60 protein-coding genes and 2 tRNA genes (1 of these 62 only partly in view) are annotated in these 54,021 nt (G+C 61.3%); 38 read left to right on the top strand and 24 right to left on the bottom strand.

All coding sequences use genetic code 11. The annotated features are described in order from the left end of the window. Together CJ014_RS22435 and CJ014_RS22430 are read left to right on the top strand one after the other, a co-directional pair. Window positions 1–102, top strand: partial view of a helix-turn-helix domain-containing protein gene (locus tag CJ014_RS22435; RefSeq protein WP_100082734.1) — the 3' end only. Its footprint begins 222 nt before the window's first position; only the last 102 of its 324 coding nucleotides appear in the window; its start codon lies beyond the left edge, outside the window; its stop codon occupies window positions 100–102. A 73-nt stretch (window positions 103–175) separates the two neighbouring features. After that, window positions 176–1,351, top strand: a complete 1,176-nt coding sequence (locus CJ014_RS22430; protein ID WP_133121911.1) for a PDDEXK family nuclease — start codon at window positions 176–178, stop codon at window positions 1,349–1,351. Between the two features lie 107 nt (window positions 1,352–1,458). Here CJ014_RS22430 and CJ014_RS22425 read toward each other — a convergent pair whose 3' ends face one another. Both CJ014_RS22425 and CJ014_RS22420 read right to left on the bottom strand, forming a co-directional pair. Further along, the gene (locus tag CJ014_RS22425) at window positions 1,459–3,198 is read right to left on the bottom strand and encodes a hypothetical protein (RefSeq protein ID WP_100082732.1); all 1,740 of its coding nucleotides are present in this window, start codon (window positions 3,196–3,198) and stop codon (window positions 1,459–1,461) included. Between the two features lie 433 nt (window positions 3,199–3,631). Continuing rightward, the gene (locus tag CJ014_RS22420; RefSeq protein ID WP_100082731.1) at window positions 3,632–3,922 is read right to left on the bottom strand and encodes a hypothetical protein; all 291 of its coding nucleotides are present in this window, start codon (window positions 3,920–3,922) and stop codon (window positions 3,632–3,634) included. A gap of 115 nt (window positions 3,923–4,037) precedes the next feature. On the opposite strand from CJ014_RS22420, the gene CJ014_RS22415 reads away from it, so the two are divergent. Next, the gene (locus CJ014_RS22415) at window positions 4,038–4,316 is read left to right on the top strand and encodes a helix-turn-helix domain-containing protein (protein ID WP_165790950.1); all 279 of its coding nucleotides are present in this window, start codon (window positions 4,038–4,040) and stop codon (window positions 4,314–4,316) included. Between the two features lie 13 nt (window positions 4,317–4,329). Then, window positions 4,330–4,599, top strand: coding sequence for a helix-turn-helix domain-containing protein (locus CJ014_RS22410; protein ID WP_100082729.1), 270 nt, complete (start codon window positions 4,330–4,332; stop codon window positions 4,597–4,599). A gap of 192 nt (window positions 4,600–4,791) precedes the next feature. Here CJ014_RS22410 and CJ014_RS22405 read toward each other — a convergent pair whose 3' ends face one another. Beyond that, window positions 4,792–5,187, bottom strand: a complete 396-nt coding sequence (locus CJ014_RS22405) for a DUF6626 family protein (RefSeq protein WP_100082728.1) — start codon at window positions 5,185–5,187, stop codon at window positions 4,792–4,794. 87 nt (window positions 5,188–5,274) lie between these two features. Here CJ014_RS22405 and CJ014_RS22400 point away from each other — a divergent pair, with 87 nt between their 5' ends. Next, window positions 5,275–5,763 carry a hypothetical protein gene (locus tag CJ014_RS22400; RefSeq protein ID WP_133121910.1) on the top strand — a complete coding sequence of 163 codons (489 nt, stop codon included), beginning with the start codon at window positions 5,275–5,277 and terminating at the stop codon, window positions 5,761–5,763. Between the two features lie 276 nt (window positions 5,764–6,039). On the opposite strand, the gene CJ014_RS22395 is transcribed toward CJ014_RS22400, so the two are convergent. From CJ014_RS22395 to CJ014_RS22385, 3 genes are all read right to left on the bottom strand, one after another. Continuing rightward, complete coding sequence (locus CJ014_RS22395; protein WP_100082726.1) at window positions 6,040–7,308, bottom strand: hypothetical protein; 1,269 nt, start codon at window positions 7,306–7,308, stop codon at window positions 6,040–6,042. 65 nt (window positions 7,309–7,373) lie between these two features. Further along, a complete protein-coding gene (locus CJ014_RS22390) occupies window positions 7,374–9,137 on the bottom strand; it encodes a hypothetical protein (RefSeq protein ID WP_100082725.1) in 1,764 nt (587 codons plus the stop codon). Window positions 9,138–9,740: 603 nt separating this feature from the next. Further along, complete coding sequence (locus CJ014_RS22385; RefSeq protein ID WP_100082724.1) at window positions 9,741–10,310, bottom strand: tyrosine-type recombinase/integrase; 570 nt, start codon at window positions 10,308–10,310, stop codon at window positions 9,741–9,743. A gap of 443 nt (window positions 10,311–10,753) precedes the next feature. On the opposite strand from CJ014_RS22385, the gene CJ014_RS22380 reads away from it, so the two are divergent. From CJ014_RS22380 to CJ014_RS22365, 4 genes are all read left to right on the top strand, one after another. After that, window positions 10,754–11,182, top strand: a complete 429-nt coding sequence (locus tag CJ014_RS22380) for a hypothetical protein (protein WP_100082723.1) — start codon at window positions 10,754–10,756, stop codon at window positions 11,180–11,182. Between the two features lie 121 nt (window positions 11,183–11,303). Further along, complete coding sequence (locus tag CJ014_RS22375) at window positions 11,304–11,591, top strand: TFIIB-type zinc ribbon-containing protein (protein ID WP_100082722.1); 288 nt, start codon at window positions 11,304–11,306, stop codon at window positions 11,589–11,591. 135 nt (window positions 11,592–11,726) lie between these two features. After that, complete coding sequence (locus CJ014_RS22370; RefSeq protein WP_100082721.1) at window positions 11,727–12,212, top strand: MerR family transcriptional regulator; 486 nt, start codon at window positions 11,727–11,729, stop codon at window positions 12,210–12,212. Between the two features lie 164 nt (window positions 12,213–12,376). After that, window positions 12,377–14,623 carry a heavy metal translocating P-type ATPase gene (locus tag CJ014_RS22365; protein ID WP_100082720.1) on the top strand — a complete coding sequence of 749 codons (2,247 nt, stop codon included), beginning with the start codon at window positions 12,377–12,379 and terminating at the stop codon, window positions 14,621–14,623. A 59-nt stretch (window positions 14,624–14,682) separates the two neighbouring features. Here the strand turns inward: CJ014_RS22365 and CJ014_RS22360 are convergent, their stop codons facing one another. Next, on the bottom strand, window positions 14,683–15,237 hold the full coding sequence (locus CJ014_RS22360; protein ID WP_245427562.1) for a L,D-transpeptidase: 555 nt from the start codon (window positions 15,235–15,237) through the stop codon (window positions 14,683–14,685). 628 nt (window positions 15,238–15,865) lie between these two features. Here CJ014_RS22360 and CJ014_RS22355 point away from each other — a divergent pair. Both CJ014_RS22355 and CJ014_RS27925 read left to right on the top strand, forming a co-directional pair. After that, entirely contained in the window at window positions 15,866–16,516 is a 651-nt protein-coding gene (locus CJ014_RS22355) for a thioredoxin domain-containing protein (protein WP_100082719.1), read from the top strand. A gap of 451 nt (window positions 16,517–16,967) precedes the next feature. After that, on the top strand, window positions 16,968–17,333 hold the full coding sequence (locus CJ014_RS27925; protein ID WP_165790949.1) for a DUF930 domain-containing protein: 366 nt from the start codon (window positions 16,968–16,970) through the stop codon (window positions 17,331–17,333). A 20-nt stretch (window positions 17,334–17,353) separates the two neighbouring features. Here the strand turns inward: CJ014_RS27925 and CJ014_RS22345 are convergent, their stop codons facing one another. The 4 genes from CJ014_RS22345 to CJ014_RS22330 all read right to left on the bottom strand — a co-directional run bounded on the left by CJ014_RS22345 (window position 17,354) and on the right by CJ014_RS22330 (window position 21,488). Then, entirely contained in the window at window positions 17,354–17,752 is a 399-nt protein-coding gene (locus CJ014_RS22345; RefSeq protein ID WP_100082717.1) for a site-specific integrase, read from the bottom strand. A gap of 169 nt (window positions 17,753–17,921) precedes the next feature. Then, window positions 17,922–18,422 (bottom strand): Mov34/MPN/PAD-1 family protein, encoded by a 501-nt coding sequence (locus tag CJ014_RS22340; protein ID WP_100082716.1) that lies wholly within the window; start codon window positions 18,420–18,422, stop codon window positions 17,922–17,924. After that, complete coding sequence (locus CJ014_RS28405; protein ID WP_425351953.1) at window positions 18,419–20,209, bottom strand: ThiF family adenylyltransferase; 1,791 nt, start codon at window positions 20,207–20,209, stop codon at window positions 18,419–18,421. The genes CJ014_RS22340 and CJ014_RS28405 overlap by 4 nt, the downstream gene beginning before the upstream one ends. A gap of 25 nt (window positions 20,210–20,234) precedes the next feature. Further along, a complete protein-coding gene (locus tag CJ014_RS22330; protein WP_100082714.1) occupies window positions 20,235–21,488 on the bottom strand; it encodes a CBASS cGAMP synthase in 1,254 nt (417 codons plus the stop codon). An 80-nt stretch (window positions 21,489–21,568) separates the two neighbouring features. Between CJ014_RS22330 and CJ014_RS27630 the strand changes: the two genes are divergently transcribed. Next, window positions 21,569–22,219, top strand: coding sequence for a Cap15 family cyclic dinucleotide receptor domain-containing protein (locus tag CJ014_RS27630; RefSeq protein WP_133121909.1), 651 nt, complete (start codon window positions 21,569–21,571; stop codon window positions 22,217–22,219). 228 nt (window positions 22,220–22,447) lie between these two features. On the opposite strand, the gene CJ014_RS22325 is transcribed toward CJ014_RS27630, so the two are convergent. Continuing rightward, entirely contained in the window at window positions 22,448–23,884 is a 1,437-nt protein-coding gene (locus CJ014_RS22325; RefSeq protein ID WP_100082713.1) for an SIR2 family protein, read from the bottom strand. Window positions 23,885–24,022: 138 nt separating this feature from the next. Here CJ014_RS22325 and CJ014_RS22320 point away from each other — a divergent pair, with 138 nt between their 5' ends. Beyond that, entirely contained in the window at window positions 24,023–24,622 is a 600-nt protein-coding gene (locus tag CJ014_RS22320; RefSeq protein ID WP_100082712.1) for a TIR domain-containing protein, read from the top strand. Between the two features lie 61 nt (window positions 24,623–24,683). On the opposite strand, the gene CJ014_RS22315 is transcribed toward CJ014_RS22320, so the two are convergent. Then, window positions 24,684–25,997 (bottom strand): tyrosine-type recombinase/integrase, encoded by a 1,314-nt coding sequence (locus CJ014_RS22315; RefSeq protein WP_100082711.1) that lies wholly within the window; start codon window positions 25,995–25,997, stop codon window positions 24,684–24,686. A gap of 188 nt (window positions 25,998–26,185) precedes the next feature. Continuing rightward, window positions 26,186–26,260, bottom strand: a tRNA-Thr gene (locus CJ014_RS22310). A gap of 225 nt (window positions 26,261–26,485) precedes the next feature. Here CJ014_RS22310 and CJ014_RS22305 point away from each other — a divergent pair. The 7 genes from CJ014_RS22305 to hisD all read left to right on the top strand — a co-directional run bounded on the left by CJ014_RS22305 (window position 26,486) and on the right by hisD (window position 31,432). Further along, window positions 26,486–26,695, top strand: a complete 210-nt coding sequence (locus tag CJ014_RS22305; protein WP_100082764.1) for a hypothetical protein — start codon at window positions 26,486–26,488, stop codon at window positions 26,693–26,695. A 54-nt stretch (window positions 26,696–26,749) separates the two neighbouring features. Beyond that, window positions 26,750–28,039 (top strand): UDP-N-acetylglucosamine 1-carboxyvinyltransferase, encoded by a 1,290-nt coding sequence (murA, locus tag CJ014_RS22300; protein ID WP_100082710.1) that lies wholly within the window; start codon window positions 26,750–26,752, stop codon window positions 28,037–28,039. A gap of 5 nt (window positions 28,040–28,044) precedes the next feature. Further along, window positions 28,045–28,485 carry a GNAT family N-acetyltransferase gene (locus CJ014_RS22295; protein WP_100082709.1) on the top strand — a complete coding sequence of 147 codons (441 nt, stop codon included), beginning with the start codon at window positions 28,045–28,047 and terminating at the stop codon, window positions 28,483–28,485. After that, on the top strand, window positions 28,482–28,976 hold the full coding sequence (locus tag CJ014_RS22290; RefSeq protein ID WP_100082708.1) for a shikimate kinase: 495 nt from the start codon (window positions 28,482–28,484) through the stop codon (window positions 28,974–28,976). The genes CJ014_RS22295 and CJ014_RS22290 overlap by 4 nt, the downstream gene beginning before the upstream one ends. Window positions 28,977–29,020: 44 nt before the next feature. After that, entirely contained in the window at window positions 29,021–29,518 is a 498-nt protein-coding gene (locus tag CJ014_RS22285) for an SRPBCC family protein (RefSeq protein WP_100082707.1), read from the top strand. 156 nt (window positions 29,519–29,674) lie between these two features. Continuing rightward, window positions 29,675–30,106, top strand: a complete 432-nt coding sequence (locus CJ014_RS22280) for a DUF2948 family protein (protein ID WP_100082706.1) — start codon at window positions 29,675–29,677, stop codon at window positions 30,104–30,106. Between the two features lie 36 nt (window positions 30,107–30,142). Next, the gene (gene hisD / locus CJ014_RS22275) at window positions 30,143–31,432 is read left to right on the top strand and encodes a histidinol dehydrogenase (RefSeq protein WP_100082705.1); all 1,290 of its coding nucleotides are present in this window, start codon (window positions 30,143–30,145) and stop codon (window positions 31,430–31,432) included. Between the two features lie 6 nt (window positions 31,433–31,438). On the opposite strand, the gene CJ014_RS22270 is transcribed toward hisD, so the two are convergent. Both CJ014_RS22270 and htpG read right to left on the bottom strand, forming a co-directional pair. Further along, window positions 31,439–31,663, bottom strand: coding sequence for a YgaP family membrane protein (locus CJ014_RS22270; RefSeq protein WP_100082704.1), 225 nt, complete (start codon window positions 31,661–31,663; stop codon window positions 31,439–31,441). 608 nt (window positions 31,664–32,271) lie between these two features. Next, entirely contained in the window at window positions 32,272–34,140 is a 1,869-nt protein-coding gene (htpG, locus tag CJ014_RS22265) for a molecular chaperone HtpG (protein ID WP_100082703.1), read from the bottom strand. Between the two features lie 216 nt (window positions 34,141–34,356). On the opposite strand from htpG, the gene CJ014_RS22260 reads away from it, so the two are divergent. The 8 genes from CJ014_RS22260 (at window position 34,357) to CJ014_RS22230 (ending at window position 38,493) form a co-directional block, all read left to right on the top strand. Beyond that, window positions 34,357–34,842, top strand: coding sequence for a UPF0262 family protein (locus CJ014_RS22260; protein WP_245427557.1), 486 nt, complete (start codon window positions 34,357–34,359; stop codon window positions 34,840–34,842). Window positions 34,843–34,880: 38 nt separating this feature from the next. Continuing rightward, the gene (locus CJ014_RS22255) at window positions 34,881–35,396 is read left to right on the top strand and encodes an arsenate reductase ArsC (protein WP_100082701.1); all 516 of its coding nucleotides are present in this window, start codon (window positions 34,881–34,883) and stop codon (window positions 35,394–35,396) included. 133 nt (window positions 35,397–35,529) lie between these two features. Continuing rightward, window positions 35,530–35,748, top strand: a complete 219-nt coding sequence (infA, locus tag CJ014_RS22250; protein WP_026784394.1) for a translation initiation factor IF-1 — start codon at window positions 35,530–35,532, stop codon at window positions 35,746–35,748. A gap of 188 nt (window positions 35,749–35,936) precedes the next feature. Beyond that, entirely contained in the window at window positions 35,937–36,566 is a 630-nt protein-coding gene (locus CJ014_RS22245; RefSeq protein WP_100082700.1) for a Maf family nucleotide pyrophosphatase, read from the top strand. Beyond that, on the top strand, window positions 36,566–36,751 hold the full coding sequence (locus tag CJ014_RS22240; protein WP_100082699.1) for a DNA gyrase inhibitor YacG: 186 nt from the start codon (window positions 36,566–36,568) through the stop codon (window positions 36,749–36,751). Before CJ014_RS22245 ends, CJ014_RS22240 begins: the two co-directional genes overlap by 1 nt. Window positions 36,752–36,935: 184 nt before the next feature. Further along, window positions 36,936–37,011: transfer RNA gene (locus tag CJ014_RS22235), tRNA-Phe, on the top strand. A 692-nt stretch (window positions 37,012–37,703) separates the two neighbouring features. Beyond that, window positions 37,704–38,027, top strand: a complete 324-nt coding sequence (locus CJ014_RS27410) for a DUF4258 domain-containing protein (protein ID WP_165790948.1) — start codon at window positions 37,704–37,706, stop codon at window positions 38,025–38,027. 10 nt (window positions 38,028–38,037) lie between these two features. Then, on the top strand, window positions 38,038–38,493 hold the full coding sequence (locus CJ014_RS22230) for a helix-turn-helix domain-containing protein (protein ID WP_100082698.1): 456 nt from the start codon (window positions 38,038–38,040) through the stop codon (window positions 38,491–38,493). A 203-nt stretch (window positions 38,494–38,696) separates the two neighbouring features. Here CJ014_RS22230 and CJ014_RS22225 read toward each other — a convergent pair whose 3' ends face one another. After that, window positions 38,697–39,101, bottom strand: a complete 405-nt coding sequence (locus CJ014_RS22225) for a RidA family protein (RefSeq protein ID WP_100082697.1) — start codon at window positions 39,099–39,101, stop codon at window positions 38,697–38,699. Between the two features lie 163 nt (window positions 39,102–39,264). Between CJ014_RS22225 and CJ014_RS22220 the strand changes: the two genes are divergently transcribed. Beyond that, on the top strand, window positions 39,265–39,858 hold the full coding sequence (locus CJ014_RS22220) for a TetR/AcrR family transcriptional regulator (RefSeq protein ID WP_100082696.1): 594 nt from the start codon (window positions 39,265–39,267) through the stop codon (window positions 39,856–39,858). A 331-nt stretch (window positions 39,859–40,189) separates the two neighbouring features. After that, window positions 40,190–41,599, top strand: coding sequence for a CopM family metallochaperone (gene copM / locus CJ014_RS22215; RefSeq protein WP_207765842.1), 1,410 nt, complete (start codon window positions 40,190–40,192; stop codon window positions 41,597–41,599). 7 nt (window positions 41,600–41,606) lie between these two features. On the opposite strand, the gene CJ014_RS22210 is transcribed toward copM, so the two are convergent. From CJ014_RS22210 to CJ014_RS22200, 3 genes are all read right to left on the bottom strand, one after another. Then, complete coding sequence (locus tag CJ014_RS22210; RefSeq protein WP_165790947.1) at window positions 41,607–42,353, bottom strand: siderophore-interacting protein; 747 nt, start codon at window positions 42,351–42,353, stop codon at window positions 41,607–41,609. A gap of 318 nt (window positions 42,354–42,671) precedes the next feature. Then, window positions 42,672–43,250: a hypothetical protein gene (locus tag CJ014_RS22205; RefSeq protein WP_100082693.1), complete on the bottom strand. Its 579-nt coding sequence runs from the start codon at window positions 43,248–43,250 to the stop codon at window positions 42,672–42,674. Between the two features lie 53 nt (window positions 43,251–43,303). After that, the gene (locus CJ014_RS22200) at window positions 43,304–43,681 is read right to left on the bottom strand and encodes a hypothetical protein (protein WP_100082692.1); all 378 of its coding nucleotides are present in this window, start codon (window positions 43,679–43,681) and stop codon (window positions 43,304–43,306) included. 338 nt (window positions 43,682–44,019) lie between these two features. Between CJ014_RS22200 and CJ014_RS22195 the strand changes: the two genes are divergently transcribed. From CJ014_RS22195 to CJ014_RS27625, 3 genes are all read left to right on the top strand, one after another. Next, window positions 44,020–44,496: a sigma-70 family RNA polymerase sigma factor gene (locus tag CJ014_RS22195; RefSeq protein ID WP_245427553.1), complete on the top strand. Its 477-nt coding sequence runs from the start codon at window positions 44,020–44,022 to the stop codon at window positions 44,494–44,496. A gap of 220 nt (window positions 44,497–44,716) precedes the next feature. Beyond that, a complete protein-coding gene (locus CJ014_RS22190; RefSeq protein WP_100082691.1) occupies window positions 44,717–45,223 on the top strand; it encodes a ferritin-like domain-containing protein in 507 nt (168 codons plus the stop codon). Window positions 45,224–45,366: 143 nt separating this feature from the next. Next, a complete protein-coding gene (locus CJ014_RS27625; protein ID WP_133121908.1) occupies window positions 45,367–45,582 on the top strand; it encodes a hypothetical protein in 216 nt (71 codons plus the stop codon). Between the two features lie 167 nt (window positions 45,583–45,749). Here the strand turns inward: CJ014_RS27625 and CJ014_RS28055 are convergent, their stop codons facing one another. Further along, complete coding sequence (locus CJ014_RS28055) at window positions 45,750–46,598, bottom strand: BON domain-containing protein (protein WP_207765841.1); 849 nt, start codon at window positions 46,596–46,598, stop codon at window positions 45,750–45,752. A 290-nt stretch (window positions 46,599–46,888) separates the two neighbouring features. Then, window positions 46,889–47,776, bottom strand: coding sequence for a glucose 1-dehydrogenase (locus tag CJ014_RS22180; RefSeq protein ID WP_100082690.1), 888 nt, complete (start codon window positions 47,774–47,776; stop codon window positions 46,889–46,891). Window positions 47,777–48,009: 233 nt separating this feature from the next. Between CJ014_RS22180 and CJ014_RS22175 the strand changes: the two genes are divergently transcribed. The 4 genes from CJ014_RS22175 (at window position 48,010) to CJ014_RS22160 (ending at window position 51,915) form a co-directional block, all read left to right on the top strand. Then, window positions 48,010–48,507 carry a YciE/YciF ferroxidase family protein gene (locus CJ014_RS22175; protein WP_100082689.1) on the top strand — a complete coding sequence of 166 codons (498 nt, stop codon included), beginning with the start codon at window positions 48,010–48,012 and terminating at the stop codon, window positions 48,505–48,507. A gap of 249 nt (window positions 48,508–48,756) precedes the next feature. After that, window positions 48,757–50,304 carry a putative bifunctional diguanylate cyclase/phosphodiesterase gene (locus tag CJ014_RS22170; RefSeq protein ID WP_100082688.1) on the top strand — a complete coding sequence of 516 codons (1,548 nt, stop codon included), beginning with the start codon at window positions 48,757–48,759 and terminating at the stop codon, window positions 50,302–50,304. 116 nt (window positions 50,305–50,420) lie between these two features. Then, window positions 50,421–51,032 carry a glutathione S-transferase family protein gene (locus tag CJ014_RS22165; RefSeq protein WP_100082687.1) on the top strand — a complete coding sequence of 204 codons (612 nt, stop codon included), beginning with the start codon at window positions 50,421–50,423 and terminating at the stop codon, window positions 51,030–51,032. Window positions 51,033–51,045: 13 nt separating this feature from the next. Beyond that, window positions 51,046–51,915, top strand: a complete 870-nt coding sequence (locus CJ014_RS22160) for an SMP-30/gluconolactonase/LRE family protein (protein ID WP_100082686.1) — start codon at window positions 51,046–51,048, stop codon at window positions 51,913–51,915. Between the two features lie 8 nt (window positions 51,916–51,923). Here the strand turns inward: CJ014_RS22160 and CJ014_RS22155 are convergent, their stop codons facing one another. Beyond that, entirely contained in the window at window positions 51,924–52,622 is a 699-nt protein-coding gene (locus CJ014_RS22155; RefSeq protein ID WP_353884612.1) for a FadR/GntR family transcriptional regulator, read from the bottom strand. 223 nt (window positions 52,623–52,845) lie between these two features. On the opposite strand from CJ014_RS22155, the gene CJ014_RS22150 reads away from it, so the two are divergent. After that, a complete protein-coding gene (locus CJ014_RS22150) occupies window positions 52,846–53,808 on the top strand; it encodes an aldose epimerase family protein (protein WP_100082684.1) in 963 nt (320 codons plus the stop codon). Window positions 53,809–53,922: 114 nt separating this feature from the next. Here CJ014_RS22150 and CJ014_RS22145 read toward each other — a convergent pair. Then, the coding region (locus CJ014_RS22145) for an IS3 family transposase (protein ID WP_133121849.1) at window positions 53,923–54,021 on the bottom strand (99 nt) is incomplete at its 5' end.

Here is a 54,021-nt window from a genome sequence, read left to right as displayed (position 1 = left end):
TCGACGGTGCAGAAGTGGGAGAGCGGTGCCAAGCGACCGAGCGGCCCGGCGTTGAAGCTGCTCGGTATCGTACAGAAACACGGACTGCGCATGCTTGGCTGATAGAGGCGAGTGCACGTGCCCTTACCAACCGGAAACTGTTCCGAGCCTAGGGTTCGGTGACAGGGGGCACACCGTGGAAGACAACATTTTCGTCCTTGATCGAGACGGAAGCCTGCGCGAGATGACGCGCTCTGGCTTCGATACAGAAGACCTTTTTCAAGCGCTGCTGAGCCGTCATCCCGGCCTATTGAAGAAGGCGGCTGGCGCCGGCGGGCGTTTGTTGCTGATAACCCGCGAGCTCGGCATCCCAGAGGAAATGGGCGGCTATGGCAGATGGTCTCTCGATCACCTGTTCGTCGATTCCGAAGGTGTCCCCGTCTTTGTCGAGGTCAAGCGCGCGACCGACACCCGAACTCGCCGAGAGGTGGTCGCGCAGATGCTCGACTATGCGGCCAATGGTATTGCCTTCTGGCAGATCGGTGGCCTGATCTCGGCCTATCAGTCCTCGGCAAACGAAGAAGGCAAGAACCCTGATGAAGAGCTCCTGAGTTTCATAGGGGCGACTGTCGAGCCCGAGGGAGCTGTTGAAACCTTTTGGAAGCGGGTCGAAACCAATCTCCGAGCGGGGCGCGTCCGTCTGCTCTTTGTGGCCGACAAGATACCCAAGGAACTCGCGCGGATCGTTGAGTTCCTCAATGAACAGATGCGGTCCGCCGAGGTGCTCGCCATAGAGCTGGAACACTACAACGACGGCTCCGAGGTCCGAATGATTGTTCCTCGACTGATTGGGGCAACAGAGCGGGCCGAGACGGCGAAAGCGGCCGCGCCCGACGGAAAACCGGTTGGTTCCATTGAAGACAACTTGACGGAGATGGCGCGGAACTTTGGCGACGACGCCAAGGCTGGGGCAAAGAAAGCCATCGCTTGGTTCGAAGCCCAAGGATTCGAGTTCACACAGGCACGCTCCGGCTCTTCAGCATGCGTGATGATCCCGCGCACAGATGGAAAAGAGTGTTGGCCCTTCTTCATTCGCTACAATACCGGGAGGTTTGAGTTCGCCTTACAGAACACGAGAATGACCCCCTTCTACAGCTTGTTCGACAATCGTCGAGCGCTTGTCGATAGGATCGCTCATTGTCTCAGGGCTGCGAATCTTGCCGTGTCATCAAAGGCACCTGACGGTTGGCCATCGTTCGCTCTGGCTGATCTCGTCCGGCGGGAGAACTGGGACGGCTTCGTGGAGATTGCTTCGGAGATCATCGAGCATGTCCAGGATAGATCGCCCAAGCTGACACCTGAAGGCCAGTAACCCACAGCGCCCTCGAACAAATAGAGCGGCAGTCACCGAAGTGACCGTCGCCCCTGAATACGTCGAGGAAGGGAGGGGCGGGCTCGAAAGCCCGCCTTCTGCATTGGTCACGCCACCGCCATCGGACGGAAGCACTGAGTGTACGGCTTGAAGCTGCCTGGCTGAAGCACCGGAGCATAAAGCTCGTAGGTCGCGAGGCTGGTCTCGAAGCTGACTCTCATTGCTGCTCGCTCATCGATCTTGAAGGAAACCTTAGCATTGCCCGTCAGGGTCAGCCCTTCGACAGTCTTGGCAAGCGCGCCGAAGTCGATGGCACGCAGATGCACGATGCCGGCCGTTGCTCGGCCAGTCAGAGTGATCTTGAGAGGATTCTTGCCCGCCTGAGGATGCTTGCCGGCCCCGAGAGAGGCCCTGGAGCCGTCTGCCACGAGCGTGACGAGGCTTTCGGTATCGCGGAGCTTGCTCGCGGCTTTGTTACACCACTCGGTCAGGTCCTTGACATCCACCTCAAACTCGAAGTCGGTCTGTAGGGAAGACGCATCGAACTCGACGGGATAGACAGGCATGCCCGGTACGAGAGGCTCAAGTACGATAGTCTCGGAGCCAATGCTCTCACCGGTCGCAACGGTGCTGAGCGTGACCGAAGGCGTGGAACCCGCGCTAGCCGACACTGATGCATCGAAATAGATGCGGCGGTCAGTGTCGATCAGGTTTGCTTCCGCAAACTGCCACCCCTTGGTCGACATGCGACAAGCTGCCGCCGGCCATGGCTCGATGATCTGCGTCGCCGGACGAGCGATCAGCACCGGGTTCACTTCGTTGCTTGCCGGGATCGTTGAAACCTGGATCGACCGATCGGCGCGGAGAACGAACTGCCGTGAGCCTGCGCCCATCTCCGGGTTGGCACCCGCCGTAGCACCGACAAGCTGGTGCGGGGCGATGGCACTAACCTTCGTCAACTCGCCAAAGGTGTCGACGAGCGGGTCGACACTAGCGGCCGCCTTGAAGATCCCGGTCTTGATGACGTCAAGAAGTGCGTCCGGGACCGCGTAGGCTGTCTGCGCATTGCCGACCTTGACGTCAACGACGAACGGAACCGGCGCATCCTTATCAAGACCGTTCTGCGCGCGAATACGCCGCTCGCCACGCTCAGCGATGATGGCAGCGGCGCCTTTCGTATCGATCGATACGCGGAGGCGGCTGGCAGCGACCGTCTCTCGGTAGGCGACGCGCTGAAGATCGCCGACCGCGATAACGCCGCCATTGGCCTTCAGCACTTGGCTGAGCTTGTCAATGCCGGCTTCGTCCAGCGTGAGCGTAGCCCTGCCGTTCGCGTCGAGATTGATGATGTAGTCAGCCAACCATTCGGTCGCCAGCGCATTGCGGCCGAGCGCCTGACCGTCGAGCTTGGCTTTCACGGAGTCGGTCTGGTACGGGTTGAGACCAAAGGTGCCGACGACCGCCATGGCCGTTCTAAACTTGCTCTTGATGTTTGCCGACCCGATGCCCAAGGCGTTGACCTTCGCCGCCCAGTCCGTTTGCGGGAAGAAGACAATCGACAGCGCAAGCGCAGCAATGGCACGCAGGAGATAGGAGTCTTGGCGGGCTTTCATCTCCTGGAAGTCATGGCCTGCCTTCTGGCAGCGATCAGCCCAGTCGTTGCCGAGCTTGGTGCGGGTGGCATCGTCGAGCTGGTGAAGGTTGTCGACCGTCGGAGCCTTGCTAGTAGAGACGCCAACCGACTGCGCCGGCTCGTTGGTCTCGATGGCTGCAATCCCATTGACGTTGGCTGGCGCGGCCGGCTGAAGCTCGGACTGGGTGGTGGGGGTAACATTGATATTGCTCATAGGAAACTCCTGTTTTGAGCGTATTGATAAGACCGCCAAACCAGGATGGTCTGGCAGCAAACAACGTATGTTGCTTATGGTGATTGGGCGTTTGCCCTGGGCCTATACGGCCCGACCCAGAAGTATTCGTTGAAAACTGCGCAATTTGCTTCGGATATTGCTGGGCGAGGCGGATAGTCTCACAGTTTTTCTATCTGTCAAGCAAATCAAGAGTGATTTTTTACAAGTCAATCCCGGAACAAAGATGTTGGTTAACAAGTCAGCGAGATGATCATTACAAATTGATTGGCTGCTGCGCTCGCGAAATAAGCCTCAGGTTACAAAGGGTGCCGAAAGAAAAAGTCACAGTTTTGCGCGGGGAGAACCGTCTTCTCTTTAAGAGAAAGTGCCGATACGTCGGAATATCTCGGACGGGCTCGGCGCGGACTTGAACCTACCGGCAATATCCGCTGCTGCACCAGTAGGCGAGGGTATCCCAATAGGCGGTAAACCAACTGGCGCCAAACTCGGTCATGCCGATGGCGTTGCCGACAAGCGAGGTCGCCGCCAGACAAATAATGACCTTCCAGAATAACGAGGGACCGATCTTGCCGTTTCCCGTTGCCGGGCGATCCTGAACGCCACTCGCCACCGTGCTCGTCGGGTCGCATTGTCGGGCCGAGGCTTCCTTCCTGTGCGCTGCTGCTGTCACGCGCTGAGGTTTCGAAAGCGAAATGCTGGACATGCGATCCCTTCCCAAAAAGCTGCTGGCCGGCTCTTCACGGGAGTGATTCTGAGGCGTACTGTCCTCATATTAATGAACTGTTAAGTGTGTGTACAGGCCTATGAGTTCAGAGGGCATGGGGCAGCAGCAGGGCAAGCGCAGCGCTGTTGCGGAGGCCGCTAGGGGAGTTGCCCGGTGGCGGAATCGAAGGGGATTAACCGTCGAGCAGTTGGCTCAGCGATCAGGCATTCCAACGATCGTGCTGTTTGCGATCGAAGGTGGGCAGCATGATCCAGCCATCGATCTGTTGGACGGTTTGGCAAGCGTTCTAAAGGTCCGGTTGATAGATCTGTTTGATGCCGGCGAGGATCAAATCATGGGACCAGTGTCCGTGGATATCGCCGACGATTTGTGATGCCTTTGCGCTCATGAATGGCCGTGAACTCATCTCCTGGAATATGCGCCGCCTAAGGGGCGAAAAGGGCATCTCACAGGAGCGTCTGGCCAACGAAGCTGGCGTTGATCGTACCTATGTCAGTCGGCTTGAGCGCATGAAGGAAAACCCGTCTATCGGCATCCTTGAAAAGATCGCCAATACTCTCGGCGCTCATGTATCGGAGCTGCTGCTTGAGCCGGTTGATGGAGAGAAACTTATGCAGGTGCCGGCAGGTCGAAAGCCAAAGGAAAAGCGGTCATAGAGTCGCGCTGCGTCTTCTCAGAAGATGGGGAGGGCCTGCATCGGCGCGAATAGCCATGCAGAAAACTCGGTCTCGCATCAGGCGTGCTGTTCATTCTCACTGAGAAAGCCTCCGAGATCATAGGGAAGCCTTGACCTGTCAGCCTTCATGCCAACGAGCTGCATTCTATTGATTGGGTTCTCCGCCTCAGTCTCACACTTGCCAAATGCCGATTAATGAGTTCATCCAGCTGATTTTTGGAAATGGCGCGGGTTGGATTTGGGCTGGCAAAGATGGTGCGCTTTTCTTCAAGCAGGGAGGTATGGTCTGCTCTGCTAGATATCCGTTCACCGCGATCATGGCGTGACGCAACGCAATGCGATCGGCCACGTAGCGGTCATCTCTCTTGGCTCTGATCTCGGCGATGATCGCCTCGCTTAAATCCACCATCACATCGCTGGAGATGTGGCGCTGTCGAGCTGCCATTGATGTCAGGTAGCTTTTTGATTTTCCCAAGAACTTTTTGGAAAATTCGCCCTTCGATCTAACAAGCTCAGCAACACGAAGCTGCTTATAAACGTCTTCCAGCAGTTTGATCTCCTTATTCATATTCCAAGCCTCCAAAGATAAATAGCTTTAGCAGTAACGCAATGGGCGCTGCTGCACGTTTATTTATATTTTGGATTGGTTTTATACATGGATGTAAATGAATATAAAGAAATGCAGGCGGCGCAGTTTTACAATCGAACCATGCGGCCAGTTTACGTTGAATACGCAAGGCAGTTCGACGGTCACTTCCTGACGCTAGCCAGCAGTGTTTGCCTGCCGGTCTCGGACTTCCACAATCTGATCCGGGAGTTCCATAAGCGCCTCGACCGCAGCCTTTTGGGTCGCAGCTACTATAGGAAGGCATGGGACGAGCGGACGCAGGGCATCATGTTCTTGGAGCAGATTACCAGCCATATCCACGGCCACGCCTTGGTGAACTTCGCCGGCAGCAGATCCGAGGCAGAGTTGCAGAACATATGTCACTCAGTTTGGCGTGAGGTTTGTCCGGGTGGTGAGGTGACGGTGCAGCGCCAAGGCGAAAAGAGCCCAGCGCGCTACGCCACTAAGGAATTTGAGAATTGGGAACACGACGATCTGAAACAGGTCATCTTGTTCAAGGACTTCGTCGGCAAGTAATCGCTGATCCTGCTCGGCTATCAGGCTTGCGAATCTCGCGGCCAGGAAAATCCGAGCAGGTATTTCTGATAATCCACAGAACAGGTGCGAGACCTGACAATGGGATATTTGTGAATGAAAATAATAGAATTACAAGATATTAAATTCTCATAGTTCTAGGAACATAAGAAGAAAGACGGGATATAAAAATTCACAAATACAATATGATATAGATACAAGACCAAGATATCAATTTTTTGATATGGAAATTAACATTTGAAATAAGATGCTAAACTTCTACGTCTCGCCTCCTTCCTCAGAACGCTCGTTCTCGCCGGATACATCGACGTTTAATTTTCGTCCATGTGTTCGCAGCGCCTTGAGACCGTTTGCCACATCGCTGCCAGAGAAGACTTTGTCCAACGCTTCAACGCTTTTCCAAATTCCCCATGGCACCGAGGTATTTTTGTCGTTCTGCGCCATATCGACCAAGCGATTGGCCTGTAAAATCCCCGACAGCTCCGCATAAACGGAGTGATTGGTGAGCATCAGCTTGCCGAGAGTGTCGGCTGCGGGATCGGCGGGGTTGCGTCCAGACATGAAGTCTCCCGTCCTGCAACCATCGCCAAGCGGGCTGGAAAACGGAAACGGTGAGTGAGGGTGGAAATCGCCACCATGTTGTGGAAGCGTATGAGAGAGTAATCGGAACTCGCCTCCTTTCACATCCAGCCCCGTTGTGATCTGCCCATAACGCTGGACGATGCTGAAGCTTCGCGAACTATCGAAGCTGACCGTGATTTTGTCATTTACATGCCGTCTCAATGCTCGCTGCAAGGCCGTGGCCAAGACTGCGAAGGCTGGACGGCTAGTTCCCAGAAAATGAATATGTGTCACGCGGTCAAACGTGCCTGCGTCGAGCATCTTCAAAAACTGCTCTGCCCAGAACCACATATCGAGACGCGTGTGTCCGGCGATCGCTAAGCCCTCAAGAGGATATGGCGCGATCTGCTCTCTCCAATACTCGGCCTCCTTGTGGTCTCGTCCTTGATAGACCGACAGGAGGCGCAGACTGGAAGCGCTGCGATTGTTCTCGGCGAACTTGAGATTGTCGATGGTTCGGTTGAGACACTCAGCGAAGGACTTAACGCCGCTTGCATGGACGCTGAGCGCACGCGTCGGCACATCGAGGATGAGACCCACGTCGAAGTGAGCTTCCTGCCACTGCAGCACTTTTGCGCGAAACGAGGCTTCAGAGTATTTGACCGCCCCGCTGATCAGTGAGAAGCCGCCGCTATCTGCCATGGCAAACGTGTTCTGGCGGTCCCGCGTTTTGACGATGTCCGGCCGTGCATCTTCAAAGCCAAGCGCGGCCGAATAGAGGGCGTTGGGCCAATGATAGAGCTTGGACCTAGCGCTCAGGAAGTTGAAGTCGGTTGGTCGAACGCCAGATGGCAGCCGAGCTTTTATTTGCGCGTTGGACCGCTGTGCGGCGAAGACAGAATAGCCATTGCTCAGCGCAGGAAGATAAAGGGCATAGTCAGCCCATAGAGACGCAAAATTTATCATGGAGCGTTCCTCTTTGAGGAAAAATAAGGGGGTGGCCGGGAAACTGGGTTCCCGGCCTGTCACGGTCAGACGTTCGGCAACTCGTCGTTGCTCGCCTGCGTGGAGTCGCTCGGCAACTCGTCGTTCGGCCGGCCGTCGTTCGCCAATGGCTCGCCGATGCGTGGCCATGTCACGGGCGACATCTTGACGATATGGCGGTTGGACCGTTGAAGCTTGTCAGAGACCGAGGGTAGATGAACTTCGTAGCTCGCAAGCGCCGTCGCGAACCGGAACACCACCATATGCTCATCCATGGATGCACTGATCGTTCCCTTAAGTGGGAGTTGAGCTAGCGCTTCGGTGACGGCAACAAAGTCGTCAGGATGAACATTTACTGTACCGCATACCGGGGCAGACAGCGCGGGCACGGATACAATCTTCTTGTGGCATGCAATCGACAAGCTTTGCGCCGCTAGCGTCAACTGCACCGGAGCGCCGTCCTTGCGGAATTTCTTCACGGTCGGAACGATCTCTACCATCTTGTCGATGAGGCCCTGCAGATTGCCAGTCTGGATGGTTGGCCTGAATGAGTCGCTGACTATGGTCGGAAAGTTGTTAGTCCGCGACCTCACCTGCTCGATGAGCATGCCGACATCCGCGACCCTGTCTTGCTCGTCCTTCGCCACCGATGTCGTCAGCTTGATCCGCTTGATCCCTTCCGTGTCGCCAGGGCCGGTGACCTCGAGGTCGAACGCATCGCGCCGCTTCCTGTCCTTGATGTTAGCCGCAGCTCGACGTCGACCATAGGTCTGAAAACGCACATGCCCCTGGATCGGCTCGCCCAATAAATCAACCGAGGGCGCGACCTTGATGATGACGCCGCTCTGATTGAGGATAGGGGAGATCGTCATCTTCCCATCGGGATGGAACACGAACTGGCGTGATGCCAAGCGACGAGGTGACGCTGAGTCATTCGGGTCGTCTTCGTGGTTGACCAGGATGTTGGTTTTTTCCTCGACGAGCGCCTCACCGACTTCAAAGAGTTCGGCAAGAAGCTTGATGCGCTCGTCAGCCAGATCCAGTGCGGAGTAGACGAGCGGCATGGCCTCTGGAGGCAAATCAAGAGTTCGGGCGATCTTTGGCTCTTCGCCGCCTGATTGGAGCGCGAGGGCAAAGATGAGACTGCCGCTTCCTCCTCCCTGCGCCCCACCCAGCAGAGATTTCGCCATTGCTGACTGCCGAATGGTGTGGGCGTCGGATGACAGAGGAATGACCTCGGCGTGCTCGGAACTGTCCGCGGCAGAGTCCAGCGCCATCTTGTTGACGCCACCTTCGCTCTCGATGATGTCCATCAACATCGTCACCCCAGCGCTGTCGTAGGTGATGTCGATTCCACCATCCTGAGCCGGCATCGCATTGCGGGCCAGTTCAAGCAATCGTACCCCCGCCGAGGCATAGCGGTTGAGCGCCTTCGAGTCGTCGGCCTTTTTCTTCTTGTCGGCGTTCGCTACGTCTAGCTTGAGATGGTAGGCGAATGCTGCCGCGAGAGGATTTTTGGAGCGAGGGATACCTAGCCCCGCGTTTTTGAGTTCACCCTCAAAGAAGCCTGCCGGAGCGAGCTGTGCGTCCATGACCACCATGGCGACAAGCTGGCGAACGGCAACTCGCTTCTTCGCTGCGAAGTCTGTAGCTGTGCCGGCGCATTCCTGAGTCTTTTGACGCCAGATAATGGCTTGACTGGCGTTCAGGCTCTTGCCGAACGCAGGGACGCCCTTGAACGCGAGTCCAAGGTCGTTCGTGTCTGTGCTGGTTGGGGCTGGTGCCAAATTGGCAGAGACGGCTATTACCATGATTTACACCTCGTACTGAGGTGAGCCGCGCCGTTCTTTCCTTCAGGCATAGCGGCTCACCCCCCGGAATTCCCGGGTGTTGGTGAGCCGTATTGCAGAACGGTCTCGTGTCGGTGCCGCCTCCAGACTGCCAGTTCCTATCGTTACCGATAGCCCCGCCGGGACGAATTTCAGTTAGCCGACGCTCGGCTATGAAACCCATTCTTTTCGAACCGGACCCTCTCGGGTCGCACCTGCCTGCACTACGAGGGTGGCCGAAGCCCAGTTCCTTCACCGCGTCCGCGAAAGAACCCCAATGGAACTCCGCCGAGGCGAAGCTCCAACACGTAGCGATGTTTCGGAGCTAGCCGCTCCTTTTCACTGGTTACTCCCGAAGGGGTAACACCTCGACGGCATTGGTCGAGGCCGCAATAGCTATTAATTTATCCAACAAATTTCTGCGGAGTCAATGGAAGTGAATAATATATATTTAATAAATGGTTAATTCTCATTTATGGAACCGATTTTCCTCAAAGAGGAAAACATAGAGTGCCGGAATCCGCTGGATTCTGTTGTTTCGTCCATCTCCTGGCGTGAACTCGGGTCGCGAATACGCCGGCCCTTTCACAGATTCTCAACGGCCGCTCGCATCATATCCTCCCTTACATCGATATACCTCTGCGTTGTGGTCATGTGCTTATGGCCGGCCAACGTCATGATGACCTTCGTACCAACGCCGGAGTTTGCCAATTTGGTGATGAACCAACGGCGACCGCTATGGGACGTCGCGCCATCCAAGCCAGCAGCGTCGTAGAGGCGGTTCATCAACTGGCAGAGAGTGTTGGGCGAGAATGCCGTGCGCTTCTGCGTCATCAGCAACGGGTCGTCTAGTTTGCGCTTTCGCTGGTCTGAAAGCCGAAACCGCTCGATTTCATGCCGCAGCCGATCGTTCAGGAACACCACCCGCTCGTGGCCGCCCTTGGCAATCGAGGCACGGACGACCATGCGCTGTCGAATGGCACCCTCGGCCTCCAGCACATCGCCGACCAGCAATCCGGCGATTTCGCCGACGCGTAGTCCGGCGAGATGGGACAACATGAAAGCCAACCGATTGCGTTCGGCATGCTTGGTCTGTGCCACGACGGCCAGCAGCCGTTTGAATTCCGGTTCGGTCAAGACGCGGGCTTGGCGCATGGAAACCTCACAAAATGCTGTAATTGCTCAGCTTTTATGATGTTTCCATATGCTCGACTTCGCTACCGAAAAGTGCCTGAGTAGAATTCCTGCGTAGTGCCAATAGGTTAGGGCGGGGAAATCTGAAAATGTCATAAAAGCAGTATTTTGTGACATTTGTCGCTTCTGCTTCCGCACAGCCGGAGATTGGTTACTACCAAGTGGTAGAAATACGTAAGAAACGTAGCCGGTGGTTTCAACTTGCTTCTCAAGTCGCTACAGCATGTATCCTTCTCACCTTGAGGGATGGATGGTGGGCTGAGGCGGTATGCCCAGCTGCTTAATTGTCTCCCCGGTTAAGGTTGGCAGTGGCGATTGGCATGCAGAATTATGAGTGCCTGATCTGCTTTCAGTAGAACATGTCGACGCTCAAACCTTATTGTCGGTAAGGAGGAATATACGCGATGAAAAGTATTCGCGCGTTATTTCGGAGGGGGTTGGTTGCCATTCTACTCCTGCTCGCGTGGCCAGCTGCGGCAGCCGATGGAATTGCGGTGCTTTCGGCAGTTCTGCAGATGAACGGCAAGGAAGTCACGTTTGTAGTAAACGTCCTCAATCAGCGCGACATGGACGTCGAGATTGTCGCTGTCGAGATCGAAGCTCGTAAGGGCGTGCTGGAGTTGCAGAATAGGTTGACTTGGACGCGCGTACCAAGCTTGCGCCTACCAAGGCATGCGGAACTGAAGATGGATTCCGTGCATGGTCCCAGAGTCCTCTTTCCGGCGGGGCGAGGTTTTCCCTCAAGTGGCAACGCCCTCATTGTTCTGAATACTGGCGAGCGCATCACCACACCATACGTGACGCTTCCCGAGGCTCGATCTCACGGTTCTTGATGAATCAGCTACGCCTCTGCTTGGCCAGACGGGGAGAGGTAAAAAAGGGCTTGCTCCTCCAGTCGCTACAGGTCGTAGCCTCATTGGGTAGCTTTTCGAAGCATCTGAAGGAGACACGATAATGACCGCTGATGCTGCCCTTCTTTGTCCTGTCTGCCGCGTGGATCTCGTCATGACGGAGCGGCAGAATGTCGAAATAGACTACTGCCCCAAATGCCGTGGTGTTTGGCTGGACCGAGGTGAGCTCGACAAGATCATCGAGAAAAGCCTGGCTCCTACGCCGCAGCAACCAGCGTCAGCGTGGGGAGCAGGCGAGCATGCATCATCTCAGCGTTTCGATCATCACGGTTCGTCGCATGGGCGGCCTGGTGGCCATGGTCGCGGGTTGCTCGGCAGATTGTTTGACTGATCCGCGCTTCTGCGCCCTTCGTTAGCTTTAATCCTAACTGCTGCATTCGCGTTGGGCGTCTGTTGGGAGCGGGATATTCTGGCAAGCGGTCTAGACCACCGCCGCTCCTCTTTGCTTTCTACGCTGGAGAGTGCAATGCGAACCGAAACAACCATAGGCGAGGCCGCGCGGATCACTGGGGTCAAGGTCCCGACGATTCGCTATTACGAAAGGATTGGCCTACTGCCACGCCCATCGCGAACCGAGAGCAATCGCAGAGCCTTCGATCAAGAGGATTTGCGGCGTCTTGCCTTCATCCGACATGCGCGCGAATTGGGATTCGAGATTGGGGCAATCCGAGCATTGCTGCTCCTTCGAGACAGGAGGGATCAGCCGTGCAGAAATGCGGACGCAATTGCGCAGGCGCGGCTTGAGGAGATCGAGGCTCGTATAGCGGGTCTTGTAACGCTGAAAGCAGATCTCGAAGCGATGATTGAAAGTGGGCCGCACGGACGGGTGGGAGAGTGTCATGTTATCGAAGTGCTCGCCGACCACGCCCTGTGCCGGAGCGATCACTCCAGCCACGCACGCTTGTCCCCCCTAGACGAGCAGCTAGACAAGCGGCGGGAAGGGGGCTCGTGACCCCAACACTTCTATCCCAGAGATTTATTCCCTGTCGCGCCGGGCGGTGGCTCAGATGTTCTGATTTGGCGACAGACTAGAAGCGGCTTCAAACGCCGAGAAAGTCCTTGCTTCTATAGCGGCTAGAGGAAGTAGCCGTCTTGGGGAAACAAAGGAGCCATGTCATGACAAAAGCAGCTCAGCAGGACCGATATCGTATTGGTGGCATGGATTGCGCATCCTGCGCGCAGAAGATCGACACAGCGGTGCGTAAGCTGCCCGGGGTTAAAGACGTATCAGTGTCAGTAACGGCTGGCACGATGACGGTGACACATTCCGGTGCCGAGACGCTAGCACCAACAATAACGAAGCGTGTCACCGGCCTTGGGTTCAAAATCACGCGCGTGGTACCGGCGGCCAATCAAAACGAGATGGACGAGGTCGAAGCCGGCGATGAAGACGGACACCACGATCATGATGATCACGGTGAGGATGAGCGATCTCACGCGGAGCATTCCCACAAAAAGGAAGTGCCGGGTCTCCACGGCCACGATCATGGTCCGTCCAACGGCCCTTGGTGGAGGTCAGAGAAGGGACGGCTGACAATTGTTGCTGGCGCTGCGCTTGCCTTGGCATGGGGTATTGGTCAGTTTGTTCCGAATTATGAACAATGGATATTCACCGCTGCAATGTTGGTCGGCTTGCTGCCGATCGCTCGCCGCGCTGCAATGGCCGCGCTAGTCGGCACGCCCTTTTCCATCGAAATGTTGATGACAATTGCCGCAGTCGGTGCGGTGATCATCGGCGCCAGCGAGGAGGCCGCCGCCGTCGTATTTTTATTTCTGATTGGAGAGCTTCTCGAAGGGGTGGCGGCTGGACGCGCGCGGGCAAGTATTCAGTCGTTGGCCAATCTGGTGCCGAAGATGGCGCTGATCGAAGAGTCTGGGAAGACACGCGAGGTGCCGGCCGAGACGCTCGCGGTGGGGGCCGTCATCCTGGTTCGCCCCGGCGACCGCATTCCCGCTGACGGTGTCGTGATCTCGGGCGAGAGTGCTGTGGACGAGGCGCCTGTAACCGGCGAGAGTACCCCTGTTCGTAAGGAGGTAGAATCGAACGTCTATGCTGGCACCGTAAACGGAGAAGCGGCTTTGCGCGTCAAGGTTACGGCGGCGGCGGCGGACAACACCATTGCTCGAGTGATCAAGCTTGTTGAAGAAGCTCAGGAATCCAAGGCGCCAACCGAGCGCTTCATAGATCGGTTCTCGCGATACTACACGCCTGGTGTGGTTGTGTTGGGTGCCCTCGTTGCGGTGCTGCCACCTCTTCTAGTGGGTGGGGTATGGGGGGAGTGGATTTACAAAGGTCTCGCCATTTTGCTGATCGGGTGTCCGTGCGCCTTAGTAATTTCGACGCCCGCTGCCATCGCCGCCTCGCTATCGGCAGGTGCCCGTCGTGGGCTATTGCTTAAGGGCGGAGCTGTTCTGGAGAACATTGGTAAAGTCACCATAGTTGCTCTGGACAAGACAGGGACGCTCACCGAGGGCAAGCCTGTTGTTACCGATGTCATAGGTTATTCAAAAACCGAGACCGAGGTGGTTAGGCTGGCGGCCGCACTTGAGATTGGTTCAAGTCACCCCCTCGCCCGAGCAATATTAGGGCGTGCAGCCTCGGATGGTATCGACCTGCCTATGGCGGAAGGTGCAAAGGCCTTGGGCGGAAGAGGAGTAATTGGCGTTGTCGAAGGGGCCAACATTTTCCTTGGCTCACCTAAGGCAGCAGCGGAGCATGTGTCGTTCTCCGACGATCTGACGCGTCAAATTGCTGCGTTCAACGACGAAGGCAAAACGGTTTCGATACTTATTGTCGGTCGCGAGATTGCCGGCATTCTAGCCATGCGCGACGAGCCCAGGCCAGACGCTGCAGTAGGCCTCAAGGCGCTGACCAACATTGGCATCAAGACCGTCATGTTAACTGGAGATAATGGTCGCACCGCCGAAGCGATTGGAAAGCAGTTGGGCATAGAAGTACGTGCTGAGCTGCTGCCTGCAGACAAGCAACGTATCGTCAACGAGCTAAAAGGCAAAGACTCCAGGGTTGCCAAGGTCGGGGATGGCATCAATGATGCGCCAGCGCTAGCGGCGGCGGATGTAGGCATTGCCATGGGCGGCGGAACGGATGTTGCGCTTGAAACGGCAGATGCGGCGATCTTGCACGGTCGGGTCAGCGATATTGCCGAGATGATTAGCCTTTCAAAGCGAACGATGACCAATATCGGTCAGAACATTGTCATCGCGATAGGCCTGAAAGGCGTGTTCCTGATCACGACGATCGCCGGTATCACAGGTCTGTGGCCCGCCATCCTTGCCGATACTGGTGCGACGGTGCTCGTGACAATCAACGCTCTCCGACTGTTGTCTCCTGGTCGCCGGTAAAGTTGGTCTTGGCTAGGGCAGTATGAGGCCAGCCACTTTCGAGACCGGCCTCACGCGGATCAACTTTCGCCGGTCTGTACTTCCAACACGACAACGTTGGTTCCTACAGGCACACGCGCGGAGAGGTCGATAACGTCATGATTGATCATCCGAATGCAGCCCGACGAGACATTGCGGCCAATGGTCCGTGCCTCGGCGGTGCCGTGAATGCGATAAAGCGTATCACGGCCATCCTGATAGAGGTAAAGAGCGCGAGCCCCGAGCGGATTGTCCAGTCCTCCTGGCATTCCGCCAGCCCAACGGCGAGCTTTTTCGTCCCGAGCCTGCATCTCCACCGGCGGATACCAGAACGGCCAAGCGGCTTTGCGTGCGATCTGCGCTTCGCCACTCCATGCGAATCCCTCACGCCCGACTCCTATTCCGTAGCGGAGCGCCGTCTCGTTCTCCTGAACCAAATAGAGAAAATGCTGCGGGGTATCCACAACGATTGTTCCTACCGGGTAGGGGCTGGAGTAGGTGACCTTTTGGCGCAAGTAGCGGGGGTCCACCAAGGTAAGGTCCACCGCCGGCAGTTCCCAATCACCATCTTTCATCCCTTCGTAGAGCGCCTTCACCTCAGGCGCGGGCGTCGGAAATCTCTGTGGCGGGGTAGCAACTATCGGAGTCGGGGGCGCGGGTGGGGAATTTGTTGCGCAACCAGCAACCCCCACAGGGACGGCAAGCAGGAACGCTCTGCGGCTCAGGGACATCATGCGCGAGTACTCTCTATCCTACAATTCTGGCAAGAGGACATGCTTGCCACTCTCGCCAATTCCGCGGTTTACGCAAATAATCATGCGTTTAAATACTCATTTATTGAGCATTTCTTATCGGAATATAATATAAAATGTGGCAAAATAAAGACAAAAAGAGAAAAATACTATTGTCGTTTGGGCATGTCGTACATTTTTATTTAATAATTTCGGATAATATGTGCTTTTTTCTGGTTAGATACTGTGATTCTGCCGGTTTTGATGGAGTCATAATATGTCGGGCTGTGCATAGTACTTTCTTTTCTGCGCTTCCGCATATTGTCGGTCGACGCGTTGGAAAAGGCGCTTTCACCAGTGCAGCCAATTCGAAACCGAAGGGCTTGTTCCAACGTGCAGAAACGCAGTTGGGCGTGGGCTCAGTCGAAGCGTTCAAATCGCACGAGCATCAGCGATGTTTCGTGTCCAACTCGGATAATTGAAAGGAAAGAGCATGCTGAATCGCCGCCACCTCCTCGCGACGGCAAATGCCGTGACGATGGGCTTAGCAACGAGTGTTGCTTTTCCATTTGCATCTTTTGCCCAATCACGTGATGCAGCGGTCGATGAGGCGAAACTCCTCGTTCCAGGTATTCTGCCTGATCAAGCACTTGGGAACCCCAACGCAAAGGTTCGAATAGTGGAATATATGTCTATGACCTGCAGTCACTGTGCAAATTTTCACAATAAAACTTTTGAATCAATAAGGCTTGATTATATAGATACGGGGAAGGTGTATTTTATAATTAGAGAATACCCTCTAGACCCATTGGCTGCCGCCGGATTCATGCTTGCACGCAATGCTCCTGGCGGGAAATATTTCGATGTCGTTTCGATTTTATTCAAGACGCAGTCGGAGTGGGCCTTTGTTGCTGATCCTCTGGCGGGGCTGCGTAATGTCTCCAAACAGTTCGGCTACTCGCCGGCTACTTTTGAAGCAACATTGACTGACCAGAAGCTTTTAGACGGACTTAATGCGTCGCGTGAGCGTGGATCTAAAGAGTTTGGAGTTACAGGAACTCCTACTTTCTTTATTAATGGCACGCGTGAGGTGGGGTTCATGTCCGTGGAGGAGATGTCTACAAAAATAAGGGCAATGCTTTAGTCGTAGACGTTCGATTAGGAAGTGAAGTCAGCGATTAGTTGGCACACGCGCGAGAAAGTCGTCGAGAATTTAGAGGTGCGAGACCGGACCGCCAAATTGCCGCTAACGCCGGCGATGGATGTTGATAGCGAGAGGGTGAGGAGTGAGGTTTGCGCTGACTTGGCCACGGCCGGCAACGGCATTTTCGATATTGGGTCATGCTGTTCTCCTCACACTTCTCGCCATCGAAGCACCCCGCCGCAAGGTTGTTGTCCAACCGCCTGCCGCGGTTGAAGTGATTATAGTCGCTCGACCGGAGAGGCGACCAAACCCGACCTCCGCCGCTCGTCCCAGCCCGGCTGTGACGACGCAATCAGAGGTCAGCGATCGGCCGTCGCCCCCACCAATCCCAGCAGTTCGTCCGTCACCCGGCTTACGGATTACCGCAACTGAGTATTACTCCGGAACCGTATTGGACGATCCTCGCAATCAAGAAACCAAACAGAGGCTTGCAACGCTGAGTAACGATGAGCGATTGATCCAGCTCTGCAACATTGAAGCCATAGAGCAACTCAGGCGTTGGAAGGCCGGTTTCGTTCCAGACCATGTTGTGGCCTATGCAACCGCCGATCCTTCGCTAACAGATACTTCGCTCATCGCAACCGGGGCTGCAGTCTATGCTGGCGGTAAATGGTATCGGTTGGCGTTTAGCTGCAATGCAACGTCTGATCTTGGTCGTGTTGCGACCTTTACTTTTACACTTGGTAGGCCAATCCCTCGTCAGGAATGGGAGCGGGACGGCCTGCCTGAGCAGGTCGACGGTGACATGACTGATTGATATTCGCGATACTGCAAATGTCAGGTATGGAGCCAGCTTAAGCTTTGGAAGAGCGTGTTGGGCGAGAACGCCGTGCGCTTCTGCGTGACTAGCAGCGGGGCGCTGGCTTTGCGTCCACGATGACTGTCATCCACCGAACGACGAAACCGTTCGATCTCATGTCGCAGACGGTCGTTCAGGAAGATCACTCGTTCATGGCCCCCCTTGGCGATCGAGGCACGGACGACCAAGCGCTCTCGGATGGCGCCCTCGGCCTCCAGCACATCGCCGACCAGCAATCCGGCGATTTCGCCGACGCGTAGTCCGGCGAGATGGGACAACATGAAAGCCAACCGATTGCGTTCGGCATGCTTGGTCTGTGCCACGACGGCCAGCAGCCGTTTGAATTCCGGTTCGGTCAAGACGCGGGCTTGGCGCATGGAAACCTCACAAAATGCTGTAATTGCTCAGCTTTTATGATGTTTCCATATGCTCGACTTCGCTACCGAAAAGTGCCTAGCTAAAATTCCAATGTTACGCCAATAGGTTAGGGCGAGGAAATCCGGAAACGTCATAAAAGCAATGTTTTATGACGTTTGCTAAGACTGTTCAGCCTCGGTCGGGTGGATTTCCAAATGCGGGAGGGGCTGGCCGCAAGTCGTGCTGTGTGACGCCGTCGTGCAGCGAGATCAATAACCCACTAGGCAGCGACACACGTCCGACGATAGCCATCACAAAAGCATTCAGGACGTGATGCGAACGCCGAACTCCCTCTGCGGTACTTCTCAAATCGAGATAGGAAGGGATGGGGTGATCTTCGGGATGGGTGTGCCAGTCCCCGATGAAGTGCAGCCCAAGCGGGAAACGCTCGTCAATTTCCCGCTGCTCTGCCCGACGGTCAGGTTCGTAGCTAGATCTACCTCTCCGGTCGGTACGACGCGGACCTGTCGCTTCCACCACATGGATCACGTCGCCTTCGAAGCGAGCGAAGAGCTGCCCGCCAGCTTCGCGCTGCCACCACCGAAGCTGTTGATGTCGTTCGAACCATCCAATGACCTTAGCGTGGAACAGCAAGGTCTGACCCGACGTGCCAACTGGGTAGACGATCACCTCGTGCCTCCACCACAGATTGGGCAATCCGATCGCGGCCTCCAGGACCGTTCCTCAATGCGGGCTCCCTTCGGGTCGAGTTTGTTGTCCGCCTTCCATGAGTCGCTCCACACCCCGCCAGCTCTTTCTAGAATCATTTCGCGCGCCACCCAGATCCGATGGAATGGCTCGGTGGCGCGGCCAATGAGAACATCGATAGCGGCCTCTGTGATCAATGCAACTATATGCACGATCTCGACCGGCCCATATGGTTGGTACAAGACACCACAAGCTGGCTCTCCGCGTTGGCCAGTTCCGTTCGGCCAAGAGGCAACGGGAGATAATGGTTCGCCCCATTCGGTGACACCGCACGCGAGGCATCCCTGCCCTCCGACAAGTCCCACAACGTGGCCAGCGACCGCATGCGGCTCCGTCCAGCCGAACAAGACGTTTGGTCTAGGGTGACTATCATGGCGCCACGCGTTTAGTGTGGCTTCTGGCCCCCATTCACCGATAGTGGAGACTATAAGGTCGGCCGCAAGAAAATGATCCGGAGTACGCGCTACCGTCTGCTGCCAACTTGCGAGCACGCCCTCGCACCGCTGAATGTGAGGGTAGTCCGTCCGAATGCGTGCTGCCAGTGCTTTAGCCTTTGAGAGGCCGACCTCGGACGAGCCAAGCGGGTGCCGACCGACGTTCGCTGTCGTTAGTAGCTCGGGATCGATTAATTCAAGTGAGCCGACCCCGGCCTGCGCAAGACCTAAGGCGAGTGCTCCACCGAGAGAGCCACACCCGACGATGGCGACCTTAGCCCTTTGCAGGCGTGACAGATCTGGATCATTATCTCGCCCATGGATCCAAGCTGTATCGACCCGCTCCACGCTTGCCTTGGCCGGTCGCGTGGTAGCTAGGAAGCGTTGGGCAACCAAGGCCGCAGGTGCATGCCCTGGTCGAAATCCACGCTCGACGCCAGCCCTGCTTCGCCACCCCGGTCCTGCTCGTACAGACTTCTCTGGTTTGAGAACTATGGCCGCTAGGGCGGGACCATTCACTGACAGCGCCCCAATAATAACGACGATTCGCTGACATTGCTCGGCGCCGAGCCGATCCAGGTGTGGGCCGAGCCCCGCCCGCTGAACGAGGGTAACAACATCCTTCGCGGACTTGGGGTACTCTGCCGGCAGCATCGGCAGCTCAAGCCATACCAGAAGTGCGGGATCGATCTCCCGTATTCTAGTGTCTTTTACAGGAACGGCGTGGTCCAGCCAGGAAGTAAGCGACTCGCTAGTTTCAGCGACGACATAGAGACCTTTCAGGCGATGAACGCTCACCAGCCGGGAGGGACCGTGTGGCTCAAGAAGGCTACGTACTAGAGGAGCGTCGGAGTCGTTAGGCCAGTAAGAGAGGAACTCGGCCCGGAAATCATCCGCGTTGGCTCCTCTTTCCGACGTCTCGACAAGATTAACGGCCTCGCCCAGCAAATACTTGACGAGTGCCACTGGGTCAGAGCCAGATACTGCCGCTGCGCTCGGCAACAAGCAAAGTACCCCATCTGACTCTACATGTGGCCAAGTCAAGTGCGGCGGCCGGTCAACTAGTGCAAACCGTGGCGGTTCAAACGGGAAGCTTTCACCGATCAGAATGTCAAACCGCCGCGTTCCCGAGTCGAACTCAACCGGGACTCGCCAGCCATCCCTGCTCTGGCGAGTTGGGTATAGACCTGTCGCTCGGCACTTAAGGCGCTCGACGCCACCCGCCGATGTGGCGAGCCATCGATCAACCTTCGCAACAGCCTCGTCCCAGCGCATCATCAGGGCGCCGAGATTGAGGTCATCAACCATAACGTCTGTCGCCCTCGCGTTTTACCGCCTGTTGCGGCTCGCGGTCGCCTCCCATCTGCTTGACAAGGCCTGAGGTCAGGACAGCAGGTGCTGCAAGTGTGGCACTATCCTCTGATTTGATTAGGTTATAATCATCCGGAAGCCGATCGCCAAAGGCGCTCACAAGACTGGCCAGCGCGCGCGGCGCGCTGTCGGTATCGACGATCGCTTCGTGCAGTCGGTCTCGTAAGGCCTGAGCTTCGTTAACGAAGCGCGTACGATCCTCTTCTTCCCAACCTTCGTCGAGATACTGGTCATCGACCACGGGATTAACGATGCGTCCTTGAAGCAAGTTCGGCAATCGATCGGCAACCGCCAGTAATGCGAGATCATCACGGTCGTCAGCTGGCTTCGCTGCGGCCTCATCGTAAGTAGTGATCACGCAGGACATCAACGCGATCGAAGACAAACGGCAAGCCTCCCAGTGGTGGTCGCGCCATCCCTTTAAGTAGCGGCAAACTCGTCGAAGCTGCTCGCCGTGAGTGCGCAGCGCGGCGCGGAACCAGTCCTCCAGCTTTCGCGGATCGGACGGCTTCCATCCCTCTTTCCGGTGCGCCAGCATGATTTGATCTTCGCGCAAACCCCGGTAGAGGTCTTCGGCGAGTTCGATCTGCTCATTCAACAGGGCGCGGTCTTGCGCGTTCATCGCCTTAGCCAGCGCTTCGGTCTCAATCAACTGGCCGAACTCATCGTCGGGGATGGCATAGAGAGCAAAGTCGATATGGGCTTCGTCATTAAGCTCGACACGCACGCAAGACGGCTTGTCAGTGACTAGCGTCCAGCCCTTTTCCTGACAGACTGGTATTAACGTCGCCTCGACGGCTTGGAAGTAGCCAGAACTGATTAGCGCAGGATGCGCGCGTCCGTTGTCATTGAGGAAGGAGACTGGAACAAAGACACCATCGTCTAGGTCTATCTCCTGTGGCGGCGTATGCGCCGGCCTGTTGAGGGTACGGTAGGCAAAACTGCCCTGCATCTTGAATTTAGGCTTCAGAGAAGCCGGTGCGATGTTTACCTGCGCCGCTTCGAACAGCATCGATTTCTGAAGAATCGTCGACCAAGTTCGCAAACCTGAGCGGATCGCTTCCCGGCAGGTCTCTCTCGCTGCCCTCAAAAGTTGCTCTGTCGCAGGCTCCAGCGTGAGCGCGGCCAAAAAGTGATCAGCGTCTGCGGGGCCAGTGAAAACGCGATGTGCATTGAGCGTCATTACCTTAATCCCCCTTCGTAGCCCAGCAGTTTGCATCTATATTGGAACAACCACCAGCAGAAACAAGGCAGGAGCAACGGATGTATCAGATTCTCGGCATACGCCGCTCGCTATCTCTTTTTGGCCTGCTTTGTGCTTTGGTTTTTACAGCATGGGCGATACTAGCGCCGCCCACCGATCAGTCGTCGTTTGTGGGGTGGTGGCAGATTGCATCGGAGGCCGTATTTGCTTGCGGAACAGCGGTCACGTTGGTTGGGCAAAGCCCCTTTTTTGCACTCCTATGCCGTTTGCCGCTGGTTCGAAACTGGTTTCCGCCGATCGACGGGGAGTGGAAGGCTATACTAGAATCTAACTGGCCAGCTATACAGCAACGTGCATGCCCGGGAGCCGCATCAGTGCCGCTAGTCGCAGTACCGGCAACGGTGACGATCATTGCTCGGTTGTTCTACATACGGATGAACCTGATCTCGGACAGTCGTTACTCGACATCGAAGACAATATTTGTCCGAGCAACGCGTGATCCTGAAGATGGATCTGTGACGCTTCACTGCCATTATGAAAACACTACAAAGGTGCCAGAAACTACTGACAGCAGCTCACATTACGGTGCTGCGAATCTTTGCGTTGAACGGCAAGGAGATAATATCTGGCTAGAGGGCGTATACTGGACAAATCGCAATTGGCATCTTGGCCTGAACACCGCTGGCAAGATGACTTTGAGGCGGGCGTAGGGTGACCTCGCGAAGATGCTATGGCGCACAGGTGTGTCGGAATCCATAGGCGGAACGAACTCAATCGAGTACGTCGGTCGGAAGACGTCCTTACGGCTGTGCGAAAGGAAGGCCATTGGCTCCTTTCGGGTTGTGTAGTCTCATGGAGAGATTGCCGAACTCACGTGCTTGTAGGCTCGTCTCTAGATAGCGGCTGCCTAGGCGGCATCGAAAGACTCCATAGAGCACTCACTCGGCCGCGAGGGCTTTGAGCGCATCAGTTATAGGTTGGAGCAGCATCTTAATATCGGTTACTTTCTCATTGAGCCTAGTTAGCGCGTCAATGACAGTTGGGCTGAGCCCGCTAGGTTCTTTTAGTATTTCGACGGCAAGTGTTGCGGCCATACTCCCAGTGGCGCCAACAGGTAAAACCTCGACCCCCTGCATCCTCGCGATCTCGAATTCTTTTCTAACACCGTCGGCTGGAACAATTTGATCATTTTCAAGCTTATTACCAAATAAAAATAGCGCGATCCCTGGAAGGGATAGAAGTTCTTCTCGATACTTTTTCCATATGACAGCCCGCTGCATGGGATCGGCGATGTCGCGCGGGAAAGGACGAACTTGAAGGAAGTTATCTAGCCGCAGGTTTTTTCTTGAATAGGCTTTCTCAATCGCCCCACTTATTAATGAGTTGCCCACACCAAGCCCAAAGCCAGTTACAATCTGAAAGTCATTATCGATAAGAATTGCACCAAGGTCACGAAAGAATGCATTGACCGCACTTTCGCCCCAGGGGGCAAAATCTGAGGCGCTGCCTGACACGAATATCAACCTTCGACGATAGAGGCGTTCAATCGCCGAGAGCGCTTCGGTTATCTCAGAATAGTCGCTTATCTCCAAAGTTGTAACATTGTAGCGTTTCAGGTCATTGACAAAGTGCCGATGCCGCGCTTTGGCGTAAATAAAGTCCTCGTTGTTTTTGAAATCATTGCTGTCGGGTATGCGCACGAAACAATAATGCTCGCGTTGCCCGGATTGGTATCTAAGTCTTAGTTGCGTTAAAACTTGATCTAGATTCGGATCGGAAAAACTAAAGCCAATGAATAAAAACGTCTTCCCAGTCAAGTCACCCACGAGTGCGTTTACGAACCCTATATGCTTCTGGGCGTATGCCTCGTAATCGTCTCGCGTGAGTACTGCTTCTTGGGGGCGATCAACATCACCATGCATCTTGTAAACAACTGCGTCTCGTTTCGGCTTGGTGATGGGGAGCTGACTATCAGTGTGTTTGACGTCAGGGGTCTTCCTCGCATCTACCAGTGCAGTCTCGATCAGCTTGTCGTAATTAGTTGTCCAGAAAGTTTGGATTGGCAATCGCGCTAGAATCTGGTGGTTGATTGCCGGCGATGCCAAGCTAGGAAACGCTGTGATAAGAGCCTCATTAAGATGCGCTCGGTTGCCTCCCTTATAATTCTGCGAGTACTGAGCAAATCTGACGAGGTGGTCGCTTTCTTTATCTACGCTCAAGCCAAGTTCTGTCGCAAAGGGCTCTAGCAGCTGTCGCCAGTTCACGAACCCTGCCGAGGCTGATAGGCCGGCTCCTGCGAAGATTGCAGCCGTACCTTCCGCGAGCTCCTTTGCAAACTTCCGGCAGAACGCCGTTACATCCGAAGAGAGGGGCATCAGCAACTTCCTGGAGCTGGGTCTCTGTTTTCTGTGAATTCGTTTAGCACTCACATAACGTCCGCTGGATTTCAACTAGGAATAAGCTGGAACCCCTGATTGAATAAGGATGAGAAACATTCATGAGGGGGTTAAGTTATGCGCCGTACGTTCTTTTCCTTTCATTACCAGCCTGACGTGACTCGCGCTTACGTTGTAAGAAATTCCTGGGTCGTTAAGCCAGCCGAACAACAGCCAAATGGCTTCTTTGATGCGAGCGTATTTGAGGCTTCGCGCAAAGAGAGCGAGGACGCGTTGAAGAGGTTCTTGCGGGAGGGGGTAGAAAACACTTCAGTCACATGCGTTTTGGCGGGTTCTAAAACCTCGGAGAGGCGGTGGGTGAGATATGAGATTGCCAGAAGTGTTATAAAAGGTAACGGTATACTGACAGTGTACATCCATGGGATAAAGAATATGGATGGATATACTGCGTCGAAAGGCGAAGACCCACTCGCCTCTATGGGGGTGTACAAAGCTAACGATGGTATTTATCTGGCCGAACGAATTGGAGGTGAGTGGAAGAAGTATGCTGATTACACCCTTGCCATTCCGACCGGCGTTCTCTGGTTTCCAGCGCCAACAAGTAATACTGTAGTTAAGCTGTCGGATCACTGCTTGGCTTATGACTACGCGGGGCAGGATGGCCATAAGAATATTGGTGGTTGGATCGAGACTGCCGCAAATATAGCAGGACGCTGAGAGTAGTTGGGGATACGCACTGTGTGGGGAGGGGAGTAGTGACGCGCTTAACGTGTTATACCTAATAGCTCCCCTCAAGCTGCCTCGCCAAATCCTCCGGCACCACGTCGGAATAGTACATCTCGATCATGCGCACCGACGTCCGCATGTTGATCGCCAACGTGTAGACGTCGGTTCCCTTTCTGAGCTGCCGCGTCGCATATGTATGTCGGAAGCTGTAGGCCGAGCGAACCTGACCGAACACGTCGGTCTTGAGCTTGGCCGCTTCCAGAAGGGCATTGAGGCTCTTCTTGTAAGATTGTGCTCGTTCACCAGAGGCATTGACGAACACCGGCTCGTCGTCTCTCGGTTCCCGTCCGTGAACTTTTTTAAAAGCGTCCCAAAGGGCGGCGAAACTCGTCGCAGCACCGATATTCGGCACGAGTTGTTGCGGCTTCTTGCCTTTGCCGTAGGCCAGGATGCGAATGCGCTGCTCAACGATTGGCTTGTCGCGCTCTTCCTTGAAGCCAACGATATGCCCCCAATCGAGGTTGAATAGCTCGGTCGGTCGCATGCCTGTTTCGAGCGCGATGTTGATGAACCAGTAGAGCACCGTTCGCTCATAGGCGACGCGGCTGACCGAAGGCGTGATCTCTTTGCCGTCCATGTCCTTCCAGGAGTTCGGCTGTTGCTTGCCTCGGCGCTGGGGAGCGAGAACGTCGATCATCCGTTGCTCTGCGACCTGCATGAGCTTGGCAACCTCGGCATCGGTGAAGGAAGGTCGCTTGTTCCGTTCCTCCGCAACCAAGTCGATCTTGGGAATATCCGAGGCTTTGAGATAGCCAAGCCGAACAGCGTGCTTGAACACCGACCGCATGGTGACGGCTTCTCGGCGTAGCGTGCTGAGCGTCGCCTCAATGTGCTGGGCGGGACGGATTACCCGGCGTCCCTTTCGCTCGTAGGCGATATGCGTCTGTTTTGCCCCAGGACCGCTCGTCCAGTAGCTTCTCCGCCATTCCATGTAGCTGTGAAGCTTCGGGACGCTAATGGCTGTTATGGGGCTTCTACCGAAGAAGGGGACCATATAGCGGTCAAGCACGCCTCGGTCGGCTGCGACCTTGGAGAGTTTGGACGCATTGCTTCCGGCTTCCAGTTGGGCGCTTTCAAGATATTGGCGAGCGACCTTGTCGAAGGATGTCCTTCCCGGAAGTGTGCCTTGCTCGGCGCTCCAGAGGGCGCGTTGGTATTCGATCTCGGCGCGCCGCTTGGCTTCTTCTTCGTTGTCGGTCTTCAGGCAAATCCGTTTCTGCCCTTGGCCGGGTATGGAGAATCGAACCCAGAGGCTCGGGCTATCCACCCGGGAAAATACGACATAGGGCAGTTTGGGCAGATCCATGGGTCGCCACCAGCGAGTTACTGTGCTGCGTCGGTGTGCTAGGTGCGTGCTAATAGCACGCTGCACGCTACCGCTAACTTATTGAAAAATAATAAGCAGGACAACCTCGTGCTAACAGCGTGCTAGCCCGTTTTGTCCCGAAAACCTGCGGAATTCCTAGGAAAAGCTCAGTTATTTCAAGGAATTAATGGTGCTGCGAGAGAGGATTGAACTCTCGACCTCTCCCTTACCAAGGGAGTGCTCTACCACTGAGCTACCGCAGCATCGTTGTCCGGGAAGGCGGCCGAAGCGGTCGTCGTGGACGGGCGTTCTCCTGCCATAGTTCTGCCCACCACGCAACCCCATAGAAGAGGAAATCGACCGCTAAAAAGGCGTCCGTCGGTGGGCGCGGGGCCACGGTCGCGGGAAAAGCCGGCTTTGCCGACGAAATCCCTTGAAAGGTGGAGAAAAGGATCGCAAGGAAGGCCGGAAAGGGACGGCGCGGCATCATGGCGAGCGACGACGGCACGGCAAGGGGCGGCGCGGGGCGCGACGCCAAGGCGGAACGGGAGCGGCGCCTCGCCGAGGCGCTGCGCCGGAACCTCATGAAGCGCAAGGCGCAGGCGCGCGGCCGCCGCGCCGGCGAGGCCGACCAGCGCGCCGGGCTTGCCGCCGCCCGGCCGGACGACCATAAGCCGGACGGTTCCGGCCAGGAGTGACGCGTCCCACGCGACAGAACACGAGATCGCCGGCACCGCCGGCCCGAGGTGAAGATGGACAGGATCAGGATCGTCGGCGGCAATCCGCTCAACGGCACCATTCCGATTTCCGGCGCCAAGAACGCGGCGCTGCCGCTGATGATCGCCAGCCTTCTGACCGACGAGACGCTGACGCTCGAAAACGTGCCGCGGCTCGCCGACGTGCGCCAGCTCACCAACATCCTCGTCAATCACGGCGTCGACTACGGCCTCAACGGCAAGCGCCAGGGCGAGGGGCTGCTGACCGGCCAGACCGTGTCGCTGACCGCCCGCTCGATCACCGACACCACCGCCCCCTACGAGCTGGTCTCCACCATGCGGGCGAGCTTCTGGGTGATCGGCCCGCTGCTGGCCCGCATGCACGAGGCGCGGGTGTCGCTGCCCGGCGGCTGCGCCATCGGCACGCGGCCGGTCGACCTGTTCCTGATGGGCCTCGAGAGGCTGGGCGCCAAAATCGACGTCGAGGGCGGCTACGTGGTGGCCAAGGCGCCGGGCGGCCTCGTCGGCAACCGCGTCGTCTTCCCCAAGGTGTCGGTCGGCGCCACCCACGTCATCCTGATGGCGGCGACGCTCGCCCGCGGCCAGACGGTGATCGACAACGCCGCCCGCGAGCCGGAGGTGGTCGACCTCGCCAACTGCCTGATCGCCATGGGCGCCCGCATCTCCGGCGCCGGCACGTCCACCATCGTCGTCGACGGCGTCGACCGCCTGCGCGGCGCCCGCCACCGGGTGGTGTCCGATCGCATCGAGACCGGCACCTACGCCATGGCCGTGGCGATGACCGGCGGCGACGTGCTGCTGGAGGGCGCCGACGCGTCGCTGCTGGAAGCGCCGATCGAGGTGTTGCGCCAGGTCGGCACCGAGATCGACGAGACGAACAGCGGCCTGCGCGTGCGGCGCAACGGCGCCGGCATTGTCGCCGCCGACATCGTCACCGATCCTTTCCCGGGCTTTCCCACCGACCTGCAGGCGCAGTTCATGGCGCTGATGACCCGGGCGCGCGGCACCGCCCGCATCACCGAGACCATTTTCGAGAACCGCTTCATGCACGTCGCCGAGCTCGCCCGCTTCGGCGCCCACATCAGCCTGGAGGGGCAGGTCGCCACCGTCGAGGGTGTCGAGCGCCTGAAGGGCGCGCCGGTGATGGCCACCGACCTGCGCGCCTCGGTGTCGCTGGTGATCGCCGGCCTCGCCGCCGAGGGCGAGACGGTGATCAACCGCGTCTATCACCTCGATCGCGGCTTCGAGCGGCTGGAGGACAAGATCGGCCGCTGCGGCGCGGTGATCGAGCGGATCAGCGGCTGACCGCCATGGACGTGGCGATCCGCGAGGCCGAGGCGAGCGACGAGGGCGCCTGGCGCCGCCTCTGGGCCGGCTATCTCGCCCATCTCGGCGCCACGGTGCCGGACGAGGTCACCGCCCACACCTGGGCGCGCATCCTCGACCCGGCGAGCCCGGTGTTCTGCCGCCTCGCCGTGGCGGACGACGCCATCGTCGGCTTCGCGGTCTGCCTGCTGCACGAGGGGAGCTGGGCGCTGACGCCGCATTGCTATCTCGAGGATCTCTACGTCGATCCGCAAAGGCGCAGCCGCGGCGCCGGCCGGGCGCTGATCGAGGATATCCGCGTTCTCGCCAGGACCAAAGGCTGGAACCGGCTCTACTGGCACACCCGCGAGGACAACCCCGCCCGCCGCCTCTACGACGGCTTCGCCCCGGCGAGCGGCATGATCGTCTACAAGCTGACGCCGTGAGAACCGTCGTCGTCGTCAACGGGCCGATCAACGACGGCAAGACGACCATCGGCCGGGCGCTCGCCCTCGCCATCGACGGTGCGATCTTCATCGACGGCGACGACCACGACGCGCCGGCGGACGCTCCGCTCGCCCTGCGCATCGAGGCGGCTCTCCGCCGGCTTGCGGCCGAGATCGCCGGCAATCCGGCCGAGCGGCTCGTCATCGCCTATCCCTTGCGCGAGGTAGACCACGCGCGCCTCCTCGCGGTCGCCGAGGCCCACGCAACCCGGCTGTTGACGGTGACGCTGGCGCCGCCGCCCGAGGTGGCCCTCGGCGACCGGGGCCTTCGTACGCTCGACGATTGGGAGCGCGCCCGCATCCGCGAGATGTATGACGAGGGCTATCACCGGCGCGCCTTCAGCGACGTCATCGTCACCGGGGCGCCGGGCGTCGACGAGATCGTCGCCATAATCCTTGCGCGGTTTGGCGGTTTACTGCGGGACGGTTGATATGCCCGTCGACCCCGACGCGGCGTTCTGGGAGGACCGGACGCATGATCGCCATCGACGCCTTCGATCCCGAACTCGATCTCCTGCTGGAGCGCGTCGTGCCGACGCCGCGGCGGCTCGTCTGGAAGGCCTGGACCGAGCCCGAGCGCCTGATGAAGTGGTTCTGTCCCCGTCCCTGGGCGACGGTGCGCTGCGAGATCGACCTCCGGCCCGGCGGCGGCTTCGCAACGGTGATGCGCTCGCCCGAAGGCACCGAGGTAGCCGGCGCCGGCTGCTATCTTCTGGTCGAGCCGGACAGCCGGCTGGTCTGGACGACGGCGCTCACCGCCGGGTTCCGGCCGCATGCCCAGCCGACCAGCGATACCGATTTCGTCTTCACCGCCGTCCTGACCTTCAGCGAGGAAGCCGGCGGCACCCGCTATCGGGCGCACGGCATGCACGCCACGGCCAAGGCGCGCCAGCGGCACGAAGACATGGGCTTTCACGACGGCTGGAGCACGGCGCTCGATCAACTCGTCGAGGCCATGGCGGACGAGGCCTGACGGCTGCCGGCGTTATCGGAGCGAAGCGGCCCGTTTCCACCGGGATGAACGGCGGCGAAGCCTTGCTTCGCCGGCTCATCCGCCCTATCTCAAGGCAACCCCGGCGGGGTGGGTTTTCCAGCATCCCGCCGCCCTGACAGGAGCGGACAGCCCTCCATGGACATGCTGAAACTTGCGGCCCTCGACGCCGAAGACCTCAAGGTGATCGCCGCCCACGCGCAGGATGCCGTCGGCAAGGTCGGCGACATCGTCTGGCGGCCGGCCGAGCACCGCCTGACCCTCGAGCTCAATCGCTACGCCTGGGAGAAGGCCGGCGGCCGCAGCAAGGAGCGCCGGCGCAGCCTCCTGCACTTCGCCCGGGTCGAGGCGGTCAAGTCGGCGCATATCCGCCGCGACTTTCCCGACGCCATCGTCAGCCTGCTCACCATCCGCTTCGAAGGCCGGGACGACGATCCGTCGGGCCAGGTCTTCCTGGAGTTCGCCGGCGGCGGCTCGATGCGGCTCGACGTCGAGTGCATCGAGGCGAGCCTCACCGATCTCGGCGCCGCCTGGTCCACCGAGCACCAGCCGGCCCACGATCTCGACTGACCCGCCCCGCCTTTCGATTTTCCGCTGGAGAGACCCGTGGCCATCCGCCTCGACGACCGCGCGCCCGATTTCGAGGCCCGCTTTTCCGCCTTCCTGACCACCAAGCGCGAGGTGTCGGCCGATGTCGACGCCGCGGTCGCCGACATCATCGCCGACGTCAGGGCGCGCGGCGATGCCGCGCTCCACGACTGGACGGAGAAGCTCGACCGCTTCGCCACGCGGACGCGCGGCCTGCGCGTCTCGGAAGCGGAGATCGACGCGGCCGTGGCGGCGGTGAAGCCCGAGGTGATGGATGCCCTGAAGCTCGCCCGCGACCGCATCGAAAGCCACCACGCCCGCCAGAAGCCGCGCGACGACCGCTATACCGACGCCATCGGCGTCGAGCTGGGCTCGCTGTGGACGGCCATCGAGGCGGTCGGCCTCTACGTGCCGGGCGGCACGGCGAGCTATCCGTCGAGCGTGCTGATGAACGCCGTGCCGGCCAAGGTGGCCGGCGTCGACCGCCTGGTCATGGTGGTGCCGACGCCCGGCGGCGAGATCAATCCGCTGGTGCTGGCGGCGGCCCGGCTCGCCGGCGTCGACGAGGTCTACCGCGTCGGCGGCGCCCAGGCGGTGGCGGCGCTCGCCTACGGCACCGAGACCATCCGGCCGGTCGCCAAGATCGTCGGCCCCGGCAACGCCTATGTCGCCGCCGCCAAGCGGCGCGTGTTCGGCGCCGTCGGCATCGACATGATCGCCGGTCCGTCGGAGGTGCTGGTCATCGCCGACCGCGACAACGATCCCGACTGGCTGGCCGCCGATCTCATCGCCCAGGCCGAGCACGACAAGGCGGCGCAGTCGATCCTGATCACCGACGACGCGGCGCTGGCCGATGCGGTGGAAAAGGCGGTGGAGCATCAGCTCGCCGCGCTGCCGCGCGGCGCCATCGCCGCCGAGTCCTGGCGCGACTATGGCGCCGTCATTCTCGTTGAAAGCCTCGACGCCGCCGCGCCGCTCAGCGACCGCGTGGCGCCCGAGCATCTGGAACTGGCCGTCGCCGATCCCGAGGCCATGCTCGCCCGCATCCGCAACGCCGGCGCCGTCTTCGTCGGCCACCACACGCCGGAAGCGGTCGGCGACTACGTCGGCGGCTCCAACCACGTGTTGCCCACCGCCCGCTCGGCCCGCTTCTCGTCCGGCCTCGGCGTGCTCGATTTCATGAAGCGCACCTCGATCCTGAAGGTGCCGCCGGCCGCGCTCAGACAGATCGGCCCGGCCGCCATCGCTCTCGCCGAAGTCGAGGGCCTCGGCGGCCATGCGCGAAGCGTGTCGATCAGGCTCGAGTGACCGGCGTCAGTCGGCGATCTTCGAGGTATTGATGCCGAGGAGCGAATAGACCGCGCAGAAGTTGAGCAGCCCGCTCGCCAACAGGCCGAGGCCGATGAGACCGACCAGCCACGCCCAGCCGCCGAGGCCGACGAAGGCCATGCCGGCGAGCGACGGTACGGCGATGATGAGAAGAATGACGCCGGCGATGAGCCGGATGAGGCGATCGGTCGAGCCAACGTTCTTGATCATGGCATCCTCCCTGTCTGCCACGGAAACTCCTCCGCGACCAAAGGGTAGACCCGCCCGTGACAGGGGGCAACGCGCCAATGGGCGTGCCCTCTCGCCCGCCAAATGGCCGGCTGCCAATGTGAATGAGGCACCGGGGCAAATTCCCGGGCACGCTGTTTCTCGAGCTGGCCCGGAAGGTTGCTCCGGGTAAGCGAACGTTCCTGTCACGCCGTCATCGCCGAGCGCATCGCTCCCGTGGATCGTCATCCTCGCGCAGGCGAGGACCTCGGGACGAGAAGATGATGAGAGGTGTATCAGGCGCCCCAGCGTTGCCGGAGCGCTATATCCGCGTTGAGCCTTGTTCTGCCTGAGGTCCTCGCCTGCGCGAGGATGACAGAATTATATATATGGGGAACAAAGGGAGGGCCGGCACACTGTCGCCCCCGAGGCAAATACCGGGCACGCTGGCGCAATATTATCTGGTCTCGCATGGGCGAGATTAGGCCATTTCAATTGCCTGATGAACATTGCCGCCGCTTTCCGAGCGGCGTTTCTCAAGCTGGCCCGGAAATTTGCCCCGGATACGTGAATGAGAACCGGCGGCGACCGTGCCGCCGCCGGTTGAAGGTTCAGGCGAGGCTCTTTTCGAGCAGCGTGGCGACGGAGGCCGCGAAGGCCGCCGGATCGCTCGGCGCCTCGCCGTCGAGGATGCGCGCCTGCCCCACCAGCAGCGGCGCCGCCGCCGTCACCGCCGCCGTGTCGCCGGCCGCCGCCTTGGCCGCCAGTGCCTTGATCAGGCTATGCCCGGCGTTGAGCTCCAGCACCGGCTTGCCGAGAGCCGACTTGCCTTCCTGGCGGGCGACCAGCTTCTCGGTCATCCGGTCGAGGCCGAAGTCGGAGGCGACGAGGCAGACCGGGCTCGTGGCGAGCCGGACCGAGGTGCGGACGTCGGCGACGTCGTCCTTCAGCGCCTCCTTCAGCGTGGCGACGAGACCGGCCACCTCGGCGCCCGGCTCGTCGGCCTTGTCCTCGTCGAGCGGCTTGACGCCGTCGAGATCGGCCTCGCCCTGCGTCACCGACTTGAACGGCTTGCCCTCGAAGCCGAGGGCGGTGCGCACCCAGAAGGCGTCGACCGGATCGGTGAGGATCAGCACTTCGAGGCCGCGCGCCGCGTAGCCTTCGAGATGCGGCGAGGCCAGCACCTGCTTCTCGTCCTCGCCGAGGGCGTAGTAGATCGCCGTCTGGTTCTCCTTGAAGTCCTTGACCACGTCGGCGAGCGACCGCCAGCCGTCGCCGGATGTAGTGGTCTTGAAGCGGACGACCTTGAACAGCTCGTCGCGGCGCTCCGGCGCCTCGTAGAGGCCCTCCTTGATCACCGCGCCGAACGACGACCATACCTTCTGGAACAGCTCGGCGTCGGTCTCGGCGAGCTTCGACAATTCGCCCAGCACGCGGCCGGTGACGCCCTTGGCGATCGTCTCGATCACCGGGTTCTTCTGCAGCATCTCGCGCGACATGTTGAGCGGCAGGTCCTCGCTGTCGATCACGCCGCGCACGAAGCGCAGCCAGGCCGGCAGGATCTCCGCCTCGTCGGTGATGAACACGCGCCGCACGTAGAGCTTCACCCGGCCCTTGCGGCTGGGATCGAACAGGTCGAACGGCTTTTCGCGCGGCACGAACAGCAGCACGTTGTATTCCTGCCGTCCTTCGGCGCGGTAGTGCAGCGTCAGCGCCGGCTCATCCCAGGCCATGGCGACGTGGTGGTAGAACTCCTTGTACTCGTCGGCCGTCACCGCCGACTTCGGCTTCACCCAGAGCGCCGAGCCGTCGGCGAGCTCGCGCGTCTCTTCGCCCTTGTCGAGCCGGATCGGCACCGGCACGTGCGCCGAATATTCGTGGACGATGCGTTCGAGCGTGTGCTCCTCGGCATAGGCGAGCGAGCTGTCGTTGAGGTGCAGCTCGACGATCGTGCCGCGCGCCGGCGCCTCGGCGAGGTCGACTGGCGTCAGGTCGAAGGTGCCAGCGCCGCCCGATTCCCAGGCCCAGGCCTCGTCGCTGCCGGCCCGGCGGGAGACGACGCGCACCCGGTCGGCCACCATGAAGGCCGAATAGAAGCCGACGCCGAACTGGCCGATCAGCGCCTGTCCCTCGCCCTTGTCGGCAAGGTTCTCCAGGAAGGCGCGGGTGCCCGAGCGGGCGATGGTGCCGAGATTGTCCTTGAGCTCGTCGTGGCTCATGCCGATGCCGTTGTCGGCGACGACCAGCGTCTTCTTTTCCTTGTCGGCGCTGAGCGTGATGGCAAAGCCGCCTTCGCCGGCGAGCTGCGGCTCGGCGATGGCGAGATAGCGCAGCTTCTCGCAGGCATCGGCGGCGTTGGAGATCAGCTCGCGCAGGAAGATGTCCTTGTTGGAATAGACCGAATGCACCATGAGGTGCAGCAGGCGGGAAACCTCGGCCTCGAAGCTGTGACGTTCCGTTTGCGTCATGGTCTCGCTCATATGAGATGATAAGGGCCGGAAAGCCGGCGCGCGTTCGCTATGTGTTGCCGGGCGCGACCGGAGTCAAGCGGTGCCGAGCCCACCGGGACGATGGTCGAGCGATGATGGACCGTGCGCCGAGGCATGCGTAAAACTCCTGTCCGGGTCGACCTTTGCCGGCTTCGTGGGGCGGGACCGCCGTGCTATGCCTCGGCGACCATTTTGCGGAGGACAGTCGTGACCGACACCGCCAGTATTTCCGGGCGCCTCATATCGGTGACCCTCGACGCGGCATCGATCGGCCAGATTTCGCGCGAGGTCGACCATGAGCGGCAGGTGGCGATCTTCGACCTTCTGGAGCAGAATTCCTTCGAGCCAGTCGGCGAGCCGGCCGGCGAGTTCGCGCTGCGCCTGTCGCTGGTCTCCAACCGGCTGGTGCTGCAGATCTTCCGCGCCGACGGCGAGCCCGTCACCACCCATATCCTGTCGCTGACGCCCTTCCGCCGCATCATCCGCGACTATTATCTCGTCTGCGACAGCTATTACGAGGCGATCAAGGTGTCGACGCCCAGCCAGATCGAGGCGATCGACATGGGCCGGCGGGCGCTGCACGACGAGGGCGCCCAGATCCTCGCCGACAAGCTGGCGGACAAGATCGTCATCGACAAGCTGACGGCGCGGCGCCTGTTCACGCTGATCGCCGTATTGCACTGGAAAGGCTGAGGCGGAAGCCGAGGCTCGGGTTGCCTGATGGGAGGCCCATGACGGACGAGGTGGACACAGCGACGGAGGTGAAGCAGCCCGGTGCGGTGCTGTTCGCCTGTTCGTTCAACGCGGTGCGCTCGCCGATGGCGGCGGCCATCGCCCGTCATCTGTTTCCCGGCAGGATCTTCGTCGACTCCGCCGGCGCCCGCCGCGGCGAGCTCGACCCCTTCGCCGTGACGGTGATGGACGAGATCGGCCTCGACATCTCCCGCCACCGTCCCCAGACCTTCGAAGACCTCGAGGACAGCAACTTCGACCTGATCATATCGCTCGCCCCGGAAGCCCACCACAAGGCGCTCGAATATACGCGCTACAATTCGGTGGAGGCCGAATACTGGCCCACCGCCGATCCGACGCTGGCCACCGGCTCGCGCGAGCATATTCTCGACGAATACCGCGCCGTCCGCGACCAGTTGATGGCCCGCATCAAGGCGCGACTCGGCTGGAAACCGTCGTTCGAAGCGCGCCGCGAAGACGTCCGGGAGGAGGGGGCGGCGGCGGACAACGACTGATCGGCGCGCCGCCGATCGCCGCGGCCGGCCATCCGCTCGCTTTTCTCAGCGTTTTTCGGCCGGGGTGGTTTATTTTGCGGCGCATTTCGGATAGTTATCCGCCACCAATTCCCGAAAACGGATCAATGCCCGCATGACCAAGGAAGAAGTCCTGGAGTTTCCAGGCGTCGTTTCGGAACTTCTGCCCAACGCGACTTTCCGCGTTCGTCTCGAGAACGACCACGAAATCATCGCCCACACCGCCGGCCGCATGCGCAAGAACCGCATCCGCGTGCTGGCCGGTGACAAGGTGCTGGTCGAGATGACGCCCTACGACCTCACCAAGGGCCGCATCACCTATCGCTTCAAGTGAGCGGTAAAGGGAGGCGGCGAACCGCCCCGACCCGATCCGGGATGCGGGCGGCCGTCTCCGTGCCGAGCCGCCGAGAGCAATTTCAGCAAAAGTGGGAACCGGTTTTGCGTCCGAAATTGCGGTGAAAAAAACAGTTAGAGAATTTCTGGCGAATCAGAGTTCGCCGGACATGCTCTAGGGTGAGCCCGATGACCGATCGTCCCGTCCTGGTCCTGGCGTCCGCGAGCCCGCGCCGCGTGGCGCTGCTCAACCAGCTCGGCATCGCCCCCGACCTGCTGCTGCCGGCCGACGTCGACGAGACCCCCGGCCGCGCCGAGTTGCCGCGCCGGCTTGCCCGCCGCCTGGCCCGCGCCAAGGCCGAGGTGGCCGCTCTCCGCGTGCCGCTTCAGGATTATCCCGGCCGCGAGGTGCTGGTGCTGGCCGCCGACACGGTGGTCGCCGTCGGCCGCCGCATCCTGCCGAAGGCCGAGACCTTCGCCGACGCGGAAGCCTGCATCGCGCTGCTGTCCGGCCGGTCGCACCGCGTGTTCACCGGCCTGGCGTTGGCGACGCCGTCCGGGCTCAGGGAAAAGCTGGTCGAGACGCGCATCCGCTTCAAGCGCCTGTCGTCGCAGGAAATGGCCGACTATCTCGCCTCCGGCGAATGGCAGGGCAAGGCCGGCGGCTATGCCGTGCAGGGCTTTGCCGGCGCCTTCGTCGCCTCGGTGTCCGGCTCCTATTCGTCGGTGGTCGGCCTGCCGCTCCACGAGGCCGCCCATCTGCTCGAATCGGCGCGCTATCCGGTGCGGACGCGCTGGGCCGAAGGAGCGATCGCCTGATGGCCGCCAAAAAGGGCAGCCGCTGCCCGGTTTGCGGCGCGCCGACCGATCCGGCCTTCAAGCCGTTCTGCAGCAAGCGCTGCAAGGACGTCGACCTCAACAGGTGGCTGAAGGGCGCCTACTCGATCCCGGTCGTCGAGGACGACGATCTTCCGGCGCCCGACGAGGGCGACGACCGCGCCTGAGCGGGCCGGGGAAACCCACACGGCCGGGACAGGGCTTCGCCTTTGAAAGAACTCGCCTTTCCCCGCCTTGCCGGCGTAATTGATTTTTCCCGCCAAACCCACTGGACAGGCCGGCGCGGACTATCTATAAGGCCGGAGCTTCGCCGTTGGGACGCGACCAAACGCCCGATGGAACGCGGCAAGTGCCTGAGTAGCTCAGTTGGTAGAGCATGCGACTGAAAATCGTAGTGTCGGTGGTTCAATTCCGCCCTCAGGCACCATTTTTTCAATTAAGTGACGATAAAACAATAACTTAGTGACGTTTGTGTCGCTTGCTTTCCCTCTTTTGCTCCACCTTTCGCCGCGCGCTTGGGCGCCATAAGTGGGCACTTCGTTCACACCGAAGTGCGCTGTAGGTTCGGCCCGTGGTCTCCAGAATCGTCTTCTCAAACGCCTCCGTCGCATTCCTGCCGCCGCGCCAATAGAACTGCTCCCTCACAGGACGCATTCCATATCTTGAATAGCGAACGCGAACAGGATCTCGTCAGCCTCAACAGGCGCCAAGAGAGGCATACGTTGTGTAGCGCCCCCGGCACCAAATGCCGAGACTGTCCCAGCCTGCTAGCTTTGCATCGTCAATCGTTCTGACGGGCACCATTCGAGGCGGACGCTACGCAATCAACGCTCGTGACGCGATAGGAGTGGCGAATTTTGAATTCGTAATTCGATATCCGCATTCGACACGGACGCGCGCTAGCGAGCTGTGAAAATTCTAATGCGCAATTCGCGCCGCATTTCGAGAGCCGAATTCGCGCTGGTGACGCGTAAAAAAGCGGTGAAACTTCCAATACGGAATTCGCGTCGTAATCCGGTCAAATCCAATCCAACTGCAAAATTGCATCTCGGCTATTCATTGACTGTTAGGCTCTACCTATATAATGGATAGGCAATCAATGACGCTGGATGGTACGTGGTGTCAAACGTCGTCGATCTGCAACAGCGACAGCCATCTCGATTGTCGCGAGATCAATTCAAAGCACGCATCGTAGCGCTTGTCGAAGCGGGATGCGTCAAGATCTCGGGACATTTGAAACGCGACCATCCGGAGCGCCATATCTCGCCGGCGCAAATTGAGAAGTGCCTGCTGAAAGGGACTGTGCAAACTGACCCGAGTGTAAACAGTTTCGGGAATTGGGAAAGCGAAGTCTACCGGCATATGGCGGGACAAGAGCTGATCGTCGTTGCAGCGATTGAATGGGAAAAACAGGTTATCGTCGTGACTGCGTACGAGCCTTAAGGAGCGGGTAATGAGCTATCACTACACCGAATCCGGCCTCGATAATGTGTGGCTGGAAGACGGCTACATCATCGAAAACCACCCGAGCTACGGCGAGCTGATCTCGTTCAAGAATGTTCGTGGTCTTCACGAGGCAATTGGTCGCTGGCTAGTTGCCCAGCCGCGTACGCTCAATGGTGCTGAATTCAGGTTTTTGCGGGTCGAGCTCGACCTTTCGCAAAAGTCCCTCGGAGCCATTCTAGGAGTTACCGAACAAGCCGTCGCGAAATGGGAAAAGGGCCGAGACAAAGCAGTTGCCAATAAGTCTGCCGAGCGTCTGCTTCGCCTCGCCTATATCAACTATCTGGATGGCAACACTGAGTTCTCCGCGATCATCAACCGTATAACAAAGTTGGATGCGGAGATTGCGGAGCATGAACTTCGGCTCAGAAAAGAGCAGGATGGCTGGCACAAGATTGCCGCGTAGCTCGACTGAGCATAGCGCTTTGGTGTCCGATTGAACCCCGCTTCGGCGGGGTTTCTTTTTGCCTACGCGGCAATGGTGCCAAGCTGCGGCACAGGAAGACACCTGCCTAGATCTGTTCGGGAACAAGCGGTCAATTTCTCTCCCCTACAGCGCACCGGAAGGCCGATCGCGTCACGGCCACGATGCGCCCGGAGCTCCGGGCGTCACGCCTCTGCCGCAGCGGGAATCCGGGCGATCACCTTGATCTCGAAATCGAAGCCGGCGAGCCAGTTCACGCCGACGGCTGTCCAGTTGGGGTAGGGGCGCTGGCTGAAGATCTGCTGCTTGACGGCCATGATCGCCGCGAACTGGTTTTCCGGGTCGGTGTGGAAGGTCGTCACGTCGACGATATCGTCGAAAGTGCAGCCGGCCGCTTGCAGCGTCGCGCCGAGATTTTCGAAGGCCAGTTCGACTTGGCGGCGGAAGTCCGGCTCCGGCGATCCGTCGGCGCGGCTGCTCACCTGTCCGGATACGAACAGCAGGTCGCCCGTGCGGATCGCGGCGGAATAGCCGTGCTCTTCATAGAGCGCGTGTCGGTTGGCTGGGAAGACGGCGTCGCGTTGGGCCATTTCGATCTCTCCATTGATTATTGCTGGGGTTGGGCAGGCTCGCCGCCGTCACGGGAGCTTCTCGCATTCCATCGTTTGATATACGCTGCGTATGTGAGCTAATCCGCATACGCTGCGTATGTCAAGTTGATATACGGAACGTATGTGAATATGGGCGTGAAGAATGGCTAAGCGACGTCTAGAGACCATGGAGGAGAACCGCGCCAAGCTCGTCGCGGCCGCCCGAAAGGCATTCGCAGAAAAGGGCTATTCCGCCGCCTCCATGGACGAGCTGACGGCCAGTGTCGGACTGACGCGCGGTGCGCTCTACCATAACTTCGGCGACAAGCGCGGCCTCCTCGCCGCCGTCGTCGATCAGATCGACTCGGAAATGGCCTCGCGCGCCCAAGAGATTGGGTCTCGGTCGGGCGACGATTGGCAAGGTATGCTGGCGGAGGGCGCCGCCTACATTGAAATGGCGCTCAATCCCGAGGTCCAGCGCATCGTTCTCCTCGACGGCCCAGCGGTACTTGGCGATCCCTCGCAATGGCCGAGCCAGAGCCGCTGCCTGCAAGCCACCAGGCAAGCGATGGAGCGCCTCGTCGAACAGGGAGTGGTGAAACCGCTCGATGCGGAGGCGGCGGCGCGACTCGTCAGTGGGGCCGCTCTCAACGCTGCGCTTTGGATCGCCGCCAGCGACAAGCCGGAAGACGTGCTGCCGAAAGCGCAGGAGGCTTTTCTGGCCTTGGCGTCGGGCCTGCTCGCAAAGCAACACTAGAGCACCGGACCGAAAAGTGGACTCCGGTTTTCGGAAAATCCGATGCAACGACAAGGGACTAGATCGTCATCTTGCGTCCGTCAGGACGCACGACGATCTAGGGTTTCCGGACCTCCCGCTACTAGGAATGATTCTAATCAAGTGCGGTGTAATGCTAACTTGAGAATTATTCTCAAGTTATCGATAAATCGAGCTGTGGGCAACGTGGACGATCACTTGGGGTCGTGCTCCGGCTGAAACTGGGCTGTTGGTGGCCGGTCGGGACAACAGATGTCGTCCGCGCAGTCGGGACGCTGGAAGGCGTGAGCCCGCGTGTCGATGGAGAGCTGCGATGAGAATGCCATTTCCCTCTAGAAGCACCCTACCGCTTATCGGCGCGGCCGTGCTGCCGCTGCTCGCCGCCTCGCCCGCCGTCGCCCACGTCAAATGGTTCGCGCCCTATATTGTCGGCGCGCCGCCGCAGCCGGTGTCGGCGACGCTGACCAACGCCTGGTTCTGGACCGGCATCGTCCTCGTGCTGGTCTTCTTCATCGCCACCCGCTTGGTCGAGCGCTCGCCGGCCGGCGAAGTGATCCTGCAGGGCCTCGACCGCGCCACCAATCCGCTGTGGCTGCGGCTCGACGATTTCGTCCGCGTGGTCATCGGCGCCTTCTTCGTCGCCATCTTCGCCATCGGCGGCGTCTATCTGACGCCCGACCTCAAGACGCCGGCCGAATGGGTGTCGTGGATGCAGTTGCTGATCGCCGCGCTGATCTTCTCGCGCCGTACCCAGCCGCTCGCCGCCGCCGGCATCATCGGCCTGTGGCTGCTGGCGCTCCGCGATTACGACATCTTCCATCTGCTGGACTATCTGGCGCTCGGCGTCGGCGTCGCCGGCTACCTGGTGCTGGAGGCGCTGCCGAATCCGGACTGGCGCCAACGCCGCTTCGAGGTGCTGCGCTGGGGCGTCGCCATCGCACTGATGTGGTCGAGCCTCGAAAAGTTCGCCTATCCCGACTGGTTCTATCCGCTGGTCGTGGAAAAGCCGTTCCTGACCTTCGGCATGCCGCGCGACGTCTTCATTCCGATGGCCGGCGTCGCCGAGTTCACCATGGGCTTCGGCCTGATCTGGACACCGCTGGTGCGCCGGCTGTCGGCCATCGCCCTGTTCGTCATCTTCAATGCCGCCGTCTATCCCTTCGGCCGCGTCGACCTGATCGGCCACGCGCTGATCATGGCGATCATCGTGGCGATCGCCGCCGACCGCACCCGCGAGGTGCATTTCCTGCCGGCGGTGAAAAGGGCGCTCGCCGGCGTGCCGGCCGGCCTCGCGGCGGCGCTGGTCGTCTTCGTTGCCGGTTACTGGGGCCTGCACATCGCCATCTACGGCGCGCAGGGCAACGTCGGCGCCGCACCGGTCGAGCGTCTCACCCACACGCCGAACGCCGAGCATCCGCACGGCGTCACCGGCATGAGCGACGGCGTTGCCGATGCGGTGAGCGCCGGGGCCGCCTATGGCGCCGCCATGGACCGCATGCACGGTCCGATGATGAGCGGCATCGCCGATCCCGATCCGGACGTCGCCTTCGTGCGCGGCATGATCCCGCACCATCAGGGGGCGATCGACATGGCGGAAACCGTGCTCGAATTCGGCAAGGACCCGCAGAACCAGCATTTCGCCCGCGAGATCATCGATACGCAGACGCGCGAAATCTCGGAAATGCGGGACTGGCTGCGCCAGCGCGGCCTCGCCGGGCCGTGAGCCTGCTTCACCTCGGCACGCCGCATGGCAGGCGCCAGTAGCCGGAGGTGTAGACCCGCTCGCCGGGCAGCGCCGCTTCGAAGTGCTCGCGCAGCTCCAGCGCGGCGGTGCGTTCGGCCGCCACCCAGACCGTCGTCGCCGGCGCCACCGGCGCCTCGCGCATCGCACGCATCAGCGGCTGGCCGGGCGCCTCCGTCCGGCGCGGCAGGAAGCGGATGGCGACGGCGGGCGGCGCGTCGAGCGGCTGGATATCGCCTTCGTCGGGAACCTCCAGCCAGACGGCGCCTCGCGTTTGGCGCGGCAGGCCGGCGAGGATGCTGGCGACGGCGGCAAGGCCGGTTTCGTCGGCGCCCATCAGCACCTCGCCGGGTGGCCAGGCCAGCTTGAATCCCCGGCGCGGCCCGGAGATTTCCGCTCGGTCGCCGGGGCGGGCCTGCCGGGCCCAACCGGCACAAAGACCGCCGTGGACGGCCATGTCGATGGTGAGCGTGCCGCCCGCCCGCTGGCGGATGGTATAGGCGCGGCCGTGCTTGCGACCGCTGCCGGAAAACGGCACGTGCAGCTTGATCCACTCTGCCGGCCGCGCCGGCTCGTCGCCTGCCGGCCCGTCAGGGGAGGGCGCCAGTTCCCGGAGGATCACCCGGCGCATGTGCGGCGTGAGATCGAAGGCCTCGACGACCGAAACGGGCCGGCGGCGATTGGCCCGGCGGATGGCGTCGAGACGGTCGGCGCCTGCGAAGAACTCTGGGCGCATGAAATCCTCCCGAACGGCGGGATCGAAAGCCGGAAAAGACGGAAATACCGGGAAGTGGCCGGTGACGAGTGTCAACGTTTCATGCGCCTCGGGGTTCCCTCCCGCGGTGGAACAGCCGTTCGCCCTTACGATCAAAAGCCGGCTAAATATCATGTGGGAGAGCGAGCGATCCGAACGGCCGACTGGCGGCCACGGCGACGGCCGGCAGCAGTTGGATCGCGCAATCGGCGGTTCGCGATAAAGCACTGCCGCCCGCTGCGGCCTCGGTGAGAGGCCGAAGGGACGGCAGCGTTCAACTTTTGCCGAAAGGCAAACGCATCAGATCAGCGGCGGGCGACGCGTCGGATCATCGACCGGCGGCACCACGTCCGGGTCGTAGCCGGTCCAGCCGCTCTCGCGATAAACCCGTTCCCGCTCCGCGATGTCGACGGGCGGTGTCTCGTCGAGCAGGCGCGCCACCAGCGCATCCTGACTGTCGTCGGCACGCACGGTGACCATCGTGCCGCCGCGGCGGATGGCCTCGGCGTAGACCTGCGCCTCCTCGGACGACAGGCCCGAGCTGGTCAGCGCATCGACGATGCCGCCGGCCACGCCGCCGGCGACCGCGCCGGCGGCGAGACCCGCCAGGGTCGAAACGAACCAGCCGGTCGCCACGATCGGACCGAGGCCGGGGATGGCCAGCAGGCCGACACCGGCGAGCGCGCCGGCGCCGCCGCCCAGCACGGCGCCGATGCCGGAGCCGGCCGCGGTGGCCTCGGCGCCGTCGCTGACGCGGTTCTCGTCGCTTTCGGGCGAAATGACGGAAATGTCGTCATTGGAAATTCGGGCAGCGCGGAGCCTGTCCACCACCACCATGGCGTCTGACCACGTGTCGTAAAGTCGGGTATGGGTGCTCATGATGCTATCCTTCCCAGTTGGTCGGAATTTTCGTTCGGGATGGAGGCGGCGCCTCAATCCGTGCTGATGGTGCCCTTGTAGTCGACGCCGACGCTGACGGTCGCACCGTTGCGGCGGGCGTGGCCGCGCCAGATGCCGTCCTCGGACTGGACGAGGCCGCTGACGTCGGTGTAGCCGGCATCCTCGAGCCAGGAGCGGGCCTGCGCTTCGGTGAAGCTGTTGGCGCCCGGCGTCAGGTTTTCGTCGGACGGTGTCGTCTGCGCCGGCGGCGTGTTCGGCGCCGTGGGAGCCGCCGGATCGGGAGCGGGCGTTGCCGGCTCGGTCGGCGCGATGGGCGCGGCCGGATCGTCCGGCGCCGGCGTGGTCGTCTGGGCAAGCGCGCTACCGCCGAAGGCGATAACCGTGGCCATGCAGAGTGAGGCGAGCTTCATCGGGATCTCCTCGGACGTTGGGGTCAGTACCGGTCAAGCGGAGCCGGGAGACGGCAACCGGCCGGCGACTTTGGAGAAGGGCGGAGACGGCGTCTGCGACATCTCGGCTCCGGCTGTTCAACGTTCCGTAGCGGCAATAGTTCCCAAGCCGTTCGTCGAACCACCGGCCCGTGCCGCCCGTCCTCGGCGTCCGGCATCAAAATCGGCACGCAAGGGACGGGCGACGGAACCGTTTCGTATCTGAGGAATTCAGTTGGGGGTGTTCCATCCGATTAAGCTGGTGGCCTCTTCGGGAGCGCCCGCTTGGTTTCACATCGGCTCGATACTCAAAGCGCATCATGATGTCCGATGATATTCTTACCTATTTGCCTGCCATGCGTGCCTTTGCGCGCTCCCTGTGCGGCAACGCCACCGATGCCGACGATCTGGTGCAGGAAACCCTGCTGAGAGCCATCGAAAACATATCCAGCTACACCCCCGGCACCAATTTGCGGGCCTGGCTGTTCACCATCATGCGCAACCGCTTCTATTCCAACTGCATCAAGCGGGCGAGGGAGCGGACGGGCGACGAGGACTGCGCGTCGCAGCAGCCGGCGGTCTCGGCGCATCAGGAGTGGCAGGTGCGGATCAACGAGCTGGAGCGCGCCCTGGAGCAACTGCCCGTCCATTATCGGGAAGCCATCGTGCTGGTGGTGGTGCTCGAGGAGAGCTACGCCCACGCCGCCGAGATTCTCGATTGCGACATCGGCACGATCAAGAGCCGCATCAATCGCGGGCGCCGGATGCTGCGCGCCGCCCTCGGTGAAGAAATCTAGCCAGACCAATGATCCTGCGCCGATTTTCGACGACGGGGTCAGGAGGACGGAACTTCTCCCGCCGTTGTCGGTTGGATTCTTCACATGCCGTAAGGATGCGGGAGCGGTAGCCGCAACGGTCCGCCTGGAGCGCGGACGATCTGAAAGCGAGGCGGCCTCTCTCCTTCCTCCCGAGACGCGTGACGAGAGTTTGTCGCCATATCCCAGGAGGGCGAGACCAATGGACGATATCCGTGAACACTATCTGGCATGGCTTCGTGATGCCCATGCCATGGAGGAGCAGGCCCTCACCATGATGCGCGGCATGCTGTCGCGCCTCGAGAACTACCCGGTCCTGTGCGCGCGGATAGAGCAGCATGTGACGGAGACCCAACGGCAGGCCGAGGCTCTCCGCAAGCTGCTGGAAGGCCGCGACAGCGGCGCCTCCGTGGTAAAGGACACGCTCGGCAAGGCCTCCGCCCTCGGGCAGGCGCTGAGCGGCATGTTCGCCGACGACGAGGTCGTCAAGGGCGCCATGGCCAGCTACACCTTCGAACAGATGGAAATCTCCGCCTACAAGGTGCTGATCTCCACCGCCTCGGTCCTCGAGGACACCACGGCGATTCCCGTCTTCGAGCAGAATCTTGCCGAGGAGCAGGACATGGCCGATTGGCTGTTCGATCACCTGGACCAGACGACGCGGATCTTCCTCGCCCGCGACGAGGCCGGCCTTCCCGCTCGCCGGTGAGGCGGCCGGCTGTCGATCGCCCGCAAAAAAACAGGCCGCCACGCGTCGCGTGGCGGCAAGCCATTTGAAAAGGGTGTGTCTTCTGCCGGTTCGGCGGCTCAGCCTTGCGGCGCCGAGTCCTCCTCCGCCCCTGTCCGACGCTGGTGATCGAGCGCCCTGCCGAGCTCGATCGCCAGGCCGCGCAAGCGTTCGGGCACCGGCTCGGCGGCGATGGCGTCTATCAGGCGCCGCGCGGCCGTCCGCAAGAAGGACAGGTCGTTTTCCGGCGCTGGTTCGCCACCTGGGTCAACGGAGAAGGGATCGGTCGGGCACATGATCGCTACAGCATAGATACACCATCTGAAAACCTTATTACCTGACGAAGCACCGCGAAACCGGGATTTCTCATAAACCCGACGAGTGCGGCTTTCCTGCACGCCCCTCGACCGGCCCGGTCCGCGCAAGCGGTCCGGGCCGGCGACGATCTATTTCTTTGTTGTCGCATCGGATTTTCCGAAAACCGGAGTCCACTTTTCGGTCCGATGCCCTAGAAGTCCACCGGCTTCGCCTTGTCGGTGGATTGCCCGGTTTCCGAGCCTGTCGAGCCCCGTTCGGCGTCCGAGACCGCGCGCACCCGAAGATTGTTCTGCACGTGGCTGACACCGACGCATTGCTCGGCGCAGTCCTCGGCGACGTGCTTGGCCTGCCGCGAGTCGACATAGCCGGAAAGCGTCACTTCGCCGCCGCTGACCTCGACGGTGACGTCGGAAGCGTCCAGCGTGTCGTCGTCGCTGAGGCGATCGCTGACATCCTCCTTGATTCGTTCGTCCGAGCGGACATAGCCCTTGGGGCCCTTGCCGCGAAACGAACCGGCACCGGCGCGCGCGGCGGAACGCCCTTCGTCGGCGCGTCCCTCGGCCGCGACGTAACGGCTGATCCAGTTGCCTTTCCGGGGCCATCCGCCCCGCGGCGAGCCGCCGGAAGCTCCCTGGTCGCCGCGATCGCCGTAGCCGCGGTCGAACCCGCCGCTTGAGCGCACGTCGTAGCCCTCGGGACCGTTGAACCGATCCTGCGCTGCAAAGGATCGGTAGCCGCCCCGGTCGGGAGAGCCGCCGGAGCGGCGGGCGAAGTCGAAGGCGTGGCCGCCGCTCCTGTCGGGGTTCCGACCGGCTTCGCCATAGTAGCCGCCGGACTCGCCCCAGTTCCGCCGGTCGTCGTAATCCCGGCGCTCCTGGTCGCGGCCGCCGCGATAGGATTCGTCGCCCTGGCCGTAATCCTCGAAACGCCGGCGCAGGTAGCCGGTATCCTCGTCCTGGGTCCAGCGGCCGGCCAGCCGCTGCCGATCGTCATCCTGGTCGCGAGAGGAAAAGTCGCGATCGTTTCGTCCGTATGCCATCGTCCAGCCTCCTCTGCTGATTGCCGGCGTCGGGAGCGCCGGTCTCGATCAACAACAAGCAGGTCGGCCGATTGTTCCGGCGGCGGAGCGGCTAAGGCATCGGAGCGAAAAGTGGAATCCGGTTTTCGGACGCTCCGACGCGAGACCGAAAGACCGGACCGTCGCTCCGCGTCCGGCGGGACGCATGACGATGAAGGCCTTCGGACGAGTTCGGGAAAAGGCCCGCGCCCCGGCGTTTCGGTGACGAAACCGGCGCGGGCCGGCGGTTGCGGCGAGGACGCCCGCCCGCCTCAGATCAGCGGCTTGCCGCCGGTGACGGCGACGGTGGCGCCGGATACGTAGCTCGACATCGGTTCAGCCAGCATCACGTAGGCCGAAGCGAGCTCCACCGGCTGCGCCGGCCGCTTCATCGGGTAGTTGGTGCCGAACTTCGAGGTCTTCTCGCCCGACATGCTGGCCGGGATCAGCGGCGTCCACACCGGGCCGGGGGCGACGCAGTTGACGCGAATGCCCTTCTCGGCGAGCAGTTGCGCCAGGCCGCCGGTGAAGTTCTGGATCGCGCCCTTGGTGGTGGCATAGGCGAGCAGGCCGGGATTGGGCGCGTCGGCGTTGATCGAGGCGGTGTTGATGATCGCCGCGCCCGGCTGCATGTGCGGCACCGCCGCCTTGGCCAGATAGAACATGGCGTGGATGTTCACCGCGAAGGTGCGCTGCCATTCCTCGTCGGAAATGGCGTCCAGCGTTTCGAAGGTGTCCTGATGGGCCGCGTTGTTCACCAGGATGTCGATGCGGCCGAATTCCGCCACCACTTTCTCGACGATCTCGCGGCAATGGGCGGGATCGGCGATGTCGCCGGCGATCTGAAGGCAGCGGCGGCCGCTTTCGGTAACGAGGCGGGCCGTGTCGGTGGCATCCTCCCGCTCCTTCAGGAAGGACAGGGCGACGTCGGCGCCTTCGCGGGCAAAGGCGATGGCGACGGCCCGGCCGATGCCGCTGTCGCCGCCGGTGATCAGGGCGACCGAGCCTTCGAGCCGGCCGGCGCCGCGCCAGCTCTGCTCGCCGTGGTCGGGCGGCGGATCCATCGGCTTGAAGCTGCCGGGCAGCTCCTGCGTCTGCTCGGGAAAGGGCGGCTTCGGATAGTCGCGATAGCGGGGGGATTTCCCGGAAGGGGAGCTCATCATTCACCTCCGTGTTGAGTGGCGATTCAGAGGGTCGCCGCACGTTGCCGATGAAGCTGCGGCCGAGTGGTTCCGGTCCGGAGTGCTGAGGTGGTGAAATCGCCGAGGGCGGCGATTGTTCCCGCGGGCCGGCCATGCGCGCGGCGGCGATCGGCCTGCCGGCGAGCCGGGAACAATTCGTCTCGCCCCCGGTTGAAGCGCGCAACCTTTCTCCAGAGTGCGGAGGTGAAGCCATGAAAACCAAATCGCTTGACGATCTTTTTCAGGACATGCTCAAGGACATCTATTACGCCGAGCGCAAGATCCTGAAGGCATTGCCGAAAATGGCGCGTGGCGCCCAGTCGCCCGAGCTGCGGGCCGCCTTCGAGAAACATCGTGAGCAAACCGAGATGCAGATCGAGCGCCTGCAGCAGGTGTTCGAACTGATCGGCAAGCCGGCACGCGGCAAGACCTGTCCGGCCATCGAAGGCATCATCGAGGAAGGCGAGGAAGTGCTCGAGGAATTTGCCGGCTCGGAGGCCATCGACGCCGGCCTGATCGCCGCCGCCCAGGCGGTCGAGCACTACGAGATCGCCCGCTACGGCACCATGTGCCGCTGGGCCGAACTGATCGGCCAGAAGCAGGCGGCCAAGCTCCTGAAGGAGACCCTCGCCGAGGAAGAGGCCACCGATGCCGGCCTGACGAAGATCGCCGAAGGTTCGGCCAACCAGGCGGCCGTAAAAGCCGCCTGACGCATGGCCTGTCAATTCGGTTTCCTATCGGGACGCGCCAGTTCCCCTCCCTCGGGCGGCGCGCGCCGGTGCGGACGGCTCCATTGCCGTGGAGCCGTCCGAATTTTATGCGCGGCTCAACAAGGCCAAGCCTTCCGGCCCAACCGACGCCAGCGTTTACCTTCCGCCCGGTCCTTTCAAAATCGCCACTTGGGATTTGCGAAAAATTCATATGGGCGCGTTAAATTTGCCTAGGCATAAAGGTGAAGGATGGCGCTCGGAAAACAACTTCAAACCGCGCTGAGCGTCAGCCGGCGCGTTTCGTTGCTGGTGGGGGCGCTGGCAGCATCCTGTCTTGCCATTGCACTGGCGTTGATGCTCGCCCTGCATGGTGCGCTGCCCTCTTCGTGGCAGCCGAGCTTGCTGGCCGGCCTTGTATCCGAGACCATGCTCCTCCTGCTGATCGTCGTCATCGGCTTCGTTCTGGTGCGCAAGAGCCTGGCCTTGATGCAGGGCGAGGCGCACGCCGAAAGCTCGGCTCGCATCGATCCCGTCACCTCGGCGCTGACCCGCGCCGATTTTCTCGACGAACTGCGCCGGCGCGTCCAGATCGCCGACGACCGCCGGCACGCCTACGTGATGCTGGACCTCGACCATCTGAAGGCGCTCAACGACACGTTCGGTCACGCCGCCGGCGACGAGGCGCTGGCCCAACTGGTGCGCATCTGCCACGACGAACTGCCCGGGGCGGTGGTCGGCCGGCTCGGCGGCGACGAGTTCGCGCTGCTTCTCACCGACTGCGCCTCGCGCGGCGAGGTGGTGCAGGCGGTGAAGGCGCTGCTCGACCGGCTGCGCCAGCCGGTGCAGATCAATGGCCGCACCATGCGCCTGTCGGCGACGGCCGGCATCGCCATGGCGCCCGACGACACGCATATCGCCCTCGAGCTGGTCAATCTCGCCGACCTCGCCCTCTACAAGGCCAAGCAGGCGCGCGGCACGGTGCTGTCCTACAACGCCCGCATGCTGGTGGACGACCGCTATACCCGGCTGCTGGCCCGCGAGCTGCGGGCCGCCATCTACCTCAACCAGCTCGACATGCACTATCAGCCGATCGTCGCCGCCGATGGCGTCGAGCAGACGGCCTTCGAGGCGCTGATCCGCTGGCATCACCCGCTGCGCGGCACCATCCCGCCGGCGGAATTCATCTCGGTCGCCGAGCAGTCGACGCTGATCGAGGAAGTGGGCGAGTGGGTGATCCGCCGCGTCATCCGCGACGCCGTCCGCTACGGCCAGTATCAGTTCGGCATCAACGTCTCGGCCGTCCAGTTGAAGCAGCCCGGCTTCGCCGCCTTCGTGACCGGCGAACTCCAGGCGGCGGGCCTGCCGGCCACCCGCCTGGTGCTGGAGATCACCGAGACCGTCTTCCTCGACTTCGGTTCGGTGGAGCGCGCCAATCTCGAGGGGCTGAGGGCGGCCGGCGTGATGATCGTCCTCGACGACTTCGGCTCCGGCTTCGCCTCGCTGCAATACCTGCGGAAATTCCGCTTCGACTGCCTGAAGATCGACAAGAGCTACGTGCACGCCGCCGGATCGAGCGATGTCGACATGACCTTTGTCACGGCGATCACCGAGCTTGCCCGCGCGCTCGGCACCCGCGTCCTGGCCGAAGGCGTCGAGACCGAGGAGCAGTATCTCCTGATGAAGGCGGCCGGCTGCCAGCGCTTCCAGGGCTATTACTTCGGTCGTCCGGCGGCGCTGCCGGAACTGGTGGTGTCGCCGGCCGCGCTGGAAAGAGAGCGCCGCGCCGCCGGCGGCTGACGCCCTTCCAAACCGACCCCGCGCCGCGAAAGCCCGCTTCGATCCGCCGGGCTTTTGCCTTAAGCTGGCCGGGCGTTTCATGCGGATCGCGATCCGCTTCCTTTCCGAGGTTTGCCATGCGCCTGATCGGCATGCTCGATTCGCCTTACGTGCGCCGCACCGCGCTGACGCTCGCCGCCCTCGAGATTCCTTTTTCCCACGAGCCGCTTTCGGTGTTCCGGCAATACGACGCGTTCGCCGCCATCAACCCGGTGGTCAAGGCGCCGACGGCGGTCACCGGCGACGGCGTCGTGCTGCTCGATTCCACCTTGATCATCGATTACGCCCTGAAGGCGCTCGCCGGCGGGCGGACGCTCGGACCGGTCGACTTGGGGCTCGCCGCCCTCGACGTTCGCCTCACCGGCCTCGGCCTCGCCGCCTGCGAGAAGGCGGTGCAGACCGTCTACGAGCGCCAGCTCCGTCCGGCCGAAAAGCAGCACCAGCCCTGGCTCGACCGCGTCGCCGGCCAGCTCGGGGCGGCGCTTTCGGCGATCGAGGCCGACATCGCCGGCGCCGATTGGCTGCTGGGACCGCCGCTGAGCGAGGCCGGCATCACGCTGGCGGTGGCGGCAACCTTCATCGCCGCCATGGTGCCCGACGTCGTGACGCTGGCCGACTATCCACGCCTCGCCGCGCTCAACGCCGAGGCCGAGGCCACGGCGCTGTTCCGGGCCTGGCCGCACGAATAGGGGAGAGGCACGCATGTCCAGGGTTTCCGTCCTCTCCAGCCATGCCTGCCATCTGGGCGAGGGGCCAAGCTGGCACGCCGGGCGCGCCAGGGCGTTCTGGTTCGATATCCTCGAGCGCAAGCTCTTGGAAATGGGGCTCGACGACGCGGCGCCCCGCATCCACGACCTGCCCTTCCACGCCACCGTCGCCGCCCGTGTCGATGAGGACCGGCACCTGATCGCCAGCGACGGCGGCCTTCATCTGCGATCCATCGACGATGGCGCGTTGACCGAGCTTCGGCCGTTCTGGGACGACCGCCCCGGCACGCGCAGCAACGACGGCGCCGTGCATCCTGCGGGCGCGCTGTGGATTTCCACCATGGGCCGGCGCTTCGAGCCGGGATTCGGGCGCATCTGGTGGTATCGCGCCGGTGAGCTCAGGCCGATCGTCGACGAACTTACCATCCCCAATGCCATCGCCTTCTCCCCCGACGGCGGCACCGCCTATTTTTCCGATACGCCGGAGAACCTCATCTACCGACAGGCCCTCGATCCGGCGACCGGGCTGCCCCGGGGCGAGCGGCAGGTATTCTGCCGGGTGAGCGGGGGAGGGCCCGACGGCGCCACCGTCGATGCCGACGGTCTGCTCTGGAACGCCCGCTGGGGCGGCTCCGCCGTCGATGCCTACGATCCCGACGGCCATGTCGTCCGGACGATCTCGCTGCCGGCCCGCCAGGTGAGCTGCCCGGCCTTCGCCGGTCCGGGCCTCGACCGCCTGATCGTCACCTCGGCCTACGAGGGCTATGACGCGGAAAAGCGCGCCGCCGAGCCGGAGGCCGGCTGGACCTATCTGGTCGACGGGCCGTTCCGCGGATTGCCGGAGCCGGCCGTGCTGATCGGCTGATTGCGTCGTCAGCGGCCCGCCGCCGCCGCGACCCGCGCCGCGCCGGCGCGGATCGTCTCGACGATGGCGGCGGCCGCCGCCTCGCCGTCGCCGGCGGCGATGGCCGTCACGACGCGGCGGTGGGCGGCGCAGGAAAGGGCCTTGGCCGTCGGATCGTTGACCGGCGTGGTGATGGCGAAGGTGGCGGCCAGCGCCACCTCGATCAGCGCCGACGCCGTCCGGAAGAACGGATTGCCGCTGAGGCGGGCGACGGCGAGGTGGAAGTCGAGATCGGCGGCGGCAAAGGCTTCGGGCGAGGCTTCGGGCGCCTCCATGCGGCCGACGATGGCGTCCAGGGTGCCGATGTCGGTCATGCTCCGCCGCTGGGCGGCGAGCGACGCCGCCACCGGCTCGAGGGCGAGGCGAACGTCGGACAGGTGGGCGAGCAGTTCCAGGCCGATGCCGCAATCGAGATGCCAGCGCAGCATGTCCGGATCGAGCAGGTTCCAGTTCGTCCGCTCGACGACGCGGGTGCCGACGCGGGTTTTCGGCTGGATGAGGCCCTTGGCGGCCAGTGTCTTCAGCGTTTCCCGAAGCACCGTCCGCGATACGCCGAAGCGCGCCATCAGCTCGGCATCGGACGGCAGAAGGCTGCCCTCGCGCCGGCGGCCACCGATAATTTCATGGGCGAGCTCGCGCACGATCTCATCCTGGCGCGAGCGCTTCACAGCCGTCCTTCCTGTCATCGGTCACCCCGCAGAACCGCCGGCGGTCCCCCGCGAATCGCGCCATGGCGGCCGAACGCGAGGGTTGGTGCGACTATGCCACAACCTCCGGGTCTTGAAAGTCGGCCGAAAGATCAACGCCTAAAAAACCTTTTGTTTTTCGAGAACTTGAGCGAGATTGACCGATATCGAAAAGTTGCTCCGCGAGAGCGTAGGGGAGAGAGGCATGACACAACCGGTGGAAGACTTCATCACGCTCGATGGCGGCGACGGCCTCAAGGCCGTCTTCAGCCCGGCCGGCGCCCAGTTGGTGGCGCTCTACATTCCGACGCGCTCCGGCGGGCCGGTGCAGACGGTGATCGGCTCGTCCGGCCGTCTCGACGCTCCCGATGGCGACGGCTGGGCCGGCACCATCTGCGGCCGCTATGCCAACCGCATCGCCGGCGCCGGCTTCACGCTCGACGGTGTCGCCTACAAGCTGCCGGCCAACGACGGGACCAAGCAGTTGCACGGCGGCGCCAGCGGCTTCGGGCACCTGGCGTGGCAGGGGGAAAAGGCCGGAGGCCAGGTGGTGTTCCGCCTCGATTCGCCCGACGGCGACATGGGCTATCCCGGCGCGCTGGGCGTCACCGCGGCCTACGGCTTCGACGGCCATACGCTGTTCCTGGAGATGACGGCGACCACGACCAGGCCGACGGTGGTCAACCTCACGCACCACGTCTACTGGAACCTCCTCGGCAAGGGCGATATCCTCGGCCATCTCCTGCAGATTCCGGCCAGCCGCTACACGCCCGTCGACGCCGACAAGATCCCGCTCGGACCGCTGGCGGAGGTGGTGGGCACCCGCTTCGACTTCCGCGACAAGCGGCCGATCGCCGGCCCCTACGACCACAACTTCGTGCTCGATGCCGGCCGCGGCGCGCTGCACCTCGGCGCCCGCGCCATCGAGCCGGTCACCGGCCGCGCGCTCGAGGTCTGGACCACCGAGCCGGGCATCCAGCTCTATACCGGCGAGCATTTCACGCCGGCGATCAAGGCGCCTTTCTCCGAGCAGATCAAGAACGCCGGCTTCGCGCTCGAACCGCAGACCTTCCCCAACGCCCCCAACGAGCCGAGCTATCCGAGCGCCGTGCTGCGCCCGGGCGAAACCTACCGCCACCGCATCGAGTGGCGCTTCTCGGGCTTTTGAGAGCTGGCTGGGGGACATGCGAAAGGCCGGGCAGTTCACGGAGCCCGGCCTTTTTCGTGGAAAGAAAAGAAAAAAGCCGGGGCTGGTGAACTGACCCCATTAAGTTGGACGGTTTCATAGGCTGGGTCGATTTAAGGGCTGGGTCCTGTATTGTACGGGGCTCAGCCCTTTGAGTTTCATCCTGATGCGGTCATTGTTGTAGTAGCGGATATA

The organism is Pleomorphomonas carboxyditropha (assembly GCF_002770725.1).
Taxonomy (GTDB): domain Bacteria; phylum Pseudomonadota; class Alphaproteobacteria; order Rhizobiales; family Pleomorphomonadaceae; genus Pleomorphomonas; species Pleomorphomonas carboxyditropha.
The sequence above is the reverse complement of the archived record's forward strand: the minus strand, read 5'-3'. Positions and strand labels throughout refer to the sequence as shown.

Excerpts from the sequence above, each read along its gene's own strand:
- CJ014_RS22425 (WP_100082732.1), bottom strand. The coding sequence starts at position 3,198 with ATGAGCAATATCAATGTTACCCCCACCACCCAGTCCGAGCTTCAGCCG.
- CJ014_RS22420 (WP_100082731.1), bottom strand. The coding sequence starts at position 3,922 with ATGTCCAGCATTTCGCTTTCGAAACCTCAGCGCGTGACAGCAGCAGCG.
- CJ014_RS22415 (WP_165790950.1), top strand. The coding sequence starts at position 4,038 with ATGGGGCAGCAGCAGGGCAAGCGCAGCGCTGTTGCGGAGGCCGCTAGG.
- CJ014_RS22410 (WP_100082729.1), top strand. The coding sequence starts at position 4,330 with ATGAATGGCCGTGAACTCATCTCCTGGAATATGCGCCGCCTAAGGGGC.
- CJ014_RS22405 (WP_100082728.1), bottom strand. The coding sequence starts at position 5,187 with ATGAATAAGGAGATCAAACTGCTGGAAGACGTTTATAAGCAGCTTCGT.
- CJ014_RS22400 (WP_133121910.1), top strand. The coding sequence starts at position 5,275 with ATGGATGTAAATGAATATAAAGAAATGCAGGCGGCGCAGTTTTACAAT.
- CJ014_RS22395 (WP_100082726.1), bottom strand. The coding sequence starts at position 7,308 with ATGATAAATTTTGCGTCTCTATGGGCTGACTATGCCCTTTATCTTCCT.
- CJ014_RS22390 (WP_100082725.1), bottom strand. The coding sequence starts at position 9,137 with ATGGTAATAGCCGTCTCTGCCAATTTGGCACCAGCCCCAACCAGCACA.
- CJ014_RS22385 (WP_100082724.1), bottom strand. The coding sequence starts at position 10,310 with ATGCGCCAAGCCCGCGTCTTGACCGAACCGGAATTCAAACGGCTGCTG.
- CJ014_RS22380 (WP_100082723.1), top strand. The coding sequence starts at position 10,754 with ATGAAAAGTATTCGCGCGTTATTTCGGAGGGGGTTGGTTGCCATTCTA.
- CJ014_RS22375 (WP_100082722.1), top strand. The coding sequence starts at position 11,304 with ATGACCGCTGATGCTGCCCTTCTTTGTCCTGTCTGCCGCGTGGATCTC.
- CJ014_RS22370 (WP_100082721.1), top strand. The coding sequence starts at position 11,727 with ATGCGAACCGAAACAACCATAGGCGAGGCCGCGCGGATCACTGGGGTC.
- CJ014_RS22365 (WP_100082720.1), top strand. The coding sequence starts at position 12,377 with ATGACAAAAGCAGCTCAGCAGGACCGATATCGTATTGGTGGCATGGAT.
- CJ014_RS22355 (WP_100082719.1), top strand. The coding sequence starts at position 15,866 with ATGCTGAATCGCCGCCACCTCCTCGCGACGGCAAATGCCGTGACGATG.
- CJ014_RS22345 (WP_100082717.1), bottom strand. The coding sequence starts at position 17,752 with ATGCGCCAAGCCCGCGTCTTGACCGAACCGGAATTCAAACGGCTGCTG.
- CJ014_RS28405 (WP_425351953.1), bottom strand. The coding sequence starts at position 20,209 with ATGCGCTGGGACGAGGCTGTTGCGAAGGTTGATCGATGGCTCGCCACA.
- CJ014_RS22330 (WP_100082714.1), bottom strand. The coding sequence starts at position 21,488 with ATGACGCTCAATGCACATCGCGTTTTCACTGGCCCCGCAGACGCTGAT.
- CJ014_RS27630 (WP_133121909.1), top strand. The coding sequence starts at position 21,569 with ATGTATCAGATTCTCGGCATACGCCGCTCGCTATCTCTTTTTGGCCTG.
- CJ014_RS22325 (WP_100082713.1), bottom strand. The coding sequence starts at position 23,884 with ATGCCCCTCTCTTCGGATGTAACGGCGTTCTGCCGGAAGTTTGCAAAG.
- CJ014_RS22320 (WP_100082712.1), top strand. The coding sequence starts at position 24,023 with ATGCGCCGTACGTTCTTTTCCTTTCATTACCAGCCTGACGTGACTCGC.
- CJ014_RS22315 (WP_100082711.1), bottom strand. The coding sequence starts at position 25,997 with ATGGATCTGCCCAAACTGCCCTATGTCGTATTTTCCCGGGTGGATAGC.
- CJ014_RS22305 (WP_100082764.1), top strand. The coding sequence starts at position 26,486 with ATGGCGAGCGACGACGGCACGGCAAGGGGCGGCGCGGGGCGCGACGCC.
- murA (WP_100082710.1), top strand. The coding sequence starts at position 26,750 with ATGGACAGGATCAGGATCGTCGGCGGCAATCCGCTCAACGGCACCATT.
- CJ014_RS22295 (WP_100082709.1), top strand. The coding sequence starts at position 28,045 with ATGGACGTGGCGATCCGCGAGGCCGAGGCGAGCGACGAGGGCGCCTGG.
- CJ014_RS22285 (WP_100082707.1), top strand. The coding sequence starts at position 29,021 with ATGATCGCCATCGACGCCTTCGATCCCGAACTCGATCTCCTGCTGGAG.
- CJ014_RS22280 (WP_100082706.1), top strand. The coding sequence starts at position 29,675 with ATGGACATGCTGAAACTTGCGGCCCTCGACGCCGAAGACCTCAAGGTG.
- CJ014_RS22270 (WP_100082704.1), bottom strand. The coding sequence starts at position 31,663 with ATGATCAAGAACGTTGGCTCGACCGATCGCCTCATCCGGCTCATCGCC.
- htpG (WP_100082703.1), bottom strand. The coding sequence starts at position 34,140 with ATGAGCGAGACCATGACGCAAACGGAACGTCACAGCTTCGAGGCCGAG.
- CJ014_RS22255 (WP_100082701.1), top strand. The coding sequence starts at position 34,881 with ATGACGGACGAGGTGGACACAGCGACGGAGGTGAAGCAGCCCGGTGCG.
- infA (WP_026784394.1), top strand. The coding sequence starts at position 35,530 with ATGACCAAGGAAGAAGTCCTGGAGTTTCCAGGCGTCGTTTCGGAACTT.
- CJ014_RS22245 (WP_100082700.1), top strand. The coding sequence starts at position 35,937 with ATGACCGATCGTCCCGTCCTGGTCCTGGCGTCCGCGAGCCCGCGCCGC.
- CJ014_RS22240 (WP_100082699.1), top strand. The coding sequence starts at position 36,566 with ATGGCCGCCAAAAAGGGCAGCCGCTGCCCGGTTTGCGGCGCGCCGACC.
- CJ014_RS22230 (WP_100082698.1), top strand. The coding sequence starts at position 38,038 with ATGAGCTATCACTACACCGAATCCGGCCTCGATAATGTGTGGCTGGAA.
- CJ014_RS22225 (WP_100082697.1), bottom strand. The coding sequence starts at position 39,101 with ATGGCCCAACGCGACGCCGTCTTCCCAGCCAACCGACACGCGCTCTAT.
- CJ014_RS22220 (WP_100082696.1), top strand. The coding sequence starts at position 39,265 with ATGGCTAAGCGACGTCTAGAGACCATGGAGGAGAACCGCGCCAAGCTC.
- copM (WP_207765842.1), top strand. The coding sequence starts at position 40,190 with ATGAGAATGCCATTTCCCTCTAGAAGCACCCTACCGCTTATCGGCGCG.
- CJ014_RS22210 (WP_165790947.1), bottom strand. The coding sequence starts at position 42,353 with ATGCGCCCAGAGTTCTTCGCAGGCGCCGACCGTCTCGACGCCATCCGC.
- CJ014_RS22205 (WP_100082693.1), bottom strand. The coding sequence starts at position 43,250 with ATGAGCACCCATACCCGACTTTACGACACGTGGTCAGACGCCATGGTG.
- CJ014_RS22200 (WP_100082692.1), bottom strand. The coding sequence starts at position 43,681 with ATGAAGCTCGCCTCACTCTGCATGGCCACGGTTATCGCCTTCGGCGGT.
- CJ014_RS22195 (WP_245427553.1), top strand. The coding sequence starts at position 44,020 with ATGATGTCCGATGATATTCTTACCTATTTGCCTGCCATGCGTGCCTTT.
- CJ014_RS22190 (WP_100082691.1), top strand. The coding sequence starts at position 44,717 with ATGGACGATATCCGTGAACACTATCTGGCATGGCTTCGTGATGCCCAT.
- CJ014_RS28055 (WP_207765841.1), bottom strand. The coding sequence starts at position 46,598 with ATGGCATACGGACGAAACGATCGCGACTTTTCCTCTCGCGACCAGGAT.
- CJ014_RS22180 (WP_100082690.1), bottom strand. The coding sequence starts at position 47,776 with ATGAGCTCCCCTTCCGGGAAATCCCCCCGCTATCGCGACTATCCGAAG.
- CJ014_RS22175 (WP_100082689.1), top strand. The coding sequence starts at position 48,010 with ATGAAAACCAAATCGCTTGACGATCTTTTTCAGGACATGCTCAAGGAC.
- CJ014_RS22170 (WP_100082688.1), top strand. The coding sequence starts at position 48,757 with ATGGCGCTCGGAAAACAACTTCAAACCGCGCTGAGCGTCAGCCGGCGC.
- CJ014_RS22165 (WP_100082687.1), top strand. The coding sequence starts at position 50,421 with ATGCGCCTGATCGGCATGCTCGATTCGCCTTACGTGCGCCGCACCGCG.
- CJ014_RS22160 (WP_100082686.1), top strand. The coding sequence starts at position 51,046 with ATGTCCAGGGTTTCCGTCCTCTCCAGCCATGCCTGCCATCTGGGCGAG.
- CJ014_RS22150 (WP_100082684.1), top strand. The coding sequence starts at position 52,846 with ATGACACAACCGGTGGAAGACTTCATCACGCTCGATGGCGGCGACGGC.